The organism is Nitrososphaera sp. (assembly GCF_037447015.1).
Taxonomy (GTDB): Archaea; Thermoproteota; Nitrososphaeria; order Nitrososphaerales; family Nitrososphaeraceae; genus Nitrososphaera.
This window is the reverse complement of the sequence record NZ_JBBIHK010000004.1, coordinates 56,336-109,307: the sequence shown is the minus strand read 5'-3', so window position 1 is coordinate 109,307 and position 52,972 is coordinate 56,336. Positions and strand designations below refer to the sequence as shown.

At 55.9% G+C, this 52,972-nt stretch carries 64 protein-coding genes and 2 tRNA genes; 37 read left to right on the top strand and 29 right to left on the bottom strand.

Annotation, left to right across the window (positions count from 1 at the left end; genetic code table 11):
- Positions 1-270: 270 nt before the first annotated feature.
- From WKI84_RS03040 to WKI84_RS03010, 7 genes are all read left to right on the top strand, one after another.
- On the top strand, positions 271-1,251 hold the full coding sequence (locus WKI84_RS03040) for a hypothetical protein (protein ID WP_337862047.1): 981 nt from the start codon (positions 271-273) through the stop codon (positions 1,249-1,251).
- A gap of 63 nt (positions 1,252-1,314) precedes the next feature.
- Positions 1,315-1,590, top strand: a complete 276-nt coding sequence (locus tag WKI84_RS03035) for a hypothetical protein (RefSeq protein WP_337862046.1) — start codon at positions 1,315-1,317, stop codon at positions 1,588-1,590.
- Positions 1,591-1,635: 45 nt separating this feature from the next.
- Positions 1,636-1,857, top strand: coding sequence for a hypothetical protein (locus tag WKI84_RS03030; protein WP_337862045.1), 222 nt, complete (start codon positions 1,636-1,638; stop codon positions 1,855-1,857).
- 95 nt (positions 1,858-1,952) lie between these two features.
- The gene (locus WKI84_RS03025; RefSeq protein WP_337862044.1) at positions 1,953-2,114 is read left to right on the top strand and encodes a hypothetical protein; all 162 of its coding nucleotides are present in this window, start codon (positions 1,953-1,955) and stop codon (positions 2,112-2,114) included.
- Positions 2,115-2,401: 287 nt separating this feature from the next.
- Positions 2,402-2,920, top strand: a complete 519-nt coding sequence (locus tag WKI84_RS03020) for a hypothetical protein (RefSeq protein WP_337862043.1) — start codon at positions 2,402-2,404, stop codon at positions 2,918-2,920.
- A gap of 117 nt (positions 2,921-3,037) precedes the next feature.
- Positions 3,038-4,198: a DUF1512 domain-containing protein gene (locus tag WKI84_RS03015; RefSeq protein WP_337862042.1), complete on the top strand. Its 1,161-nt coding sequence runs from the start codon at positions 3,038-3,040 to the stop codon at positions 4,196-4,198.
- A gap of 4 nt (positions 4,199-4,202) precedes the next feature.
- A complete protein-coding gene (locus tag WKI84_RS03010; RefSeq protein WP_337862041.1) occupies positions 4,203-4,424 on the top strand; it encodes a hypothetical protein in 222 nt (73 codons plus the stop codon).
- Here the strand turns inward: WKI84_RS03010 and map are convergent.
- From map to WKI84_RS02995, 3 genes are all read right to left on the bottom strand, one after another.
- On the bottom strand, positions 4,421-5,317 hold the full coding sequence (gene map / locus WKI84_RS03005) for a type II methionyl aminopeptidase (RefSeq protein ID WP_337862040.1): 897 nt from the start codon (positions 5,315-5,317) through the stop codon (positions 4,421-4,423). The two genes, WKI84_RS03010 and map, sit on opposite strands and share 4 nt — an antisense overlap.
- Positions 5,318-5,352: 35 nt before the next feature.
- Positions 5,353-6,021, bottom strand: coding sequence for a matrixin family metalloprotease (locus WKI84_RS03000; RefSeq protein WP_337862039.1), 669 nt, complete (start codon positions 6,019-6,021; stop codon positions 5,353-5,355).
- Between the two features lie 121 nt (positions 6,022-6,142).
- The gene (locus WKI84_RS02995) at positions 6,143-6,484 is read right to left on the bottom strand and encodes a P-II family nitrogen regulator (protein WP_337862038.1); all 342 of its coding nucleotides are present in this window, start codon (positions 6,482-6,484) and stop codon (positions 6,143-6,145) included.
- A gap of 120 nt (positions 6,485-6,604) precedes the next feature.
- On the opposite strand from WKI84_RS02995, the gene WKI84_RS02990 reads away from it, so the two are divergent.
- Positions 6,605-8,440 (top strand): PINc/VapC family ATPase, encoded by a 1,836-nt coding sequence (locus WKI84_RS02990; protein WP_337862037.1) that lies wholly within the window; start codon positions 6,605-6,607, stop codon positions 8,438-8,440.
- On the opposite strand, the gene mntR is transcribed toward WKI84_RS02990, so the two are convergent.
- Positions 8,437-8,961: a transcriptional regulator MntR gene (gene mntR / locus WKI84_RS02985; protein ID WP_337862036.1), complete on the bottom strand. Its 525-nt coding sequence runs from the start codon at positions 8,959-8,961 to the stop codon at positions 8,437-8,439. The two genes, WKI84_RS02990 and mntR, sit on opposite strands and share 4 nt — an antisense overlap.
- On the opposite strand from mntR, the gene WKI84_RS02980 reads away from it, so the two are divergent.
- Together WKI84_RS02980 and WKI84_RS02975 are read left to right on the top strand one after the other, a co-directional pair.
- Positions 8,962-9,114, top strand: coding sequence for a hypothetical protein (locus tag WKI84_RS02980; RefSeq protein ID WP_337862035.1), 153 nt, complete (start codon positions 8,962-8,964; stop codon positions 9,112-9,114). It begins immediately after the preceding gene.
- The gene (locus tag WKI84_RS02975; RefSeq protein WP_337862034.1) at positions 9,059-9,916 is read left to right on the top strand and encodes a sulfurtransferase; all 858 of its coding nucleotides are present in this window, start codon (positions 9,059-9,061) and stop codon (positions 9,914-9,916) included. Before WKI84_RS02980 ends, WKI84_RS02975 begins: the two co-directional genes overlap by 56 nt.
- Here WKI84_RS02975 and WKI84_RS02970 read toward each other — a convergent pair.
- The 4 genes from WKI84_RS02970 to WKI84_RS02955 all read right to left on the bottom strand — a co-directional run bounded on the left by WKI84_RS02970 (position 9,910) and on the right by WKI84_RS02955 (position 12,780).
- Positions 9,910-10,842, bottom strand: a complete 933-nt coding sequence (locus tag WKI84_RS02970; RefSeq protein WP_337862033.1) for an SIS domain-containing protein — start codon at positions 10,840-10,842, stop codon at positions 9,910-9,912. The genes WKI84_RS02975 and WKI84_RS02970 overlap by 7 nt on opposite strands.
- A gap of 70 nt (positions 10,843-10,912) precedes the next feature.
- Positions 10,913-11,164 carry an Lrp/AsnC ligand binding domain-containing protein gene (locus tag WKI84_RS02965; RefSeq protein WP_337862032.1) on the bottom strand — a complete coding sequence of 84 codons (252 nt, stop codon included), beginning with the start codon at positions 11,162-11,164 and terminating at the stop codon, positions 10,913-10,915.
- Positions 11,165-11,266: 102 nt separating this feature from the next.
- On the bottom strand, positions 11,267-12,238 hold the full coding sequence (locus WKI84_RS02960; protein ID WP_337862031.1) for a class I SAM-dependent methyltransferase: 972 nt from the start codon (positions 12,236-12,238) through the stop codon (positions 11,267-11,269).
- Between the two features lie 53 nt (positions 12,239-12,291).
- Positions 12,292-12,780 (bottom strand): hypothetical protein, encoded by a 489-nt coding sequence (locus WKI84_RS02955; protein ID WP_337862030.1) that lies wholly within the window; start codon positions 12,778-12,780, stop codon positions 12,292-12,294.
- Positions 12,781-12,878: 98 nt separating this feature from the next.
- On the opposite strand from WKI84_RS02955, the gene WKI84_RS02950 reads away from it, so the two are divergent.
- The 6 genes from WKI84_RS02950 (at position 12,879) to WKI84_RS02925 (ending at position 16,833) form a co-directional block, all read left to right on the top strand.
- A complete protein-coding gene (locus WKI84_RS02950; protein WP_337862029.1) occupies positions 12,879-13,196 on the top strand; it encodes a DNA-binding protein in 318 nt (105 codons plus the stop codon).
- Positions 13,197-13,284: 88 nt separating this feature from the next.
- A complete protein-coding gene (locus WKI84_RS02945) occupies positions 13,285-13,965 on the top strand; it encodes a hypothetical protein (RefSeq protein WP_337862028.1) in 681 nt (226 codons plus the stop codon).
- Positions 13,966-14,002: 37 nt separating this feature from the next.
- Positions 14,003-14,950, top strand: coding sequence for a branched-chain amino acid transaminase (locus tag WKI84_RS02940; protein ID WP_337862027.1), 948 nt, complete (start codon positions 14,003-14,005; stop codon positions 14,948-14,950).
- Positions 14,944-15,954: a Gfo/Idh/MocA family oxidoreductase gene (locus tag WKI84_RS02935; protein ID WP_337862026.1), complete on the top strand. Its 1,011-nt coding sequence runs from the start codon at positions 14,944-14,946 to the stop codon at positions 15,952-15,954. Before WKI84_RS02940 ends, WKI84_RS02935 begins: the two co-directional genes overlap by 7 nt.
- Before the next feature lie 55 nt (positions 15,955-16,009).
- Positions 16,010-16,282 carry a Trm112 family protein gene (locus WKI84_RS02930; RefSeq protein WP_337862025.1) on the top strand — a complete coding sequence of 91 codons (273 nt, stop codon included), beginning with the start codon at positions 16,010-16,012 and terminating at the stop codon, positions 16,280-16,282.
- Positions 16,270-16,833 (top strand): acyltransferase, encoded by a 564-nt coding sequence (locus WKI84_RS02925; RefSeq protein WP_337862024.1) that lies wholly within the window; start codon positions 16,270-16,272, stop codon positions 16,831-16,833. The genes WKI84_RS02930 and WKI84_RS02925 overlap by 13 nt, the downstream gene beginning before the upstream one ends.
- Here WKI84_RS02925 and WKI84_RS02920 read toward each other — a convergent pair.
- A complete protein-coding gene (locus tag WKI84_RS02920; RefSeq protein WP_337862023.1) occupies positions 16,811-17,842 on the bottom strand; it encodes a D-glycerate dehydrogenase in 1,032 nt (343 codons plus the stop codon). The genes WKI84_RS02925 and WKI84_RS02920 overlap by 23 nt on opposite strands.
- Before the next feature lie 373 nt (positions 17,843-18,215).
- Between WKI84_RS02920 and WKI84_RS02915 the strand changes: the two genes are divergently transcribed.
- The 4 genes from WKI84_RS02915 (at position 18,216) to WKI84_RS02900 (ending at position 20,893) form a co-directional block, all read left to right on the top strand.
- Complete coding sequence (locus tag WKI84_RS02915) at positions 18,216-18,482, top strand: winged helix-turn-helix domain-containing protein (protein WP_337862022.1); 267 nt, start codon at positions 18,216-18,218, stop codon at positions 18,480-18,482.
- Positions 18,483-18,557: 75 nt separating this feature from the next.
- Positions 18,558-19,187 carry a hypothetical protein gene (locus WKI84_RS02910; protein WP_337862021.1) on the top strand — a complete coding sequence of 210 codons (630 nt, stop codon included), beginning with the start codon at positions 18,558-18,560 and terminating at the stop codon, positions 19,185-19,187.
- A gap of 2 nt (positions 19,188-19,189) precedes the next feature.
- Positions 19,190-20,410, top strand: a complete 1,221-nt coding sequence (locus WKI84_RS02905; protein ID WP_337862020.1) for a matrixin family metalloprotease — start codon at positions 19,190-19,192, stop codon at positions 20,408-20,410.
- A 111-nt stretch (positions 20,411-20,521) separates the two neighbouring features.
- The gene (locus WKI84_RS02900; RefSeq protein WP_337862019.1) at positions 20,522-20,893 is read left to right on the top strand and encodes a hypothetical protein; all 372 of its coding nucleotides are present in this window, start codon (positions 20,522-20,524) and stop codon (positions 20,891-20,893) included.
- Positions 20,894-21,728: 835 nt separating this feature from the next.
- Here WKI84_RS02900 and WKI84_RS02895 read toward each other — a convergent pair.
- Together WKI84_RS02895 and WKI84_RS02890 are read right to left on the bottom strand one after the other, a co-directional pair.
- Positions 21,729-21,858, bottom strand: a tRNA-Gln gene (locus WKI84_RS02895).
- A gap of 68 nt (positions 21,859-21,926) precedes the next feature.
- Complete coding sequence (locus WKI84_RS02890; RefSeq protein ID WP_337862018.1) at positions 21,927-23,018, bottom strand: DUF354 domain-containing protein; 1,092 nt, start codon at positions 23,016-23,018, stop codon at positions 21,927-21,929.
- A 96-nt stretch (positions 23,019-23,114) separates the two neighbouring features.
- Between WKI84_RS02890 and WKI84_RS02885 the strand changes: the two genes are divergently transcribed.
- Complete coding sequence (locus WKI84_RS02885) at positions 23,115-24,344, top strand: hypothetical protein (RefSeq protein ID WP_337862017.1); 1,230 nt, start codon at positions 23,115-23,117, stop codon at positions 24,342-24,344.
- A gap of 35 nt (positions 24,345-24,379) precedes the next feature.
- Positions 24,380-24,736 (top strand): divalent-cation tolerance protein CutA, encoded by a 357-nt coding sequence (cutA, locus tag WKI84_RS02880; RefSeq protein ID WP_337862016.1) that lies wholly within the window; start codon positions 24,380-24,382, stop codon positions 24,734-24,736.
- Here cutA and WKI84_RS02875 read toward each other — a convergent pair.
- The 4 genes from WKI84_RS02875 to WKI84_RS02860 form a co-directional block, all read right to left on the bottom strand.
- Entirely contained in the window at positions 24,689-25,756 is a 1,068-nt protein-coding gene (locus WKI84_RS02875; protein WP_337862015.1) for an mRNA surveillance protein pelota, read from the bottom strand. The genes cutA and WKI84_RS02875 overlap by 48 nt on opposite strands.
- On the bottom strand, positions 25,753-26,211 hold the full coding sequence (locus WKI84_RS02870) for a hypothetical protein (protein ID WP_337862014.1): 459 nt from the start codon (positions 26,209-26,211) through the stop codon (positions 25,753-25,755). The genes WKI84_RS02875 and WKI84_RS02870 overlap by 4 nt, the downstream gene beginning before the upstream one ends.
- Positions 26,212-26,404: 193 nt before the next feature.
- A complete protein-coding gene (locus WKI84_RS02865) occupies positions 26,405-26,872 on the bottom strand; it encodes a metal-dependent transcriptional regulator (RefSeq protein ID WP_337862013.1) in 468 nt (155 codons plus the stop codon).
- A 28-nt stretch (positions 26,873-26,900) separates the two neighbouring features.
- Complete coding sequence (locus WKI84_RS02860; RefSeq protein ID WP_337862012.1) at positions 26,901-27,686, bottom strand: TrmB family transcriptional regulator; 786 nt, start codon at positions 27,684-27,686, stop codon at positions 26,901-26,903.
- A gap of 69 nt (positions 27,687-27,755) precedes the next feature.
- Between WKI84_RS02860 and WKI84_RS02855 the strand changes: the two genes are divergently transcribed.
- Both WKI84_RS02855 and tes read left to right on the top strand, forming a co-directional pair.
- Positions 27,756-28,025 (top strand): hypothetical protein, encoded by a 270-nt coding sequence (locus WKI84_RS02855; protein WP_337862011.1) that lies wholly within the window; start codon positions 27,756-27,758, stop codon positions 28,023-28,025.
- 116 nt (positions 28,026-28,141) lie between these two features.
- A complete protein-coding gene (tes, locus tag WKI84_RS02850) occupies positions 28,142-29,845 on the top strand; it encodes a tetraether lipid synthase Tes (protein WP_337862010.1) in 1,704 nt (567 codons plus the stop codon).
- A gap of 50 nt (positions 29,846-29,895) precedes the next feature.
- Here tes and WKI84_RS02845 read toward each other — a convergent pair whose 3' ends face one another.
- Positions 29,896-30,876 carry a winged helix-turn-helix domain-containing protein gene (locus tag WKI84_RS02845; RefSeq protein WP_337862009.1) on the bottom strand — a complete coding sequence of 327 codons (981 nt, stop codon included), beginning with the start codon at positions 30,874-30,876 and terminating at the stop codon, positions 29,896-29,898.
- A 97-nt stretch (positions 30,877-30,973) separates the two neighbouring features.
- Between WKI84_RS02845 and WKI84_RS02840 the strand changes: the two genes are divergently transcribed.
- Both WKI84_RS02840 and WKI84_RS02835 read left to right on the top strand, forming a co-directional pair.
- Positions 30,974-32,458, top strand: a complete 1,485-nt coding sequence (locus tag WKI84_RS02840) for a hypothetical protein (RefSeq protein ID WP_337862008.1) — start codon at positions 30,974-30,976, stop codon at positions 32,456-32,458.
- An 87-nt stretch (positions 32,459-32,545) separates the two neighbouring features.
- Positions 32,546-33,205 carry a hypothetical protein gene (locus WKI84_RS02835; protein ID WP_337862007.1) on the top strand — a complete coding sequence of 220 codons (660 nt, stop codon included), beginning with the start codon at positions 32,546-32,548 and terminating at the stop codon, positions 33,203-33,205.
- A 168-nt stretch (positions 33,206-33,373) separates the two neighbouring features.
- On the opposite strand, the gene psmB is transcribed toward WKI84_RS02835, so the two are convergent.
- The gene (gene psmB / locus WKI84_RS02830; RefSeq protein WP_337862006.1) at positions 33,374-34,033 is read right to left on the bottom strand and encodes an archaeal proteasome endopeptidase complex subunit beta; all 660 of its coding nucleotides are present in this window, start codon (positions 34,031-34,033) and stop codon (positions 33,374-33,376) included.
- A gap of 81 nt (positions 34,034-34,114) precedes the next feature.
- On the opposite strand from psmB, the gene leuC reads away from it, so the two are divergent.
- From leuC to WKI84_RS02810, 4 genes are read left to right on the top strand one after another with little or no spacing between them, the layout of a single operon-like run.
- Positions 34,115-35,563: a 3-isopropylmalate dehydratase large subunit gene (gene leuC, locus WKI84_RS02825; RefSeq protein WP_337862005.1), complete on the top strand. Its 1,449-nt coding sequence runs from the start codon at positions 34,115-34,117 to the stop codon at positions 35,561-35,563.
- A gap of 5 nt (positions 35,564-35,568) precedes the next feature.
- Entirely contained in the window at positions 35,569-36,183 is a 615-nt protein-coding gene (gene leuD / locus WKI84_RS02820; protein ID WP_337862004.1) for a 3-isopropylmalate dehydratase small subunit, read from the top strand.
- 48 nt (positions 36,184-36,231) lie between these two features.
- A complete protein-coding gene (locus WKI84_RS02815; protein ID WP_337862003.1) occupies positions 36,232-37,683 on the top strand; it encodes a hypothetical protein in 1,452 nt (483 codons plus the stop codon).
- Positions 37,667-37,993 carry a hypothetical protein gene (locus WKI84_RS02810; RefSeq protein WP_337862002.1) on the top strand — a complete coding sequence of 109 codons (327 nt, stop codon included), beginning with the start codon at positions 37,667-37,669 and terminating at the stop codon, positions 37,991-37,993. The genes WKI84_RS02815 and WKI84_RS02810 overlap by 17 nt, the downstream gene beginning before the upstream one ends.
- On the opposite strand, the gene WKI84_RS02805 is transcribed toward WKI84_RS02810, so the two are convergent.
- Positions 37,982-38,542 carry a hypothetical protein gene (locus tag WKI84_RS02805; RefSeq protein WP_337862001.1) on the bottom strand — a complete coding sequence of 187 codons (561 nt, stop codon included), beginning with the start codon at positions 38,540-38,542 and terminating at the stop codon, positions 37,982-37,984. The two genes, WKI84_RS02810 and WKI84_RS02805, sit on opposite strands and share 12 nt — an antisense overlap.
- Before the next feature lie 159 nt (positions 38,543-38,701).
- On the opposite strand from WKI84_RS02805, the gene WKI84_RS02800 reads away from it, so the two are divergent.
- From WKI84_RS02800 to WKI84_RS02790, 3 genes are all read left to right on the top strand, one after another.
- A complete protein-coding gene (locus WKI84_RS02800; protein WP_337862000.1) occupies positions 38,702-39,004 on the top strand; it encodes a hypothetical protein in 303 nt (100 codons plus the stop codon).
- A gap of 9 nt (positions 39,005-39,013) precedes the next feature.
- Positions 39,014-39,874, top strand: coding sequence for a hypothetical protein (locus tag WKI84_RS02795; protein WP_337861999.1), 861 nt, complete (start codon positions 39,014-39,016; stop codon positions 39,872-39,874).
- 156 nt (positions 39,875-40,030) lie between these two features.
- Complete coding sequence (locus tag WKI84_RS02790) at positions 40,031-40,963, top strand: magnesium transporter CorA family protein (RefSeq protein ID WP_337861998.1); 933 nt, start codon at positions 40,031-40,033, stop codon at positions 40,961-40,963.
- 72 nt (positions 40,964-41,035) lie between these two features.
- Here the strand turns inward: WKI84_RS02790 and WKI84_RS02785 are convergent, their stop codons facing one another.
- Complete coding sequence (locus WKI84_RS02785) at positions 41,036-41,392, bottom strand: hypothetical protein (RefSeq protein WP_337861997.1); 357 nt, start codon at positions 41,390-41,392, stop codon at positions 41,036-41,038.
- A gap of 346 nt (positions 41,393-41,738) precedes the next feature.
- On the opposite strand from WKI84_RS02785, the gene WKI84_RS02780 reads away from it, so the two are divergent.
- A complete protein-coding gene (locus tag WKI84_RS02780; protein ID WP_337861996.1) occupies positions 41,739-42,422 on the top strand; it encodes a hypothetical protein in 684 nt (227 codons plus the stop codon).
- A 13-nt stretch (positions 42,423-42,435) separates the two neighbouring features.
- Here WKI84_RS02780 and WKI84_RS02775 read toward each other — a convergent pair whose 3' ends face one another.
- The 5 genes from WKI84_RS02775 to WKI84_RS02755 all read right to left on the bottom strand — a co-directional run bounded on the left by WKI84_RS02775 (position 42,436) and on the right by WKI84_RS02755 (position 45,876).
- Positions 42,436-42,732, bottom strand: coding sequence for a hypothetical protein (locus WKI84_RS02775; protein WP_337861995.1), 297 nt, complete (start codon positions 42,730-42,732; stop codon positions 42,436-42,438).
- A 672-nt stretch (positions 42,733-43,404) separates the two neighbouring features.
- The gene (locus WKI84_RS02770) at positions 43,405-43,560 is read right to left on the bottom strand and encodes a hypothetical protein (RefSeq protein WP_337861994.1); all 156 of its coding nucleotides are present in this window, start codon (positions 43,558-43,560) and stop codon (positions 43,405-43,407) included.
- 552 nt (positions 43,561-44,112) lie between these two features.
- A tRNA-Pro gene (locus WKI84_RS02765) sits at positions 44,113-44,189 on the bottom strand.
- Positions 44,190-44,240: 51 nt separating this feature from the next.
- Complete coding sequence (locus WKI84_RS02760; protein ID WP_337861993.1) at positions 44,241-44,456, bottom strand: hypothetical protein; 216 nt, start codon at positions 44,454-44,456, stop codon at positions 44,241-44,243.
- A gap of 178 nt (positions 44,457-44,634) precedes the next feature.
- The gene (locus tag WKI84_RS02755; protein ID WP_337861992.1) at positions 44,635-45,876 is read right to left on the bottom strand and encodes a hypothetical protein; all 1,242 of its coding nucleotides are present in this window, start codon (positions 45,874-45,876) and stop codon (positions 44,635-44,637) included.
- A gap of 556 nt (positions 45,877-46,432) precedes the next feature.
- Between WKI84_RS02755 and WKI84_RS02750 the strand changes: the two genes are divergently transcribed.
- Positions 46,433-46,735 (top strand): hypothetical protein, encoded by a 303-nt coding sequence (locus WKI84_RS02750; protein ID WP_337861991.1) that lies wholly within the window; start codon positions 46,433-46,435, stop codon positions 46,733-46,735.
- Between the two features lie 15 nt (positions 46,736-46,750).
- On the opposite strand, the gene WKI84_RS02745 is transcribed toward WKI84_RS02750, so the two are convergent.
- Together WKI84_RS02745 and WKI84_RS02740 are read right to left on the bottom strand one after the other, a co-directional pair.
- A complete protein-coding gene (locus WKI84_RS02745; protein ID WP_337861990.1) occupies positions 46,751-47,314 on the bottom strand; it encodes a hypothetical protein in 564 nt (187 codons plus the stop codon).
- Between the two features lie 53 nt (positions 47,315-47,367).
- Positions 47,368-47,580, bottom strand: a complete 213-nt coding sequence (locus WKI84_RS02740; RefSeq protein WP_337861989.1) for a hypothetical protein — start codon at positions 47,578-47,580, stop codon at positions 47,368-47,370.
- Positions 47,581-47,713: 133 nt separating this feature from the next.
- Between WKI84_RS02740 and WKI84_RS02735 the strand changes: the two genes are divergently transcribed.
- A complete protein-coding gene (locus WKI84_RS02735) occupies positions 47,714-50,164 on the top strand; it encodes a hypothetical protein (protein ID WP_337861988.1) in 2,451 nt (816 codons plus the stop codon).
- Positions 50,165-50,227: 63 nt separating this feature from the next.
- On the opposite strand, the gene WKI84_RS02730 is transcribed toward WKI84_RS02735, so the two are convergent.
- On the bottom strand, positions 50,228-51,883 hold the full coding sequence (locus WKI84_RS02730) for a hypothetical protein (RefSeq protein WP_337861987.1): 1,656 nt from the start codon (positions 51,881-51,883) through the stop codon (positions 50,228-50,230).
- 104 nt (positions 51,884-51,987) lie between these two features.
- The gene (locus tag WKI84_RS02725; RefSeq protein ID WP_337861986.1) at positions 51,988-52,281 is read right to left on the bottom strand and encodes a hypothetical protein; all 294 of its coding nucleotides are present in this window, start codon (positions 52,279-52,281) and stop codon (positions 51,988-51,990) included.
- Between the two features lie 35 nt (positions 52,282-52,316).
- Between WKI84_RS02725 and WKI84_RS02720 the strand changes: the two genes are divergently transcribed.
- A complete protein-coding gene (locus WKI84_RS02720) occupies positions 52,317-52,454 on the top strand; it encodes a hypothetical protein (RefSeq protein ID WP_337861985.1) in 138 nt (45 codons plus the stop codon).
- A 74-nt stretch (positions 52,455-52,528) separates the two neighbouring features.
- Here the strand turns inward: WKI84_RS02720 and WKI84_RS02715 are convergent, their stop codons facing one another.
- Positions 52,529-52,876, bottom strand: coding sequence for a hypothetical protein (locus tag WKI84_RS02715; protein ID WP_337861984.1), 348 nt, complete (start codon positions 52,874-52,876; stop codon positions 52,529-52,531).
- Positions 52,877-52,972: the final 96 nt, after the last annotated feature.

Below are 52,972 nucleotides of genomic sequence, written 5' to 3'. Positions count from 1 at the left end.
CGACCTTCATCTGCTCCCTGATGTACTCGTGCTTGGGGCAGGGGCAGTCCTTGCCGCCCGGGTGCTTGTACGCCGGCGTGTTCTTCCAGTCAAAGTCGGGATAGTCGCGCTCAAAATCGTCCATCGCTACTGCAAGATACCTCCCACGCAATACAATATAAAGATGTAGGGGCCTCCCATTGACGTGCAGGAAAATAACAAAAAATATATTTTTGGGCTGTTAAAGACCAGCAAGTGTTCACCCAATAATGGTGACGGTGTAATCTCTCATTGAGCACAACAGCAACGGCAAACAACAACAGCAACAGTAGCAGCGACATATCAGTCGCACCAAATCCGGACTCTGATCCGAACCTGAAGACGCTCCTTGAATTCAAAAAGAGCGTGCAGGAAGAGCAAAAGGCCGCTGACAAAAAGATAGAGGAAATAAACAGCAGGCTAGAGGCCGTCAAGAAGCAGATAGACGAGGAAAGGATGCAGCTTGACGAGCTGCGCGCCAAGCTCAAGGGGGTGAACGAGGAAAAAGATACTGATTATCCCAAGTTTGTAGAGCTCCGCAACTCGCTCATCGACGCCAAGAACCAGATGAAGTCGCTCGACGACAAGGTCGGGCAGGCCAAGTCGAGGAAGGACAGGAGCGAGATATCCGGCCTCACAAAGGCGCTTGAGCAGATAGAGCGCGACATACAGACCAAGAAACTGTCCAAGGACGAGGAGCGCAAGCTGGTCGCTCGCTCTAAAGAAATAGCGACCAAGCTGCATACGCTCAAGCTGGTCCACAAAAAGGAGGGCCAGTACCGCGAGATGTCGTCCCAGTACGACGAGCTGAAAGCAAGGATAAACAGGATATTCCGCCAGAAGGAGGAGTTTGGCAACAAGATAGGCAAGCTCAAGGAGAGCATCGAGGGCCTGGTAAACACGCGCGAAAGCCTCTACGAGGAGCGCAGGCAGGCCATCCACACGGTCAGAGAGGCCGCGGCCAAGCTCGAGATGATAGAGACGCAGCTGAACGCGATTGCATTCAAGAAGAACCGCATGGCCCAGGCGGAGACGCGCCACAAGAAGCAAAAGGAGATGGAGGAGCGCAGGGTCGAGAGGCACCAGGCTATGCAGGAGCGGGTCAGGCGCGACAAGGAGTACCAGGACAGGTGGAACACGCTAAAGGAAGCCGCCATGAAAAAGATGTCCTCCGGCGAGAAGCTGACCTTTGACGAAATGAAGCTCATATTTGGCGACTCGGGCCAAGAATAACGACGACGACGCCTCTGCCAGACATTTTTATTCCACCTAGTACGACAGTGAGGGTGTTATCTGATGGCCGAAGGAGAAGGGGGGGAAAAACTCGAATACAGCGGCAAGGTCTACCTCTACAGCAGCGGCATGCCTGACGACCTTGTCGAGCTGTCAAAGGAAAAGCTGGCCGAGCGCGGAGTAAAGCTGGAAGACATTGTGCTGCTGCTCGATCCTGTCGGCGCGCCGGAGGGGAGCATCATGGCCACAATCTGGCCGCACTACCTGTCTGTCGCAAGGGTCAAGCGCGTCAGGGAAGGCTCTATCTATGCGCCGCAGCTGTTCAACATCCAGTTCTAGGCGGGGCGCAAGCATTAAATCGACAGGGCGAGCTCTGACATCTGGATGCTGACCTTTTTCTGCAAGCGTGAAAGGCACGGCGACTGCCCCGGCGAGTGGCCGGTAGGGGCCGCCTGCGGGCCGGACCACGACTGCTCGTTTGACATGAAGATGGTCAAGTGCGCCTGCGGGTGCCACGCCGCAGGCAGCAACAAAAAGAAAGAGAAAAGGGAAGAAAAAGCTGCTGCGCGCGCAGTCCCTGCCAGAAAAGCTCACGCGCGCACCTGAGACCTAAGCAGCGCACATGCTGTTTCAGGAGCTGCTCTGAACTGTCGCACAGGCGTTTTAGGCGCCTTAATCAGCTGCGCCGACATTGTATTTCTGTGAACGCACTAGAAGCAGTCGCATACGTGGCGCTCGGCTTTGCGCCAATGTTCGCCTTCATGGAACTGTCGTGGCGGATGGGCCAGTCGATCCGGAAGAGAAATGCAAGAGCGGGAATGGTGAGCGCAAAGGGCCCGCAATATGGCCACCGCCGCGCCTAGTGGTGGTGATGGCAGCAGCTGTTTCTGCAGCCGCTGCGCACCGCCAGCCGCGTCTGGACAGCAGCAGAGCATCTGCCCGAACAAACGCTGACGGCGCATCGCGGTTCCTGCTTTTGCGTGGCAACCCCTCCCCCAAAACCAGAATAGAAGATTTTTCTACCACGAAAAACGCTGTGGCTGACCGGAGAGTTACTGAATTTTCTTATAGAATTGAAATTCGTTTCCGGAAAATGGCTCTGCAACTGCCAAGCTGGTGATATACTGCGTCCTTGCCGGATGACTTGCTTATGACGATGATGACAAGCAACAGCAGCAACAACAAGAATAAGAAGATGCTTTATGCAGGCATCCCGATCGCCGCCGTCGCAATAGCAGGGCTGTTCATGCTTCCGCTGACATCTGCCCTGGCCACATGGGAAGGCGTCGAAGGGTGCACGCCCGGCTACTGGAAGAACCACGCCGACACGAACAGGCGCGTGGCTCAGCTGTACGGCATCAACCTCAACGCAGCAGTCCTGGACATCACCGGCCTGAATCTGGGCGCACCGGCCAGCCTGACCATCGACAAGGCTGTCTCGACGGGTGGCGGGGGGACGACTGCGTTCTACAGGCACCTTGCGGCAGGCGTGTTCAACTATTACTATGCCGACCCGACCGCAGGCAACAACATCAACTACATCGACCCTGCGACTTTCAAGGCCGCAGTCCAGATGGCACTTGGCGGCAACGTCTCCGGCGCCACGCGGATGCTGGACGCTGCAAACAACCTCGGCTGCCCGATAGACAGTTTTGGGAACTGGAAGTAAAAGAGGAGAAGAAAAAAGCAGAGAAACCCCTCCGGGGGCTTTTCTTTTCGCCCCTGCCGCCTTTCCTTTTACCTTTGGTAACCTTTAATTTATCATTGCGGGCAGTCTAGCACGCCTTTGCCAGACCTTTTCACGCTCATTTCCCAGCTAGGCGGTGGCCTGGGCGGGTCAGGGGGCGGCAGCAACGAGTTTGACCCTGCAAACCCGATGATGTACGTATACATCATTTCGCTTGCCACCATCCCGTTCTTCATGCTGTACGGCCAGCGCATGCAGGGCAAGGTCATCCTGGGCGAGATATCAAAGTCGCTTGTCAAGCTAAAGTCTATGAGGGACGACGCCCGGCTTGCGGCAATAGACCACATCCGCTCTGCAGTTCCGCATTCAGAGCCGGCGGCAAGGGTGGACAAGTTCATGGAGTATTTTGCGATAATGCCTGTCGACATCGATCCAAACGGCCTCGTGCGCAAGGTGGAGCACGTCCTGCGGGTCAAGGACGAGCGCATGCGCGCCGAGGTGCGCAAGATCTGCCCCGGCCTTGACGATTACGAGCTCTCCAAGATAGAGAACATGCTGGAAGCCGCGACTGCGCTCAACATGATCTACAAGGTCGTCAGGCACTTTTACCTGATGGGCAAGCGCACGACCAGCGTGTTCGTGCTCGTGCAATTGCAGATGGTCATGCCCCTCCTGCTTGAAGAGGCGGAGGCGCTCAAAAAGGCGACGGGCGCGTTCAGGCAAGGCCAGCCGATAGGCGACAGCATAGGGCCTATGGTGGTGGGCAAGATGATGCTTGGCAAGGCCAAGATGCGCGCGGCCAAAGAGACCGTGTACGCAGAAGACGAGTACAGGGGCAGAAAGCTCTACCTCCTCAAGGCGCAGGGGCCGGCAGGCACGGTCGGCAGGCCCGGCGAGGCCATACAGCGCCTTGCAGGCGACCTCGGCATAAAGATCGACGCAATAATCATGATAGACGCCGCGCTGAAGCTTGAAGGGGAGCGCACCGGTGACGTGGCCGAGGGCGTGGGCGCGGCGATAGGCGGCATAGGGGTGGAAAAGTACCAGATAGAGGAGGTGGCCACCAACTTTGGCATACCTGTTTACGCCGTCATTGTCAAGCAGTCGGTGACAGACGCCATCACCGTGATGCGAAAGGAGATAGCCGACTCGTTTGGCAAGGTGCTCGAGACGGTGTATGCAGTCATCGAGGACAAGACGGCGGAAGGGCAGTCAGTTATGGTGGTGGGCGTGGGCAACACGATGGGGGTGGCGCAGTAAAAAATTGATTTCGCTGTTTGGGAAAAAGCCCGAGCCCGCGCCGACCGTATACACGGAGCAGACCTGCTCCTCGTGCGGGGCTGTAGAGCGCCGGCCGTTTGAGCAGGGCGACCACGTCTACAAGGAACAAGGAGTGCGCTGCGGCAAGTGCGGCTCAAACGCCACCATCGTGACTGCCATCTATGGCGAGTACCCGCCTGAAAGCGACAGCAAAAAGAAAAGCTAGAGGGTTATGACGTTGGCGCCAGACTCGGTGGGTATGAGCGTGTGCTCTGCCTGCACCACCGTCTTGCCCTTTGCCTCGACAAGTATCGGGTAGGCATGGATGTTTTTCTTTTTGATCAATACGTCTGCGAGCCTGCGCAGCCTGCCCTCGTCGTAGGCGTCAGTCAGCCAGCGGAGCGCAAAGGGGAGCGTGCGGTACCTCTCCCATATCGTCGCCAGGAGCTCGTCTGCCTCCTTCTCCTTGCTTGGCTTTCTCGACGTGATGCCAAAGATGTTCCTCACTTTTCCTTCGTGCACCACGCCCATCCCGTCCTTGGTGGTGGCAAACGGCTCGATGGCGTACGCCTCGTTTGGCTGGAGAGCAAAAGACGACCCTATCGTCCAGATGTTTGGTATCGACTTGCCTGCGTGTATGACGTACTGCTGGAGCGAGTGGCCGCTGAGGTTCTGTATGGGGCGAAAGCCCATCCTGCCTATGACAGTCTCGATCACCCTTCCGATGTCGCTTGCCTTGGTGTTGGCCCTTGCCATGCGCACGGCCTCTGCAAGCGCGGTCTCGGCAGACCTGGCCAGCGCGTCGTATTTGGGGTCGTAGCATACCGTGACTGCCGTGTCTGCGATATAACCCTCTACATGGACACCGATGTCTATCTTTAGCACGTCGCCCTCCTTCACGACAGTCTGGTCCCCCGGCTCTGCCGTATAGTGGGCCGCTATCTCGTTGAGGCTGGCGTTTACCGGGAACGCCGGCTGCGCGCCCATGCTCCTTATCTGGGCCTCGACTGTCTCGCAGATCTCTAGCAGGGTCGACCCGACGTGGTACTTTTTGCGGGCGTCCTCCCTGACCTGAGACGCTATTTTGCCGGCGCGCTGGTAGCAGTCAAGGAGGCTCATGTGTTCCTGAATTTTTGCCAAGTTCCTATATATTACTACTGCGGGGCAGAAAAGCCGCCGCTTCCATAGACCTCTGCAAGCGCAGACAGCTCTAACGTGGTTATCGGCAGCTGGTCTTTCTGCTCCCAAAAGTCAAAGAGGGGCGACATCAGGTAGCCTTTTTCGGCGTTCATGTGCCCAAGCCCGAGCACGTGGCCTGCCTCGTGGACGGCGGAGCTCCGGAAAGCATAGCCGGGCAGGTCTATCTCGCTCTTGCCGTCGCCGTGCAGCACCCTGGGCGACAGGTACACGGTCGCGCCCATGGCCACGCCGCCGGTGTATTTCACCGCGGTGTAGGCGCCCGTCTGCTCGGGGTAGCCGGGAAAGTCCTTGTACGTGTCATAGATGTAGACCCTGACATCGCAGCCCGCATCACCAGCCATCCCGCTCTTTTGCGGGGCGTAGCGCACGCTCATGTCCCACCCGCCCTCAGAACCGGTGTATTCTTCAAGCGCCCTGCGCCAGTCCTGGACTGCCATCTTTGTCCATACGTAATACTTGTTTGCGACGCCCTTTTCTTTCCAGACGCACCACTGCAGGGGATCACCGTCATTGTTCTTGTCCCACCTGTAGCTCGCCTTTGGGACGGACGACTCGGAAAAATCCTGCTGCTGTTCATAGTACCTGGCGCCGGCCGCCGGCTGAACCCAAAATGAAAACAGCAAAAGGAGCGCCGCTGTCCCTAACCAAACAGCAGCTGCAAGCAAGGTCAGTGGATGCTCCTGCCGCTGCTGCTGCCGCATATGCGCTAGGTTATCTGCAGCCTTCTCTTTTATGCCTTGTCGGTCAGGAGAAGCTCTTTTCGCCCTTGTCAAGCGTGGCGATGTTGACTGCCTGCTCGATTGTGGACACGAATATGAGGCCGTCGCCGTGCTCGCCGGTCCTCGACGCCTCCACTATCCCCTGCACCACCTGGTCTATCTGGTTGTCCTGCACCAGTATCTCGAATTTTATCTTGGGCAGCAGGTCGTAGGCAACCGGCTGTCCTCTCCACTGCAGGTGGAGCTCACGCTGCTTGCTCCATCCTGAGACGTTGTAGATGGTCATGCCGCCTATTCCAAGCTGCCTGAGCTTTTCCTTCACCACTGGCATCTTTTCCGAGCGTATGATTGCCTCGAGCTTTTTCATTCGCAAGCCCTAAGCCGTGCCATTCTTAAATTCTTTGTTATTATCCCTGCATGTAATTTTTATGATACGCATCGAATGCTGGCGGTCTTTTTATAAAGCCTCGAGTGGTGAGTCTGGTCGTTGACAAAAAAATTCGTGCTTGATACCAGCATAATAATCGACGGCGAGGTAACGCGCATGCTCGAAGCCGGCCAAGTGATAGAGGAAAATAATAGCGAGATAATAATCCCGCTGGCGGTGCTTGACGAGCTCCAGTCACAGGCTTCGACCAACAAGGAGCACGGCTTTGTGGGGCTTGGGGAGATAAAGAAGATGCGTGAGCTGTGCGCCCGCAAAAACATCGGGCTCAGGTTCGTCGGCCAGAGGCCGGACCTCGACGACATCAGACTGGCAAAACACGGCAGGATAGACGCCATCATAAAGGACGTGGCAATGAGCGAGGGGGCGACGCTTTTGACTGCCGACTATGTGCAGGCGCTGGTGGCAGAGGCGCAGGGGATCAAGTCGCAGCACATACGCGCCCCGACCAAGACGACGGACCTAGAGTTTGAAAAGTTCTTTGACGACGAGACGATGAGCGTCCACCTGAAGGAAGGCGTGGTGCCCACAGCCAAGCGCGGCCGGCCTGGAGCCTTCAAGCTCGTCCAGGTGGGCCAGGATGGCAAGAGCACGTACGCCCAGCTGACAAAAATAATCAAGGAGGTGTCGGAGGCAAGCCGGGTGAGCGGCACCGGCACGGTCGAGATAAGCCGGAGCGGCGCTACTGTCATCCAGTTTGGCCGCTACAGGATAGCGATAACCCGCCCGCCCTTTTCAGACGGGCTTGAGATAACCATCGTCAGGCCCACCGTCAGGCTTGCACTTGCAGACTATCACGCAAGCGACAAGCTGATGGAGCGCCTGTCGGGCAAGGCAGAGGGCATCATCATAGCCGGCCCGCCCGGCTCCGGCAAGAGCACGCTTGCAAGCAGCCTGGCCGAGTTTTACGTCGATAAGGGCAAGATAGTCAAGACGTTTGAATCTCCACGGGACTTGCAGGTGCCGGAAGCCGTGACGCAGTACGCGCCGCTAGAGGGAAGTTTTGAAAAAGCTGTGGACATACTGCTTCTGGTGCGCCCCGACTATACTATATACGACGAGGTGAGGCGCGCCCAGGACTTTGCCGTCTTTGCCGACATGCGGCTTGCAGGCGTGGGGATGGTGGGCGTCGTCCATGCGTCAAGCCCGCTTGACGCCGTGCAGCGTTTCATGGGCAAGGTGGAGCTGGGCATGATACCGCACATACTTGACACCATCATCTTTGTCAGGGACGGCGCCATCGACAAGGTCTATGAGCTGACGCTGACAGTCAAGGTGCCGACCGGCATGACCGAGGCCGACCTGGCAAGGCCGCTTGTCGAAGTCAAGGATTTCGAGTCGGGCAAAGTGGAGTATGAGATATACACGTACGGCGAGGAGAACGTGGTCGTACCTGTGTCAAAGGTCAAGGCCGGCGGTGGCGACGAGAGTGGCATCAAAAAGCTGGCCCAGTCAAAGATAATGGACGCAGTAAGGAGGTTTGACCCGCGCGCCGAAGTGAACATACTGTCTGAAAACCGCGTGCAGGTGAAGGTGAGCAAGGAGGCCGCGCCCAAGATAATAGGCAGGGGCGGCTCGACCATCAACGAGCTGGAAGAAGAGCTTGGCGTCAAGATAGACGTCGAGACCAAGATCCCGACTTTTGGCAAGGAGGTGGAATTTGAGGTGAGCGAGGCCGGCTCTGCCGTCTCGCTTCTGGTGGACGACGAGATAATCGGCAAGACCGTTGACCTTTACATCGAAGACGAGTTCGTCCTCTCAAGCCAGGTGGGCAAAAAGGCTCGTATAAAGGTGGACAAGAGGTCGGAGGCGGGCAAGAAAATAGTCAACGCGATAATAGCCGAGCAGGAGATGCACCTGTTTCTGAGCCGGCGCTAGGGGGATTCTTTGTTCTTGTTCTTCTCCCTTGCAAGCCGGACAAACTCTTCCAGCTTTTTCAGGGTCTCGGGGTGGAGGTGGTGCTCGATGCCTTCTGCGTCGCGGTTTGCAATGTCTTTGTCGACCCCTATCATCATCAGAAACTCGGCAAGCACGCCGTGCCTGTCGTGCATGCTCTTTGCTATTGCGACCCCGCTGTCTGTGAGCGCTATGCCCCTGTATTTCTCATAGTTGACGTGGCCGCTCTCGTTCAGCCGCTGCAGCATCTTGGTAACGCTTGGCGAGCTGACGTTCAAATAGTCGGAAATGTCGACCGTGGTCGCGTAGCCCTTGTGCTGTATCAGCTCGTAAATGACTTCCAGATAGTCTTCCATGCGGGTCGTGCGCGATGCCTTTTCGACGTTGTGCGCGTCGCGGATCGAGTCCAGCCTGCCGCTTGCGCTTGGCTTGCCGCTACTCTTGCCGCTCTTTCTAGGCGCCGTCGCTGCTACCCCTCCGCATGGCCGTTGCTGTGGTGGCATATGTCTGGCAATGATAAAAAATCTATCGGATTCGTATCCGCAGAAATAGATATTAGGATTGCAAAAAACAACACACACAAGGGCACAGGCCTTGACATTGAAAAAGAATCTTCTGGTGGTGTCGCCGGAGGAGCTGCACCGGATGATCAGTAGCAGAGACAAAGACGTGCTGGTTGTGGACGCAAGGCCGTTTTCCGACTATGCCCGGGGTCACATACCGGGCGCAGTCAACGTCGACCTGATGCAGTTCCACTGGATAGACACGTCAAGGGAGGGCATTGCCCAGTTCAACCGGCAGTCTAGGATCCTGCTTTCAAACATCGGCGTCTCGAAAGAAAAGTTTGTGGTGTTTTACGACGATGTCTCTGGGCCTTCAGCGGCGCGGGGCGTGTGGCTTTTGATGTATTTTTCCCACGACAAGGTGGCGATGCTCGACGGCGGGCTTGAAGGGTGGAAGACCCGTGGCTACAGCACAGAGACCAAGACGAACCCGTTTGTGCACTCTGACTTTCGGGGCAGGCCAGACCCAAAAATCCTCGCCGGCTATCTGGAGGTCAAGTCGGCTGCTGCTGACGCAATAGCAGCAAAGAAAGACAGGAAAAAGGCGACGACGGCGGCGGCTGCGGCGGTGGTAGTTGTGCTCGATGCCCGCTCCAAAGAAGAATATGGTGGGACCGCGGTGCGGGCGGCAAGGGCCGGCCACGTACCCGGCGCAGTCAACATTGACTGGAGCGACAACCTGAGCGGCCCGTCGTTCAAGGACCTCGAGGCGCTTGAAAAAATGTACGCAGGGGTGCCCAAAGACGCTAAAGTGATAACCTACTGCCAGGGCGGCTACCGCGCGGCAAACAGTTTCGTGGTGCTCAAGATGCTTGGCTACAAGAACGTGAAAATGTACCTCGGCTCGTGGGGCGAGTGGGGGAACAGGCCCGACCTTCCAGTCAGCAGTCAGTAGATAAAGTCCGAGCTGAGCCGCAGCAGCTTTTTGTCAGAGACGAAACGGCAGTCCGTCAGCCCTCGCCTTTCTGCAAGGCCGAGCACAAGGTGTTGCAGGAAAAACACTGCATAGAGGAGCGATTCTAGCGCGGTCTTGCCCGGGCATGCGATGCTTTGCGCGCCAAGCCCTGCGCCTTTGAGCTTTTTGGCCGCCTGCGAGTTTCCAAGCACCAGTATCCTGTCGCTGCCTTTCACGCCAAAGAGCGGCGCATGGAAAAACTCTTCAAGCGGGTAGGCTACAGCCCTGGCGCCAAGCACCTCGTTGAGCTTTAGGGCCCCATAGATGGCCGCAGGATACAGATGCGCGTCGCCCAGTATGATTGCAGGGGCGGCGCCTGGCTTGCCGGCGGCCGCCTTTGCAGCAGCGTCGTCGTATATCCTGCCGATCTCTGCCGCGCTGGACAGGCCGGGCCTGCCTCCAGTTGCAAGCCATGCGCAGGCAACAAGGCTGGCGGTAAAGCTGACCGTCCCGGAGGTCCTGGTTCCTGAAGCAGGATAGTCGAGCCTGATGATGCGGCTGCACCTGCGCGCAAGCGGGCTGGATTCGTCGGCTGTCACGGCCACAGTCTGCATGCCTGCCGTCTGCGCGGCTTTTGCGGCAAGCGCGTTTGCCTTTGTCCTGCCCGAGATCGAAACGATGTAGAGCACACGGCCGCCTGCCAGCAAGGGGCCTGCGTCGATGATGTCTGCCGGGCGGTGGCACGTCGCCCTGCCTGACGAAAGGTAGTGCGCCGCAAGGGCCGCCGCGTACGAGTCGCCCGAGCCGGCAAATGCCATTCTGCTGCCCAAAGGTTCTGATTGCGACGGTTCAGGCAGCGACAGCGGCGGCAGCTTCAGGCCCCGCTGGCATTCCATGTCTGCGGCCATCGCCTGTATCGAGTTCACGCTGATTGATGCAATGAATCAAAAGACGATGTAATAAATTTGAAGAAAGGTGTTGTTTGGGCGCTGGTGATTACTTTTTCTTCTCGCCCTGCCCCTCTATCACTATCATGGTAAGGGTGGAGCGCACCTTGTCTATCTTTCTCACGTGCCAGGTGATGGTCTCCCTGAGCCTGTCCATCGTATCGGACCGTATCTTGGCGACGATGTCATAGACGCCGTACACGCCGCTTACCTCGACCGTCTCGGGCAGCTTTTTCAGCTCGCTGATGATGCTCTCCTCCGAGCCCAGGTCGCAGTTTATGAGTACGTATGCTGTAGGCATATGTGGCTCTTTTCAGGGGATGCGTTATTAAACTAATCGCAGCTGCGTTCTAGGCCCGGATCTCTTGCGCAAGGAAGCAGGGTAAGGGGGATGGATGCCGGGCTAGAACTTTTCCTTTGACACTTTCTGGGCCTTCAAATAGTCTACAAAATAAAAGAGGTAGGCGCGCTCGTTCACTTTCAGCACCCACGGTATGAACGACTCGTTCTTGCTGCTCTTTTCAAATATGGTAAAGCCGTGGTCCTCCACAAAGTTGCGGAACGACCTGCCGTCAAACGACTTTTTGGGCGCCGGCTCCCTGCCCGTGTAGTCGTACGGGTCGGTGATTATCACCGCGGCGTGCGGCTTGAGCATCCTGTGGATGGAGGCAAGCAGCTTTTCCGGCTCGACCAGCTCCAGCAGGTTGAGCGCAAGGACCATGTCGAACTTGGCCGGCTTGAAAGGCGGGTTGAGCGAGTCTGCCACGCAGAACTCCAGGTTGCCGTGCCTGGAAGCGTACATGCGCTTGCGCGCCTCTCTGATGAACGAAAACGACAGGTCTATGCCTATCGCAAACGCAAACTTTTGAGCAAGGAGCATCGTGCTGTAGCCCATCGAGCAGGCCATGTCGAGCACGACGCCGTCCATGTCAGGGTTTATGCCGTGGACGACGCGGTTGTACACTTCGTTGGGCCGCAGGTGCCACCTGAGCGACATCAGCAGCCTGTCTTCCTCGGTGTGCTCGTACTGCGCCCACCTGTAGGGCAGGAACCAGCTTCCGCCCTCCTCGTAGCGGTCGTTTGCCGTGTCTTTCAGCTGCGAGCCCTTTTCTTTCAGGAAGTCCTTCATCTCCTTGGTGGTGCTCTCCAGGAGCCAGCGGCCGTACGTCTGCGACCTGCCTGCCGCATAGGCGGCAAAATCCTTGACCACGATTGCCACGCCCTGTATTACGGGGTATAGGGCGCCACACTCGGGGCATTTGAGGAACCCCTCTGCGCACTCGTTTCCCTCGACTGCGAGGGGTACGAGCTCTAGCCGGATCTGCCTCTCGGGGTGGTGCAGGCAGACGAGGTGGTTGGCAAACTGGATCTTCATGCTGTGCTCTATACTACTCTCTGCACCGGATTGGTGGCAGGTCCCAATATAAGCTAGAGCAGGCCGTCTGCGTGGAGCTGGTCCAGCAGGGGCGTCAGCGCCTCCTTGACCTCTTTTTCGCCCAGCGTGAAATCGCGGGAAATGCCTAGCGCAATCGACAACATGTTCCTGTCTTCCCGGGCCGTATAGACGGTCGAGCCGAATATCGAGAACTGCCTTGCGTTCTCCTTAAGCCACCCGTCCCAGAACTTCGTCCTTGCCAGGTTTGCCTCAAGCGACGCTATAGCCGAGCCCAGGTCCAGCCCGTCTTCGCGGTCCAAAAGGTCGAGTTTGGCCATTGGCACCAGGAGCGTGCCTTCCGGGACGGTGTCGTGGGCCTTGTTCATCTTTCCTATTACTTCGTCTTCTTTTTCTTCAGGCACTATCTGGCCATAGTGGGGGAAAAAGTAGCCTGCAAGGTGCCCCTTGCCGTCGTAGACCTTGTAATAGGTATAGTCGTACTCTATCTTCCACTTGACCCTGTCGCCGGCTGCCAACTGCACCTGTGCCTTGGCTTGCCGCGCTATTTGTTTGTGTATGTGTGTATGTATGTGCATGTATGTATGTAGGCTTAAATTAGAGCCGAGCGTTTCATCTCGCCATGTCAGAAGCTCAACCAAGCGCACCACAGGGGTCCGAGCGCAAGGAAGGACCACACGACACAATCTACATTGGCAAGAAACCCCTCATGGCATACGTCACATCCACCCTCATACAGCTGGCAAACCAGCCCAAGGTCACCATCAAGGCAAGGGGGCTGAGCATCGGCAGGGCGGTAGACGTCTCGCAGATCACGATCAAGCGCATGGAGAGCGCCGGCTACAAGATAGGCGACGTCCGGATCGGCTCGGAGACTGTCAAGTCCGAGGACGGCAGGACCCGCAACGTCTCGACCATCGAGATCGAGATAACGAAGTAAGTAGAGAGAGACAGAAAGAAAAACCTGCCAGAGAGATACCTTTTCACTCCTCTTTCCTCTTTTACAGTTTATTATTATACGGGGCCTATTGCTAATAGCGCAGGGAGTGACTATTACTACCACTAATAGTAATGACAGGGCTTCCGCCCCAGCTGCGGCCACGGCGGCGCTGTACCTTGCCCACCTGAACCCGCTCACAAAGGCGCACGAGCAGATAATATCGACGCTTGCCCGCGGCTATGCAGTCTATGTTTTTCCGGTGCGCTTTTTGTTAAAGGACGGCAGGGAGGTGAACACAAAGAGCTTTCCCTTCTCGTTTGAGCAGCGCAGGGAGATGGTCGAGGCCGTGTTCGGCAGCTCCGTCAAAGTGCTTCCTGACTATGCGTTCCACGCTCCCTATTCAAAGTACATGCCTCCGCTGCTTTCGGGCAAGTCGTGGGAGCTTCGCAACCAAATAGTCTCCCACGTCAAGGAGCAAAGGTTCGTGTCGTACACGGGCGACAAGGCCGAGCGCCTGATGCTAAAGATGTACAGGCTCAACCCGCTCAAGGCCGACCGGCTAGAGATATCTGCCTCGTCTGTGAAGGAGATGATGTACAGGGAGGCCACAGAAGGTGCCGCCGGCGGGAAAGACTGGCGCGACATGGTTCCAGCCCCTGTGGTCAGGATCATAGAGAAAAACTGGGATGTCGTCAAGGGGTTTGCCGCCGCCGAGGACGCCACGATGCGCGTGATGGGGATGAAGTTTCCAAAAGAAGGATACAAGTGACAGTTTTTAAAGCGGAGAGCGACTTTGCCTATCTGCAATGAAGGAAAAAGGCGGCGAGTTTGTATGGTTCGACAACAAGTTTGTCAAGTGGGAAGACGCCAAGGTCCCTGTATACACGCATGCTATGCACTATGGCACCGCCGTCTTTGAGGGAATCCGGGGCTATGCTTCCTCTTCTTCAAATGCTGCTGCTAAAAGCGGCAAAAACAACGTCTACATTTTCAGGCTGAAGGAGCACATGGAGAGGCTCCACCGCTCGGCCAAGGTCTACTCTTTTTCGCTGCCATATTCGGCAGATGAGCTGTACGACGCGACGGTGGAGCTCTTGAGAAAGAACAGGATGAAAGAGTCGGTCTACATACGCCCTCTCGCCTTTGTGGGCATGCATGGCATCGACCTGAACGTGACTGCCAGCTCGCCGACCCAGACCGTGATCATTGCGTTCCCGTTTGCCAAGTATTTCAAGGGCGAAGGCATCAGGGCGTGCGTCTCGTCGTGGAGGCGCATAAACGACGCGACCACCCCTCCGCTGTCAAAGGCCGCCGGCAACTACCTCAACTCTATACTTGCGACGCAGGAGAGCAGGCGAAACGGCTACGACGAGTCCATACTGCTCGACCTGGCCGGGAACGTGAGCGAGGCATCAGGCGAGAACATATTCCTGGTGCGCAACAAGAAAATCTATACCCCCTACTTTGCCGATTCCGCCCTTGAGGGCATCACGCGCGACTCGGCGATGACGATAGCAAGGGAGCTTGGCTACGAGGTCACAGAAAGGCCGATACCCCGGGCAGAGCTGTACATGGCAGACGAGATATTCCTCACCGGGACCGCCGCAGAAATCGTGCCTGTGACAAGCGTCGACGGCAAGCCGGTCGGAGACGGGAAGGAGGGCCCTGTGTCCCGGAGCGTCCGGGAGACGTATGCTAATATAGTAACGGGCGGGTCAAAGGATCACATGGACTGGCTGACGCCTGTATGGTGACTGCAACAACGACAACGACGACGACAGCAGCAACAACAAAAGAAGCATCATCGCCGGCAGTGGCGGGCACAAAGATAGGCATAGTGGGCGTCGGCGGGTGGGGCAAGAACCACGCCCGCGTCCTTGCCGAGCTCGGCTACCTCGCAGCAGTGTGCGACTCTGACTCTGCCCGGGCGTCGGAGGTCGCTTCTCGCCACGGCGCAAAACCCTACACGTCGCTTGACGCCATGCTTGCCGCCGAGCGCCTTGACGGCTGCCTCGTCTGCACGCCGACCAAGACCCATGCAGCTGTGGCAAAAAAGGTGATGGAAAGGGGCGTCCACACGTTTGTAGAAAAGCCACTTGCCTTTTCGTCGCAGGAATGCGAGGAGATGATGCAGGCTGCAAAAAAGAGCAGGGTCATCCTGACTGCCGGCTATATCGAGCGGTTCAACCCTGCTGTAAGCGAGACCAAGAGGCTGATCGCCGAGAAAAAGTACGGCGACCTCATCATGATCGAGTTCCACCGCGAAAACCGCATGCCGCTCAACATCAAAGACGTGGGGATAATATTTGACACCTCGGTGCACGACATCGACACGGCCATGTTCCTCTTTGACGCAAGGCCAAACGTGGTCTTTGCCCGGGCCGGCAAGCGCGTGCACGAGCACGAGGACTTTGCCACCCTGATGCTCGGGTTCCCTGACCAGAAGGTGGCGATAATCGCGTCAAACTGGCTTACACCCAAAAAGGTGCGCACGTTCTCCGCCGTCTGCACAGACGGCATCGTGTCCGGCAACTTTTTGACGCAGGAGTTAAAGATCGACCAGGCAGGCGAGAGCATAACGCCAAGAAGAGATTTCCAGGAGCCGCTTACGCTTGAGCTAAAGAACTTTGTCCAGTCGGTGCAGGGCAAGGCAAGCCCGGTCGTGAGCGCTGCGGACGCTACAAACGTGACCCGGGTGGCAGAGGCAGCGCTTTTATCGAGCAACACCGGCTCTCCGATATACCTGGACCTGAAGTGATAATGATGATGATAATGATGATGATAATGATGATGGTAATGGTAATGGTGACAGCATGAAGCGCCAGATGAACGACATACTTGCCTGCCCGATGGACAAGCACTACCCTCTGGAGCTTTTGGAAATCGAGGTAGGCGGCGACGGCGAAATATCTGCCGGCGTCCTCTATTGCGAGATGTGCGGCCGCTACTACCCGATAATCGACGGCATCCCTGTCATGCTGCCTGACGAGCTTCGGGACAAAAAGAGGGACACCGGCTTTCTGGAGCGGTGGAGCGAGAAGCTGCCTAGCAAGATTTTAAGACAGGGCAAACCGTGGCATATCTGATGGCCCCGCGCTCTTCCAAGTCATCTTCCTCTTCCTACAAAAAGATACCCGGCGTCAAGAATTACGTCGACAAAAAAGCCAGGATCGGCAAGAACGTCCGGATATGGCACTTTGCCTACGTCGGCCCCAATACCGTCATCGGCGACAACGTCAAGATAGGCTCGCTTGCGCACGTCGACTATAACGTCAGGATAGGCGACGGCACCAAGATAGAAGGCTCTGCCTACATACCTCCGCTCACCGTGATAGGCAAGGGCGTCTTCATCGGGCCGTGCGCCACGTTCACAAACGACCCCTACCCGATGTGCGACAGGATGGTCGGGACGGTGGTCGAAGACGGCGCGGTGGTAGGAGCCAGGGCGGTGATAAAGCCGGGCATCACCATCGGAAAGGACAGCGTGGTGGCGATGGGCTCTGTTGTCACGCACGACGTGCCCGCCGGCAAGGTCGTCATGGGCGCCCCTGCCAGGGTCGTCTACAGCAGGGCAGAGTACGACCGGAAAAAGGCCGAGTGGCTCAGCGGCGGCGCTACCGGCGGCGGATCTGGTTGACGCAAAAGGCCGGCTCTGGCTCCCCTCTCCCGCCGCCGACGACAAGCACGTCCAGTATGCTCTTTACCGCGGCCTGGGCCATCTTTTCCCTTGTCTGGCGCGACGCACTGCCGATGTGGGGCAGGAGCACGACGTTTTTCTCCATCCTGACAAGCGGGCTTGCCTTTGGGAGGGGCTCTTTCTCAAACACGTCCAAGCCCGCGCCGGCTATCCATCCCTCCTCTAGCGCAAGTGCCAGGTCGCGCTCGTCGACTATGGCGCCCCTTGCCGTGTTTATCAGGTAAGCCGTTTTCTTCATCTTGCGCAGGCTGGACCTGTTTATCATATGGCGGCTTGCGTCGTTCATGCTCGTGTGTATGGACACAAAGTCGCTTTGCGCCAGCAGGCCGTCAAGGTCTGAATACGTGGCGCCTGTCTCTGCCTCCGCCTTTTCGTTCCTGTTCCTGCTGTAATACAGGATCCGCATTCCAAAGCCCCCTGCGCGCCGGGCCACCGCCGTCCCTATCCTGCCAAGGCCGATTATGCCTATCGTAGAGCCGTGCACCTGCTGGCCAAGCAGCAGGTCAGGCGTCCAGCCGACCTTCCACCTGCCTTCCCTTACCATCCTGTCGCCCTGCACCACGTTCCTTGCGCAGGCAAGCAGGAGCGCAAAAGTCAGGTCGGCAGTAGCCTCTGCTAGGATGTCTGACGTGTACGTGACGTATATGCCCCGCCGGGTCGCCTCGGCGACATCGATGTGCTCAAAGCCCGTGCTGTACGAGCTGATTATCTTCAAGCTGGGTCCTGCCGCGTCCATGACTTGTGCATCTATCCTGTCTGACAGCATGCAGAGTATGGCGTCCTTCCCTCTCACGTTCTTTAGCAGCTCCTTTCTAGTCGGCGGTTCGGGCCTGCTGTTGAGCGTGACTTGGCAGCTCTTGGCAAGCGTCTGCAGCGCGTCGCCCGGCAGCTTTCTTGTGACGTACACTCTGGGCGGCTGTTGCTGGTGTTGATGACGGCGAGGAGGCATGGCAGGAATAATATTCCTCATGGAGACTGCGTTATGAATTTTCTTTCTTGCTCTTTTTCTTCTCTCTCACCTTTTCTAAAAAGGAAAAAGTAGCCCGCTATAGCTTGACACTGAAGTTCACACTATGCTAACAGAAATTTGCTTATAAACTTGGAGTCAGAGGGGTTTGTAGGCAGAGGGTCCGGAAATGCAGTAAGCTACTTGGGGCGGCTGCAAAGCCCCTACATTCTTTTTCCATTTTTTTGGTAAAATTATCCAAAGCAGTTATTAGGCCTCAACGTTGCTTGTCCGCACACCCACTTTTGAGATCTGTCTCCTTTTTATAAAAACCTGCTTTCCTAGAACAGGTAAATAATGGTTCCAGTATTATATTATGGTGAAACATTACAGAAGAGAGTTCGAGCCAAGCTTCAGGGTGATCTGCCGCATATTGAAGATACTGCTTGAAAGGGGTGCCGTTTCCAAGACTGTACTGTCACAGGCGGCAGGAATAAACTACAGCAGGCTCTTGAGACATCTGGATTGGTTAGATCATAGGCAGATTATAGAATTGATGGTCGAGAGACACAAGGTTTTAGTCAGGTTAACTAGGAGAGGCAAAGAATTTGCACTGATACTTTCCGGCAATAATAGACATTAGTGTCGGTTTTGTTTACAAAAATGTAAGGAAAACCTACAGAAATGTCAGCAATTCTTATTAGTTAACATCACCCACATGGGGGAAGGTGAGAGAAATATCACCATAAACCGAATGACCAGACAAAAAATAGCTGGCTTAGGGCTGGCGGTAGGTATCTTGGCGGCGTTTGGCGTAATTTATTCTATGAATGCCAAAACCACTTCAGGTAGCTTACAACAGAATCAACCTACTATGGAAATGCTGTGGCAGTCGTACCCCGACCTTAAATCGCTGACAAAACAGGCTAACTACGTCATACTGGGAAAACTGGAGAACATGACAGGGACAAGGGGCCATCCTAATGCTCAGGGTACACCAATCACGGATTTCGATGTAACAGTCGAAAGGAGCATGAAAGGCAAACTGAACGTGGGAGATACCATAAGAGTATCCCAATTCGGTGGTCCATCTCCGTACGCAGTTTCAGAGGGCGATCCAATAATGAAGGCGGGCGAAGAGTACGTAATGTTCCTCGTATACGACCCAACATTGGAAGCTTACGGATATCTAGGCGGCCCACAGGGTAAATTCCTTGTAAAAGAATCAAAAGTGTATTCGATGGATAACGTGGATCCCGGAGCCGACTTCGTACAAATAAAGGTCAAAGACAAACCGATCGAGGACTTCAGCGCGGACATTTCCCAAGCTGACGGAGGTGCGCAATAGGCATGAGAGGAGCCATATTCGTCGGCACGTTGTTGTCCGCGTTGCTGGTGCTTGCCAACATTGGACCACTAACGCAAATGAATCCCATCCAAACCGCAGAAGCGTATGCCCTGTACGGATGCAGACATCCAAGTTCCACCATCAATTACAGGACAGATTCTGGGATGAGCTCTGGCTATCTGACGCCTATTCGCTATGCGGTGGTGACTTTCAATGACGTGCCTGCAAACTTCTTCCTCGATGCGGTCACATCAGGAGAGCGCATTTTCATCAACACTGCAGATCTAGGATTATTCGGTCCTCTCGGTCAAACAGCCTTTGCGAACGGCCAAATCTGCGATCCCGGTACCGGAAACCTGAACACCTCTACGATTACTCTGAACACAGCCCTTCTAAACGGAGAAGGTATGGAGAAGAGACAGGCCGTTGCAGCACATGAACTGGGGCATGCCGTAGGACTCGCCCATACATCAAATTCAAGGACTTTGATGTATTCTACTATCGCATTCTTCGACACATACAGCATATTCGTGCCCACACTGGACGAGATCCGAGGTCTACAGAGCATCAGCTTGTACGGTGGAGGGATAGCGTATACGCCGACATGTACACCCTTCAATAGTAGTGGAGGTTCTATAACCTGGAGTGGAACTTGCAGTAGTAGCAATGCAGCTCTGCCAATGACCGAGAGAATCACGGTGGCGGGCACCCATCGGGCATTTGCAAGTCAGTTTGCGACCGGCCAAAGTATGCCTTCCGTCGGTTCGGTTCTGATGATGGCAAAAGTCACGCCGACAACTAACTACCGATTCTCTCTCGGAATACACTCTGGCAGTAATGTTGCAGATCCTACAAATAGGATGGTGACAATCGAGCTAGACAATGACGGAATAAAAGCATCCTACGTCAACACGGGTGGCGGAGTGACGACAACCACGATATGGAGCGGGACACCGTCCACCACGACCAGGTATTTCCTCGAAGTCGTCGCTGAACAGTCTACCACAGGGCTCACGACAGCCGCAGTATACGCATACCAAGACGACGGCGGAGGGAGCACGCCACCAACCTATCTGGGATCTGCCAGGTTCACTTCTGGAATAAACTGGAACACCTACAACACGATGTATTTCGGGACAGGCGTATGGACTGACAACTCTTCCAACCCTCTTTCGAACTACAGCGTAAGCGAGTACTACGACAGGATGCGGTCATACACCTAAAGGGAGGATTCATCCTCCACTATCTTTTTTTTATTAAGAATGCGGAATATCTATATGCTCGTAACACGTCGCTCCACGGCAATAATAGCTGCATCGACAGCGGTCGGAATAATGCTGCTGATGATTTTCTTGCCGGTCTTCAGTTTTGTCAACATAGATATCAAAGGTCTCAAAGACAGTTATCGCACTAACGAAGAAATAACATTTTCAGCAACGATCAGCGGGTTTGCCAGGCAGTGCGCTGATACTCAAGTATCCGTCGTTGGCGTTAGCAGACCTGACTTTAAACATGAAGTTTATTATGAGACTCCGGTATGCGGGGCGGACATTCGTATGTTCTTTATGTACGACATTCCCCGTGACGAAAGACAGTTTAGCCTCAGCTTAGATCAAACTGGCACATACAAGGTAATGATTACACATAAAGGATTGATCGACGGTGTCACCTCGTCAAGTGAAAAAGAATTTACCGTAATAGAATGATTATTTGTAGCTGCAATCATCCTCTTCCTCTTTAAGAGGATACTGAACAAGAATGGTTACTAATGCTTTAAGCAACCAAATTGAAAAGCGATACCCGGTCAAGCCGGGGCTCGAACCCTAAGTAGGAGCGGGCCCAGAGGGACTACATCTTTGAGCTTCTGTTACCGGAGCTCGAGATTGAAAGTATTCGGCAAGTATGCTCCGCAGAAATGCCGTACGTAATAACAGCGTCTGCAGATTTGCCAAGTTCTCATATCTCGGTAGAATAGAACGCCCTGCCTGAGTTCTCTTTGAGGAAGTTCAAAATCAGCCGTGCCTTGCTCTTCTCCCCCTTGCTGCCCCTCTTGTCTGAATACTCGGTGCTGAATCTCACAAACCTGTGACCATTAATGCAGCAATCTTGCTGCCCAGCACTGTCTCCATTCAATACGTACAGATGATACAGCCTAGTGTTACTTGTTGCACCGCGCCTGCCTCTGAACCTTTTGCAATTTTCTGATATTGGTTTGTCCGTACGCATAACAACACCCGCCCTCCACAGTTTAGATAGTGCGGTCCATACCTTGCTTCTTTCAAGGCTGGTAGCATTGACGATATCCTGGGCTGACTTAAGCTTGCCTCAGCCAGTGCCGATATTATCAGCCTTGCATAGTCTCTGTTACCCAACATAACATACCAGCTCCAGAGGATAAAAGGCGGAAAAACCGCAACGACGGGATGAGAGGCAGTTCGAACCGGAACTGTGATTTCCTGCGCCCGCAAAAATGCAACAAGGTTTATTCCTGCTTGTTTGCTCAAAAGGAGCAAGAATATTGCTTCTTTTCATGTAAGGAAATGGTAGCCCGGCCCAGATTCGAACTGGGGTCAAGGGCTCCAAAGGCCCCTATGCTTGGCCACTACATTCGGCGGAATAATATACTCGTGTGCATATATACACACGCACAGATTTATTCCTCCACCGGGCTTCCGGGCGTAACTCCACTCTCTTTTCGGTCTTTATAATCTTATTAATCGCAGCAGCCGGGGCGCGACACTACCGCGCCGTTTTTGACGGTGCTGACGATGTTGCCGCAGAGATGATGCTGTCAGTCGGATCGTCCATCCGCGCCAGGACCCTGGCCGCCTTTTTGCGTATCTTTGACCTGTGCGCCTCGTCTGTGAGCATCTTTCTGGCAAGCCGTACGAGCGCGCCGGGGTTGCGCGTCTTTGCGACGAGCCCCGCCCTTGCAAGGTATTCCTCGACGTAATACCCGACAGGGGCTATGGAGATGGTGGGGACGCCAAGCAGGGCTGACTCGGCGCTCATCGTGCCTCCTGCCCCTATGAACAGGTCTGCCGACTGGATGAGCGGCACGCCGTCAAACACCTCCTCTGCGACTTCTGCCAGCTCGCCGTAGCGCTCCTTTGCATAGTCTATCTGGTCGCCGTACCTGCACAGCAGCAGTATGTCTACTGCGTCGCCGGCAAGCTCTTTGACTGCCGCGTCCACAAGCGCCGTGCTTGTGGCCTTTTTGTCGGCGATGTAGGACGCCTTGCTCTCTTCGAGCCTTATGAGCACCTTTTTCTTTTTTGGCGTCTGCCTGCCAAGGTTGGCTGCAGCAGGCTGTTGTTGTATTATTTTTTGCCTCTCGTGCTTGAGCCAGGCGGCGGGGTCGAGCGCCCTGTACCTGGAAATGTTGCTCTTTGAAATGCCATAGCGCGTCCATGCGTGGTAGGGTATCACCCAGGGGCACAGCAGCCTGCTCATCAGGGGCACAGTCAGCCTTGCCACCGCCTCTGCGTGGGGCGAGTCGTTAAAGCCGACGTGCCTGATTCCGAGCCCAAACGCCACCCTTGCGCCTTCCGGCGACGAGAAGGTGACTGCCACGTCTGGGGAAAACCTGTGCACGACGTCTGCAAGCTCGGCTATGCGCTGCGCGCCTGCGACCAGCTTGCCGTACCTGTCCGCGCCGCCGTGCCTGCCGACTATGGTCAGCGGCACCCTCTTTATCCTTGCCAGCTCGACTGCCTCCCTGTACTGGCGGGAAGTGGACAGGACCTCGTGGCCGGATTCCCTCAAGAGCTCCTGCGCCCTGCGGAAGAACATGACCTGCTTTGGGGTCAGGACGTCAAACCATATCCTCAAGCGCCGGTTGTTGTCTCTCTGCCAGTGGTAAAACCTTTTCTTTAAGCACCGGCAACGAGTATATAGCGGGTAGAGCGGGGGAGCATAGTCTATACTTTGAGTGGGGGAGGAGCATCGTCATCATCATCGGCGTCGTCGTCATCGCCGGTGGCCATATCGGCCGCGGTGTACGGTCTTTCAACCGAAGGTTATCGTGTCGCCTCGTCCATGGCAGTCAAGGGGGCCAGGGTCTCGCTCATAGACGAATCCCTCAGAAACGCCATATCGCTCAAGCCCGACATTGCAAGGACCTATCCGGACGTAAGCTCGCTTGTGGAAGACGAGCCCCTGCTCGGCCTGGAGCCCATGGACGTTGCGGTAGGGAGCTCGCAATACCTGTTTTTTGCGCCACGCATACGCAAGGTCGGGCCGGACGTCAAGGCCGACGTGGCGACCAAGTTCCGCGACGCGGTAAAGGCGCTCAAAAAAGGCTCCTCGATAATTTACATGCTGCCCACCGGCGTGGGGGGCAACAGCGAGAACGTTGCCCTTGTCGAGCACGTGACCGGCATGTCAGTCGAGTCAGACTTCAAGTACTATTACATGCCTTCAAGCCTGGTGGCGACGGGGACCGAGACCGTGGTGGGCGCCGCCCGGCCGCGGCAGCAGCAACAGGTCGACAACAACCTTGCCAGGATGCTGCAGCAGCAGGACGACGGCAGCGGCCGGCGCAGGGTGACCTTTGTGGACGTGAACTCGGCCGAGCTGGGCCACGTCATACGCACGCTCTCCCACTACTCTGGCATGGCAAGCATACTCGAGGTGTGCAAGAGGGCGGCAGACAGCCAGGTGCCGGCAGGCGAGCTCATGCATGGCACGTTTTCCGACCTTTACATAGACGACGTGACGTCCGGGCTCTATGACTTGCGCATGATAGGCGCGTCGCTTGACGGCGCCGGCCCCCTGATGTACCTGGTGAACGGGAGCGTGCGGGGCATCGAGGGTTATGTCAAGCATCTTATCGACCAGGTGCGCGCCACGCTGAAAAAGCGCGACCTGAAGGCCAGCCGGACCAAGGTGGCCATAGCCTGGACGCTCGACCCGCACGAGATGCGGGGCGACAAGCTCGACCTCCTCTCGGCCCTGGAGACAAAGGTGCGCGACTACATCGGCGACGTGGAGCGCCACCAGGGGCCCACGTTCGACCTGTACCACACGGACAAGACCACCGTGGTGATAGCCTGCTCCAAGGCCGACTTTGAAAAAGTGGCGTCCAAGAACTCTAAAAGCGACGACCTCATCCTGATAAAGGCAAACCCGCTCTGCGAGACGCTGGTGCAAGATTAAATACTTCGCCCTTGCGTGATAAATACAACAAACAAATGGGCAAGGCCAAGGCAGTCATCGTCATCTCTACCTTCTCAGGCGAGGCGCCTGCGTCTGACATCGGGAGGCGGATGGTGGAAAAGGGGCTGTGCGCCTGCGTCAACCTTGCCCCTGTGCGGTCGATCTATGCGTGGAAGGGCAGGGTGGAAGACCAGGAGGAGTACATTGCGTTTTTCAAAACCACCAAAGAGTCGGCCGCCGAGCTCAAAAAAGAGCTTGCCCGGGCCCACCCTTACGAGGTGCCAGAAATCGTAGAGATAAAGATGAGCGACGTGTCCCGGCCGTACCTGTCGTGGCTTGCAAGCTCAGCGCAGCGCGTAGCGAAGAAGCGCAACCATGCCGCCAAGCGATGAGACCCGCAGCCCAATGTCTGTCGACGAGTCGACTGCATACGTCCTGGCGCCCTGCGCCTCGACCGCGTTGAGAAGCTTGACCACCTCGGCCTCGTCTGCCGACCTGAAGACCGAATCAGAAAAGACCACCGACTCGACGGCCTTGGCGCTGGCTGCTGCCGAGATGTCTTTGAGGCCCATGGCAAACCTGTTCTCGCCCTTTCTCACCATATGCATCACCTGGTCGAGGAGCGACGACACCGTCGCAAGCTTGCTCTCGCCCATCGCCTCTTTCGCCTGCGCCGAGCGCAAAAACACAAACACGCCGTCCTCGCCTGCCACGTCGACGCCGTCGACGACCCTTGCACGCTCTTTTGGCACGCCGTTCTTTTCAAGCGCGTTGTAAAAGCGCCTGCGCGTCTCGCCTGGCCCGAATATTATTATCCTGTCGTTTTCCCCGAGCACCGAAGCCACGGTCTTGGCAGTGTCTGAAAAGAACGTGTCGAGGTTCTGGCCCTTGGCAGAAGTGGCGTACCGCTTGCCGCTCTGGCCCGAATAGATGTTGGGTATCACCTTGACGTGGGTGCCTGTAACCCTTGCCACGGCTGCCTCCTGGGTGTCTATTGCGACCAGCACAAACGGGGTCGAGCCGTCCCCTGACTTTCTCAAAAGCTTTAGCTCGACTTCCTGCCATTTCCTGTCTTTGTCTATGGTTATCATGTCGCCGGCCTGCACCGTGAGGGCGTGGTGCGTGCCCCTCGAGACCAGCTCGTTGTCCGTGTTGGTGATGTTGCCTGCTATCCTGAGCCTGTCGACCGTCGAATCCAGCTCTATCCTGTCCACCTTTATGGACAGCCGTACCTTGACCCGCTCGCCCCTGTCTGGCCTGCCATACTCTTTCTCCTGCTTGACCGCCCTGGTGGTGTCTGCAATCACATAGTCGCCCGGCTCTATCACCCTGCGCAGCGTGAAAAGGTCGTCCGAGTCTTCGGGGATGACAAAATACGCGTTGTTTGACACCGTGCTCTGCTTTACTATCATGCTGGCGGGGCGGCGTTTTCCTTGCCTTCCTCAGCTGCTGCTGCCGCATGCCCTTCCTGCGGAGCGGCAGCTGCGGTCGACTGGATGTACTTGTCCACCCACTCTTGCGTAAGGACGCCCGACTCTACCAGGTTGACAAGCGCGTTTGCCGACGCCGTGCCCTGCACCTTGCCCGTGCGCCTGCGGTTCTGCCTCCATTTCAGCTGGGTGTTGCCCGACTTGGACGAATATATGATGCCGAGAATCTCTTTGGCGTTGACAAAGGTCATCTCGCGTATCTTTTTCAGCGTGACCTTGTCGGCCGCCTCGATATAGATTGCGCCCGGCCCTTCCTCTCGCTCAGGGAACACCTCGTAATCGCGCAAATAGCTCTCGGGTATAAACGAGCGGCACGTGCTTATGATGATGAATTGCCTGAAACTCTCTAGAGAACAAGTAGTTTCTATCTGAACCACGCCAATTATCAAAGACATCTAGTCATTTATCAAGCTTGTGAGAATATTTTTGCGCCATTGCCGTGTCAATGCGGTAAAAAGGCGGACGGGCAAACTCCAAACTCAAGATCCTCCTCACCGAGTCAGTAGGGCTAGTCACGTCATCGGCTGCCCGTCCGCGCCCTTGTGCTTGTCGCCTGCGGTAAAAAAACCTCTAGGTGTTGCTGCAACATCTGCCGCGGGGTATGTCGTGGCCGTGCGGGCACTGGCGCGGGTGCTTTAACAACGTGCAGAGCGCGTCCGTAAAGATGTTCTTCATGTGGTGCTCTATGCCGCAGACCATCTCCTCGTCTATCTCTATCTTCAAGGCGTCCTTCATCAGCACTTCGAGGAGTCTGGTATTCCTTATCATCTGCTTGCCTATCCTGTCACCCTCGTCGGTGAGGGCAACCGATCCCTTGCCATAGTTGACCAGCTTGCTTGCGTCGAGCTTGCGCAGCATCTGGACAACGGACGGCTGCGTGACGTTCAGGAGCTTGGCGATGGAGCTGACCTTGACCTCCTCGCCCTTCTCGCGTATGTACCATATGGCCTTGAGGTACATCTCGACGTGCTCCGACTCGGCCGTACCGATGAAAAGCTCCTCGTCGTCGCTCTTTCTCCTGCTGATCGCGGACTCCAAAGGCGCAGCTAGTTAGGCTGAAATGTTATTAACCTTTGTCTTTTTTGTTGCGGACCTTGGCGTCTGCCCAGAGGTACTGGAAATAGTCCTTGGCAAAGCCGGCAAGAGCCGCGTGGTCCGCCCATATCGCAATAGGCTCGACCATGCCGTTTTCGCCCATGCTCTCGCCAAGCAGTATCAGGACGTGCTTGCCGTCTGCGATTACGCCACCTCCGAACATGCTGTTTTTCAGCCTTACGTCTGCCACCCTTGAAAGCGCCCTGACCGTCTCGGCGCCAGTCTCTTCAGACGTGAGCACGATTATCTTTACCCCTCTCTCGTGGACGGTGCGCAGTATGGGCTGCATCGGCTTGGCTATCTGCTCTGCCACGCTTGGCAGCGCGACAAGCAACTCGTGCTGGCAGTTTTGCACTATCTCGTTGACCTTGGCAGCGATGTTATAGATGCCCCTGACAACCCATATCTCTGGCTTTTCTTTAATGCCGCTCTTCGTGTACATGGGCATCAGCTCGCTCACAATGGCAGCCTGGCTCTCTCTAAAGTTGTTCTCGCTCCTCATCCTCATGGCCTCAAGCGCAGTCGAAGGCGACCTAGGAAAGAACTGCTGCGGGCGTGAGCTGTCCGACTCGAGCCAGCCCTTGTCTTCGAGGCTGTTGAGGACTTCATAGATCTTGGAATAAGGCACGCCGGACTTTTTGCTAATGTCTGCAGCAGTCATGGCGCCAGACTCTAAAAGAGAGGTGTAGACGCGTATCTCGTAGCCTGTCAGGCCAAGGTCTTCCATGGCCTTCCTCGACCTGTCGCTGATGCTCAATACGGGTCTTTTATTACGCCGTTATATATGTACCCTTAGTCTTTTTGATTATCTTTTCATAGAATAACCATGTGGCAGCGGCGCTATTACGTTGCGTTTGCAGTTGCCGCGATCTCTGACCTGCTGGACTATACGCCGCTTGGGGCACTGCCGATAATAGGCGACGCCATAGACGCGGCCACACTGCCGATTCTGTATAGGCTGATAGGCAGGTTCTCTGTCGCCGGCCTGCTCGAGTTCATCCCGCTCGTGGACCTGCTGCCTACCTATACGATAGCAGTCGCAGTCGCCTATTTCAGGGCAAGGAAAAAGCAGAGCCGCCGGCCTGCTATCAGGTGACTTTTGCCCCTTGAAATGAGAGCAATTGCCTTATAGTGGCTCTACACTAATCACCGTAGTAATCGGTACGTTATCTTTATATATAAAAAATGGAACGCTTCAACTAAGAAACTAGTATGGAGCTAATCCAGATCTCCAACGTAAGTAGCAAGAATGTTGCGGCGAGGAAAACAATCAGGTTCACGCAGAGCATCTGCCCCGACTGCAACATGATACTTGACGCCGAGGTATTTGAAAGAGACGGCAAGGTGTTTATGAGCAAGACCTGCCCGACCCACGGCGAGACGGAAGAGCTCTATTTCGGCTCTTATGAAATGTACAAAAAGTTCAGCACGTACTGGATGGATGGCAAGGGCGCCCAAGCTCCAAACGTGATGATAGACAAGTGCGCCTGCCCAAACAACTGCGGCCTGTGCACCAACCACCTTTCGCACTCTGGCCTCTCCAACATGATAATCACCAACAGGTGCGACCTGACGTGCTGGTACTGCTTCTTTTACGTCAAGAAGGGACTGGAGGGCGCTTACCTCTACGAGCCAAACCACGAGCAGGTAAGGGCCATGATGAAGACGCTCAAGGCGGAAAAGCCGATAGCCGGCAACTCTATCCAGATCACAGGCGGCGAGCCGATGCTCCGCGACGACATCACAGAGCTGATAAAAATAATGAAGGAGGAGGGCGTCGACCACGTCCAGCTCAACACCAACGGAATAAAGCTGGCCATGTCGCCAGAGACCATGAGGCAGGTCCGCAACAGCGGCGTCAACAACCTCTATCTCTCTTTTGACGGCGTCACGCCCCGGACGAACCCCAAGAACCACTGGGAGATCCCATACACGCTGGAATCTGCACGCAAGTGCGGCATGACAGTCGTGTTCGTCCCGACCGTGATAAAGTCGATAAACGATCACGAGCTGGGCGGCATCATACGCTTTGCGCAAAAGAACATGGACGTGGTGCACGCAGTCAACTTCCAGCCGGTGTCGCTGACTGGCAGGATGGGCAAGAAAGAGCGCGAGAAATACCGCATCACCATCCCTGACTGCATCGAGCGCATCGAGGAGCAGACGAACGGCGAGATAAGCAGGGACGCCTGGTTCCCGGTGCCCTCGTGCATGCCCATGACCAGCATCATCGAGGCGTTCAGCAAAAAGCCCAAGTACGAGCTGTCGATACACTTTGCATGCGGCGCAGGCACCTACGTCTTTGAGGACGTGCAGACAAGGAAGCTGACTCCGCTCACCTCGTTTGTGGACATCAAGGGCGTGCTGGAATACTTTGAAGAAAAGGCTGACGAGATCAAGTCCGGCGCCAACAGGTACTGGACCATGCTTGAAGTCGTCCGCAAACTAAAGACCTTTGTGGACAAGGACAAGCAGCCGCACGGCCTCGACCTTGCCAAGATGTTCTCGAGCATACTGCTCAAGCGCAACTTTGACTCGGTCGGCAACTGGCACGTGAGGTCGCTCTTCCTTGGCATGATGCATTTCCAGGACAAGTACAACGAGGACCTGGAGCGCCTCCAGAGGTGCGACATCCACTACCTGACGCCAGACCTGAGGATCATACCCTTCTGCGCCTTCAACGTCATCCCGGAGTGGTACAGGGACAGGATACAAAAGAAGTATTCCATCCCTGTCGAAGAGTGGGAGAAGGCCCACGGCCAGACGCTTGAAGCGGGCCTCTACAGGGGCCTGATGAGGCGCGGCAAGCCAGAGGCACAGATGGGCTGCGCCCTGTCAGAGATGCACAGGGAGGCCGCGATGGCAAACGACGACCACCGCGGAGTGGAACTGCGCAACGGCATGGCCGGTGCGTAAAAGCACTTCTCTATCTCTCTCTTTTTCGCTTTTATTTTACAATCTCTGTCTTAGCAGGTGGCGTTGCTACTGATGCTTTCAGAGCCCTTTATTATCGCCAGGGCCCGCCTTCCCTTTTCGGTTATCGAGTAGACTGTGCACGTGCCTGCAACCGCGCAAACCTGCACCAGGCAGCACCGCGTCAGCATGTCCACATGCCTGTCGACTGCCTTCCAGTCCATCCCGACCTCTTTTGCCAGCTGCAGCTTGTTCCGTGGTTCTTTTGCCAGCAGCTCTAAAAGCCTGGCCCTTGTGGGCCCGCCGCGCATCCTGACTAGGAGCTCAAAGGCGCTGCATTCAAGGCCGCTTTCGGTCCACTTTTGGCGCACCACGCCCCGCCAGCAGTCTCTGCCGAGCATTATCGTTGTTGTTGCCGTCGTCTCTATGCCGAACTTGCGCGCCTGCAGATACTGCATCTGCCCGATCTGCTTCACTTCGGCCCTTTCAGAAGCAGAGCGGTAGTCTACAAAAGCTGCGTGGGTGAGGGTGAGGGCAGTGAAAACCGCAACGACGATGCTCATCGTCTTTGCTACGCTCAAGCTGGTCATCCGAGCCTGTCTTGTATATGGTATGCTTAGAATAAAAGGATTGATCCTACCGTTTGGACAAAACGTTAAATACTCTGGTCTCCAAGCACCCGCCTTACCATGGCTCTGCTGTCTGTGCTTTGTCCTCACCTGCACAATCACCCTTTTGTATGCAATGTTGTCAAGCTCTAGCGTCACGCACTTGTCGCGGTTTGAAAGCGCGTAAAATATCCTGCCCCTGTCCTCCTCTGTAAAATCGTAAAAGTGGCCGGCGTAGTAGCGCGGTGGAAGCGAGGTCCCTCCTATCCTTGTGCCCTTTATTTTCTCGACCCTTGCCGTGCTGACGCTCTTTATCGACGCAAGGGGGACCTCCATCCTTCTCCTTAGCGAGGCAAATTTGGCGACCTTGCCGCCAGGCTCTATTATCAGGCTCTTGCCCTCTATCTTGGCGGTAACTGAAACCACGTGTGCTTTCTAGCCCCGTGCATGCAGCCGTGCACACAAGACGCGATTATAACATTTTTAACATCTGGCGCTGCAAGCCTCTTGCAAGAAAGACAACATGAACCTCCAGCAATGGTGCCAGCTTGACGAGCGGATCTATGTCGCCGAATCGGACGAGCGCTTCAAGCAGTACGCCGGCCTTGCGTACAGCGAGCAGGTGATAAAGAGGCTGGCCGAGCTAAAGAGCGCCAGCGCGCAGCTGTTTCTTGAGAATTTCAAAGAGCCCCGCGAGCTGTACCTGTCTTCTATAGAGGCCATAGCCGACTCGTCGACAAAGGCGCTTGAGCTGAAACTTTACAGCCTGCGCAACAAAAAGGTGGTCTCTTCAAAAGCAAAGTTTGCCGGCTCGCCTGTCAACTGGAGCTCGTGGCGCCAGTTCAACAGCGCAGAAAAGGACGAAAGAAAGCGCAAACAAGTATACGACGAGTTTGTTCGCAAGACCAGCTACCTGTCGCCCGTGATAGAGGCGCGCTTTGACGCCATCGCAAAGGCGTATTCCGAGCACTCTGGTGGCAGCGGCGGCAAAAAGAGGCTTGGCCCCCTTGACGGCTATCTGGAGAACGAAGGGCTGTCGTACTCGCAATTGATGGATTTTGTAAAGGGGATGGGCGGCCAGGCGAAAAAGCCTTTCCAGAGGGCGCTTGCAGAGATGTCTGGCAAAGTCCTGGGCCGGCCTGCCGAGTACTATGACGACTTTTATTTTTTCAGAAACCGCGTGTATTCGGACCTTGAAAAGCACTTTGCGCACATTGACCCGCCGGCGCAGGTAAAAAGGACGCTTGCGGCCATGGGCTTTGACCTTTCCCGGATCCACTTTGACACAAAAGACAGGAAGGACAAGTACCCCTCGCCGATCTGCTTTTTCGTCCATGTGCCAAACGACGTGCGCGTCCTGTACAAGAGCGAGAGCCCGTACTTTGACCTGCAGGGCTGCTACCACGAGATGGGCCACGCCACCCACGCCACGTCGATAGACCCTGCGGCAGAGTACTGGGACAGGTACGGTTTCCCGATGGGGGTCGCCGAGATCTTTTCCATCTTTTTAGAGCGCCTCACCAAGAACCGGCGCTATTTGAAAAAGTCGCTTGGCGTGACCGCCGCCGATGATGATGATGACAAGGTGCTCGACGAGTTGCAGGCGAGGAACAATTTCATGGAGCTGTACTTTGTCACGTTTTACACTGCAAACTCGCTGATGAAGGCCGAGTTCTGGCGTCGGCGCCTTTCAATGGACGGGGCAAGCAAGCTGTACGCCCGGCTTGCCCGGCAGTACACAGGGCTTGACATCCCCGGCGAATACTGGATGCTCCACCACATCCTGCCTGACGCCATAATGTACGTGCCGTCGTACCTGCTTGCCGCAGTGAGGGCGGCAGAGCTTGAACGGCACCTGCAGGACACGTTTGGCGAGGACTGGTGGGAGGAAGAAGGGGCCGGCAGGCGCATAAGGGAAATAATGCGGCCCGGGGCCAAGATAGACCTGTCTGCCTTTTCCAAGATGGATTCAAGCCTGTTCATGAAAGAGATAACATCTGCAGGTTAAGTGGGAAAGAGAAAAAGAAAGTAAGACACCTGTTTACGCGGTAGAGAAGTCTTATATAGAAATATCCTCTACCCGGACGCTGCTTAAATGACACTGGCAGAAACCATTGAAAAAATAAAGGACGAGCTGAACAACCTTCAGGACCGGACAGGGGTTCCGGTCAAGGTGATTCTGGATCTGGTCGCCTTCCTGCTCCTCCCCGGCAAGGCGACTGCGACAAAGCTGGGCAAACTCGGGCTCTTGATCAAGGCAATCGCCGACTCTGTGGAGGCAGTCGTCAAGAAGGGAAGCAGCAGGTTCACTCCTGCACAGTCGACTCTGGATCTGTTCAATGAATTCATCGCAAGCCACCCGAACTTTCCCTACAGCAAAAAGTACAGCACAGTGACCTGGTACTACAATGCCAACATGCCCCGGATCGGGGGGACGTCGAACCAGAATGCCGGCGCCATAACTTTTGAAGATCGCATATATTTCGGCAGCAGGCCCAAGCGCACCGTGAGCGACATCTCTGCAATGTTCCACGAGTTTGTGCATACTATGCAGTACCGCAAGCACGGCCAGGTGGTCTTTGCTGCGGTGTACGTCGGCAACTACCTTTGGAACCTCATAAAGGAGCAGTTTGATTCGGTGGCCGCGTACGGCGACATCAAGTTTGAAAAGCAGGCGTACGACTGGGACAGGCGCTTTGCAGACTGGCTCAACAGCAGGAGCAGCTTTGCGCCTGACGAGAATAGGAACGCCTGAAAGAAAGAGGAGAAATCCTCTTTTTTATCTGGCTAGCGTCCGGCGCGGCGGCACCGCCTGTACTTGACGCTCGTTAAATTTTAAAGAAAGGCGCCTGGCCGCTACCGCGATCAGGCGCAGGCTAGGCGGCAGGCACATGCGTACGGGGAAGGCGGCCGCGCCTGTTCTCTAAAAGACGACACCCACAGCCGCTTTCTGCTCTTTTGGCAGCTCGCGGTACCCGTCCTTGTCTATGATGACTACGTTGATGTTGTCGCCTGTTCCTGCGTTCCTGCGTATTGCGGCGGCGATGGCGTGCATTGCGACTTTGTACGCCTCGTTGACGCTCAGGCCCTCGCGGTATTCTGATTCCAAGTAGCCGTATGCCACCGGCGAGCCGGAGCCTGTCGAGATGAACTTTTCAGTCGACATCGAGCCAAAGAGGTCCAGGTTGTAGATCTGGGCGCCCTCCTTCCGGGTGAACCCTGCCATTATCAACTGCACGTAATACGGAAAGTAGCGGTTGTTGAACAGAATGTTGGAGCAGAGCCTGGCAGCAGACTTGACCGGTATCGGCTCCTTGTTCTGCAGCCTGTAAATGTTGGCGTTGTAGCGCATCGTGTCCACAAGGTTCTGTGCGTCTGCGACACCGCCTGCGATGGTGAGGCCGAGGTGGTTGTCTATCCTCTGGATCTTCATCACGTGCCTGTCTGCGATGAACAGGCCGGCGCTCGCTCTGGTGTCTGCCGCAAGCACCACCCCGTCCTTGCAGGTGAGGGCGCAGGTAGTGGTTCCCTTCTTTATCTGTTCAGCGATATATTCCGGGTAACGGTTATCATGAGGATGCATCTCTGACGGAGAAAAGCGCCCCGACCTGACTTAAACCTATCTGCTCGTTTTATATTGTCCTCCGTGCAATTTCTGCACGGATTGGCCGATAACGACAGCAGTAGCGGCAGCCAGCCGAGGACCGTGTTTGAAAAGATATGGGACAGCCACGTAGTAGTCCCGCCAAGGGAAGAAAACGGGCCGTCTCTTTTGTATGTTGACCGCCACCTGGTGCACGAAGTCACGTCGCCCCAGGCGTTTGACGGGCTGCGCATCAACAAGCGCCGCGTGCGCCGGCCGGATCTCACTTTTGCTACAATGGATCACAACGTGCCCACAAGCGACCGCTCGCTCCCCATCGTGGACAACATCTCTGAAACCCAGATACGCGTCCTTGCAGAGAACTGCAAAGAGTTTGGCATTACGCTCTACGATATGCACAGCCCCGACCAGGGCATCGTGCACGTGATAGGGCCGGAGCTTGGCCTCACGCTCCCGGGCACCACCATAGTCTGCGGCGACAGCCACACCTCCACGCACGGGGCGTTCGGCGCGTTTGCTCTGGGCATTGGTACAAGCGAAGTCGAGCACGTGCTTGCCACGCAGACCCTGTGGCTTGACAAGCCCAAGACGTACGCCGTGAACTTTGAAGGCAGGCGGAGGAACCCCCACGCAGTCACGGCAAAGGACATGGTGCTCTACCTGATACGCACGATAGGGACGGCAGGCGGCACCGGCTCTGTGTTTGAATACCGCGGGCAGGCCATTTCAGAGCTTTCGATGGAAAACCGCATGACGATCTGCAACATGTCCATCGAAGGAGGCGCAAGGGCCGGCCTTGTCGCCCCGGACGAAAAGACGTTTGACTATGTGCGGGGCAGGCGGTTTGCCCCCAAGGGGGAAGAGTTTGAAAGGGCGGTTGCGCGCTGGAAAGAGCTTGCGACGGACGCAAACGCCAGATTCGACAAATCGATAACGTTTGACGTGGGCTCGCTGGCCCCGCAGGTCAGCTGGGGCACAAACCCCGGGATGGTCGCAGGGGTGGACGAGGCAGTGCCGCACCCTGACGAGTTTGCCGGGGGTAACGAGAACGAGCGCAAGGCGGCAGTGCGCGCGCTAGAATACATGGCGCTTGAACCCGGCACGCACATGACAGACATCAAACTAGACCGCGTCTTTATAGGCTCGTGCACCAACTCCCGCCTTGAAGACCTGGTGGAGGCGGCCCTTGTGGTCAAGGGCCGCAAGGTGTCGCCGGAAGTGCGGGCGATGGTGGTGCCAGGCTCACAGCAGGTCAAGGCCGCGGCCGAGCGGATGGGGCTTGACCGCGTGTTTCGGGAAGCCGGCTTTGAGTGGCGCGAATCAGGCTGCAGCATGTGCCTTGGCATGAACCCTGACATCCTGGCGCCGGGCGAGCGCTGCGCAAGCACCTCAAACCGCAACTTTGAGGGCCGCCAGGGGTCTGGGGGCAGGACGCACCTTGTCAGCCCCGTGATGGCGGCAGCCGCGGCGATAAAGGGCCGTTTCGTCGACGTAAGGGAGTGGCTCTAGAGAGGATGGAGCCCTTTACCGTGCTAAAGAGCAGGGTGGTGCCCCTTGACAGGGTGAACGTCGACACCGACCAGATAGTGCCCAAGCAGTTTTTAAAGCTGGTCAGCAGGGTGGGCTTTGGCCAGTACCTGTTCTACGACTGGCGCTTTGATTCCAGCGGAAAACCGAGGCCAGATTTCGTGCTCAACGACCCCAAATATGCTGGAAGAAAGATACTGCTTGCCCGGGACAACTTTGGCTCCGGCAGTTCAAGGGAGCACGCCGCGTGGGCGCTGCTTGACTTTGGCTTTAGGGCAGTCATTGCGCCTTCCTTTGCAGACATATTCTACAGCAACTGCTTCAAGAACGGCATCCTCCCGGTCAGGCTGGCGCCGCAGGAGGTCGACTATTTGTTTGAAAACAGCGACCAGCTAGAGATCGAGATCGACCTTGCCAGGCAGACCGTGAGCGCCGGAGGCAAGACCATGCATTTTGAGGTAGACCCTTTCCGGAAAAAATTGCTGCTTGAAGGGCTGGACAGCATCGGCCTGACGCTCCAGTACGGGGGCGAAATATCGAGGTACGAGCAGGAGCGGCAGGTGTCCCCGCCGCCGGACGCCTCTGTTAAAAATAACAGCTGACAAGATTTTTATCTAAACGCCGCGCCAGCTCTATTGCTATCATATCCTATGGCAGGCATTGTGGCCATCTACAACCACGGGCACGAGTCCAACAAGGCGGTGATCTATTATCTTGCCCACGCCATGCGGATGCTCCAGCACCGCGGCAAGGCGTACTGGAAGATGATGGTCGGCCCCAAGTCGATAGGCGCCGAAGGTTCGCTGCCCTCAGACGAGGTGATACTGAAGATGGCCAGCAGGGAAAAGCTGGCCGGCGCCTCCGGCATCGGCCACCTGCTAAAGAGGTCGCCGCCATTCCCGAGCATGAACAGCATGCAGGCCGCCTTTGACGGCTTTTTCGTCGACACGGAGAAGCTGCATCTGCACCCGTTTGTAGGCCCGGCGCGCGACTCGGACTCGCTCTTTAAAATCTATTACATCTTTACGTCACTTCTCTCAAAAAACCCTGAGAGGGCAGTCGAGTTCCTCGACAGGCATTTGCGCGGCAATCTGGTGGTCAGGCTGCCAGACAACGACAACAACGGTGGTGGCGGTGGCGACATCTTTGCCTACCGGGACAGCACCGGCTTCAAGCCGCTTGTCGCCGCATCACGCAAAGACGGGGCGATAAGCATCATTGCCTCTGAAAACTCGCTTAGGACCTCTCTGCCTGACATGGAGTTTTCAGAAGTAAGGCCGGGCCAGCTACTACGCATGAGCGGTGGCGGCAGCGGCAACAACAAAAAAAACAACGGCAACAACAACAGTGGCGATGGCATACAGGTCGCCGCAACGAGCCACGACTCCAAGCTGATGATGGACCCGTTCGAGTTCATCAGAGAGTCAAACGTCGTCGCCACACTGGGCGGCAAGAGCATCTACTCCATCCGCAAGGGGATAGGGCGAGAGCAGGCCAACTTTCTCTCTGTCGACCTGGGCGTGCGCGACCTGGACTCGGCGTATGCAGAGCCGGACTATACCCGCCCCATGGCGCTCGGCTTTGGGCTGGAGTACCGCCGGCACTCGGCCAAGTTTGATTTTGCAGAGGGCGTCATCAAGGACAGGTACGACGACTCGGACAACATGATAGACTTTTCAGAGCAGGACAGCAAGAACAAGCTGCTCACGACGGGCCGCTCGCTCAAGTTCGTCATGCAACCCCTGGTGCAGGGAAGGAACATCGCCACGGTGCAGGGCACCATTCAGACGAGCGCCACTGCCAGAGAGACGATATACTATCTGCGCAACGCAGGCGCCCGGCGCATCGACGTTGTGGTAAGCTATGTTCCCACAGTTGACGGGCGCCAGGTGGGCCTGTACACGCACAACCGCGAGCTTGTTGCCAACAAGTACGTGGGCGAAGTCTCGTCCATAGACGCCCTGAACGGCCTGATTGCAAAGGAGCTTGGCGCAGACGCGGTCTATTACAACTCGCCTGCCGTCCTTGCAAGGGGGATCGGGATGCCGGAGCACAGCCTGTGGTTCCCCGAATGGGTAAGGTTCCTTGATTACAAAAAGTGACATCGAGCCGGGGAGGATAAAGGGGCCTCCTGTCCGCTCGCAGGTGCTTCTTTCAGGGATGCAGAACGTCGGGGGCTTTATAGTAAAAAGAGTGGAGATGCGGCAGTACGTGGAGCGCCAAGACGACAGGCTGGGCGACTATTCCCTCCTGACCGTTGTGGTGGAGACGGACAGGGGCTCGGTTGAGATGAAATACGACGAGGGGTTCAGGGGGCCGGACGCGCTCGAGTCGGCCGCGTCGCTCCTTGCAAAGTATGTGGGGCTGTCTGCGCTGATAAACAGGGCGCTTATAGAGCTGCTACAGCAGTAGCTTCTCGGCCTCTGACAGGCGGGAGACGCGCACCGGCCAGTCAAAGTCGCGGTTCCACGGCTGGTCAAAGAGTATCGCGCTCTTGGGGGCCGTGATGTCGACCAGGTTCTTGGGGGCGTCGTCTATCAGGATGTCAAAAGGGTAGCTGGCCTTTGGCACCGCGTCGTAGATAAAGAGGAGGTCGTCTGCATAGACGCCGTTTGCGTCCAGCCACTTGGCAACGTACGCGGCGGTCGGCCTCTCCCGCTTTGTGATGATGGATATGCGGTAGCCCTTTTTGTGCAGCCTCTTTGTGACTGCGCCGATGCCCGGCTCGGTGGGCGGTATCTCCTGCCACCTTTTCTTCCAGACGTGCGTGAAATACCTGTAGACCTCGTCGGGCGTTATCGGGAGCACGGTGGGTATGTCCCACCTGGTGATGTCCTGCTTGGTTATCGAAGCGTTCCTGCGCCGGTTGTACTCGTCTGCCCAGACCAGCATCACGTCTGCAAGGACCGAATCGACGTCTATTGCAACTGTCTTGACTGCTGGCGAGACTCCTGATGACAAAGCAGGTGAGAGAGATTTCCATTTTGCTTTATTTATACGGTCGCAGCCAGCTGCCGCCGCGTCTGCCTCGCCCCCCGACCAGCTGGCCGGCCGGCGGGCAAGTAAGTGAGAGGCATATGGTGCAGGACTGCTTTTATAGCGCCTGTAAGAATGTTATATGTGAATCCACAGGCGGCCGCATACTGGTGCTCTCACGAGGTTCTTGCGGGCCTTGGCGAGCCTACCATGCAGTCGCTCGTCTGGCACATGGCCAAGGCCGGCGTGCACATGGCGCCTGAAAACTTTGACATGCGGGCGTTTGCAGCGGCACTCCACGACCTTCTTGGCGGCGGCGCCGACGTGATACTTGACCAGGTGGCCAAAAGCATGGCCCGCAGGCTGCAGGTGCAGGTGGCCGAGCCGGGCCTGCCTGCGCTTGAAAGGATAACAAGGATCATGGAGGTCGCCCAGAAAGCGCAATGAGTGAGCCCGATGATGATCGACGCGTCCGACACTGAAACGGTGCGCAAGAGGCTGTATGCCACGATTCTGGTCGCGGCGGCCGGCATGGGCCTTCTGATGCTCTTTGCAGGTGAGGTGGGGCAGGAGAGGCCGTTTGTCACCAACTGGACGATAAACGTCACAGCCTCGGCCGCAGCCGCGCTTGCCGTGCTGGTGTCTGTGCGCCAGGGAACCCGGGGCCTTTACGGGAGCGCGCACGCGGCGCTTGCCGCCGGCCTAGTTCTCTGGCTTACCGCCGAGCTCCTCTGGACCCACTATGAGCTGGGCCTTGGCATCTCTACCCCGTTCCCATCGGCAGCAGACGCTCTCTGGCTTGCCGGCTACCCGCTGATAGCCTACCACCTTGTCAGAGTTTACCGCTTTTTTGGCCGGGGCAGGCCCGCGCTTGCCGCCGGGCTGGCTATTGCATACTCGGCCTTTGTGGCGTACCTCTCGCTTGCTGTCGCGACGACGACTGCGGCCACTGTTTCTGCGGAAGATGTGCAGGGAGGCGGCGCCGGCGATGTCATGCGGCTTGCAGTCTCTGTAGCCTACCCTGTGCTTGACGGGGTGCTGGCCGTGCCTGCCATACTGGTGCTTGCGAACCTGAAGGGGGGCAGGTTCACGTCGACGCCCTGGGCCCTGCTCTCGTCTGCCCTGCTGCTCGTCGCGCTTGCAGACAGCGGCTTTGCCTACCATGCCGCCGCCGGCCTGGAGGGCCAGATATGGGTGTGGGACATTTTCTTTAACGCCAGCTATGTGGCAATAGCGGCGACGCTGTTCTGGCACCACCGCTTCTTTATCTTTGACAAGAACAAGCTGAAAAAGATGTGGCAGTGGGAGAACCGCTAGGGGTCTGCGTGTCCGGCGACGACGTGCCAAAAGCCGGTTCCGCTTGCCACACGCCGGCCTGCGTCTGCCTTCCCGGCCCCACTCCGTCACCCCCCAACCGCCAAACAGCAGGCTGCATTTTTTACGCCATTTGGACATAAGGAGTAATTGATCTCTATGGGGGAGCAGCATCAGATGGTGGTCAGAAACGACGGGTTTGTGTGGGTAGAGATTCCGCACCCCTCGCGTGACACGATGGCAGAGCTTGGGCGCAGCTTTCCCTTCCACGAGCTGAACCTGGACGACTGCCTGTCCAAGATCCAGATACCCAAGATAGACCGGTACCCAGACCACGTGTTCATAATCCTGCACTTTCCAGTCGTCGAACACGGGAGCGTGGTCAGGAGCGGCCAGCTTGCCGTCTTTATGGGCGCCGGCTACCTGGCCACGGTGCACCAGGACGAGCTCAAGCCAGTGTCTGACATATTCCCGGCGTGCGCCGCCGGCGACCCAAAGCAGAGGCAGGAGCTGATGGGCAGGCCGGCCGGCTACCTGTTCCACAGCCCCGTGGACGCGCTGGTGGACGACATGCTTGAGATGGTGAAAAAAGTCCGGGGCAACATCTCTGACATTGAAGAAACCGTGTTTGACGAGCGGCTGTCTGCAGCCAAGGAAGTGTCGTACCTGCGCCGGCAGACGATGGCGCTTCGGCGCATGGCAATCGACCTGAGTGCCACCCTGCAAGAATTTGGCACGCGCGACATCCAGAGGTTCTCCGGCGACGAGGACCTCGTGCCGTACTTTGACGATGTCAAGGACCACCTAGAAAGGGCCGTGCGGGCGCTGGAGGAGGCGAGGGAGACTGTCGAGATATTCAAGGACACCGACTTTATGCACGGGGTCGACAGGTCGAACAAGATCCTTGCGGTGCTGACGATAATATTCACGCTGTCGATGCCTGCCACGATACTGAGCTCATTCTACGGCATGAACACCGACCTGCCGTCTGTGCAGGGGATTCCATTTGGGACGCTTGCAGTCGTGGTCGCCGCGTCGCTTTCGGCGGCGGCCTGCATGTTCGGGTACTTTCGCAGGCTAAAGTGGATATGATCTTTTGCTTGCTTGGAATGAAAAAATAAGAAGAGGAGCCGTCCCCGCCAGCGCATCGTCGGCCTGTGCAGCTCAAAAGCTGGTAGAGCCGCCTGCGGCGTACGGGCTCCCATTAATTTCGAGAACCTCGTCAAAGTCGTTGATCGTCTTGAGCGTCTTTAGATCAAGCTTCTGGGTGACTACGATCTTGGTCCCGCCAAGGTAAAAGCCGGGTGCCATGCCTGTCTCGCGGACAATGTGGTCACGTATCTCTTCAAGGTTCTGCCCCTTCTTTATGATTATCTCAAGTGTGTATATGTTGTCCTTGCGGTTCTCTTTCTGGTCAAAGATAAGCCTGACTACTAGGAGAGGGTTCACCTTTGAAAAGACGGCCCTGATCGCATTGTCTGCCTCGGAAAATTCCTTTATGACATCCTCTACCGTGCTCATTTTGTGAAAGTGGCCTCTGAAATTTAAAACAGTTATTCTGCTGCAGATCTTTTTGTTTATTGGAAAGTATTCGTGGAAAAACCGTTTAAGCCATTTTATTTGCTTACTCTGGCAATGTACACTTGTTAACGGGGTCTGTAGCCAAGTACACGTATGAAGATGATGAATCCTTGTCTACGCAACAGGCGGTCGCAAGTTTTCGCATTCGACTCTGTTTTAAATAACCCCTCACCTGCAAAAAATCTGCGCCAGTTGGCCCGTGCTGGCGTTGAATTACATGGTTAAAATATGTCTGACTAGAAGCAAATACTAGAATTTTTTAACCCGCCCGACCGTGATGTTCTCAATGGCTAAAACCAGCCTCAAATCTCAAACGTTACCCCTGTTAGTAACTATCATTATTGCCGTCTCGGCAGGTGCGGGTGTAGGTACGTGGACTCTCGTTAGCGTGTCATGTATGATTATACGCCCCGCCGTTTGCGACATTACTAATTGGCAATCGCTTGTTCTTGAGGGCATGATGTTTGGCGGCGGCCTCGGTTCATTCTTTTACTTTCTTCAAAGAAAGAACAGTGAGCGAATTGAAAAAATAATTGAGAATATCGACGAGCGCGACACAGCAAGAAAGAAGTTTTGGCTCGGCAGGGCACATAGCCAAGTGAAATCAATTATTGACATGCATTACTTTGCGATCTCATGTTGCCAGAAAACCTTGAACGACGACGGCAACCAGTCTGTCATGAATGAAAAAGCTAATTTGAAAGCCCAATATGTGAACTTAGAATCGTGGTACATACCTCAGTTAGATCGAGCGATGACGCAAGTTGCTGTACTTGTAAACCCTGAATTTTACGATGATATTAGTCATAACAACTACGACCCCTTCAAATCTATGATCAGTAAAGCTCTCGATAATCTTGGTGATAAAGACAAAACGCAAGATACTATCAGGCTAATCGAAGAGCGTATTTCAGTTTTCAAATACTTCGTAGACCGAATAGAGAAAGAAATGCCGGCCAACAAGTTGTAGTTTTGCGTCCGCCTTAAGTAGCGTTTGATGACGCCACCTTTGATTGGTATTCAAAGGCGTTTTCAACTGCCTTAACTAGAGCTTGTTCGGATACGAAACCGTAACCGTAGTATTGATAATCTTTTGTGCACATAGCCAACTCTGCACGCCATACTCTTACCTCGTCGCCTCTTAGATCTAATGTCTGCCCGTGAATTGCAGCCTTGTGGCCGTTAATGTAGACAATTTTCGCATTATTATCGCTGACCCATTTTTCAAACCAGCTATCGCAATCAAAATTTTTCTCTGTAGATAATGGTACAGTTAGCAATTGGGCTGTTCTCGCATGCTTACGGCGTCAAATTCGCTTGTTTGAGCAAAGATTGAAAACGCCGCGATAAGAACAACGCCTGCGACCATGCCTGCGATAACTGGCAGGTAAATACTATTGTCAGTCAATGGCGTATTGTAATAGGCTGATAATTTTAGGCTTTAGTATCAGAAAACTACGCCGGCATCATTGCAGCTTTTCGCCCGCCGCTTCTAATTGAATTACTTCTTGTTACTCTATCGTATTTTGTGTTGTTCTATCGTATTGAATCACATAATTTGTTACCGTTCTAGCATGAATAGGTGCTAGCGGTAGCACACTGTCACGCGCAATCTTTAAAATGCAACCACGTCGCAAATATCAAAGGCAGGTGGGGGGCCAACTCGACCAAACCGCTGCATGGCGGCCATGCATCGAGAACCACCTGCCTTTTACGTCAAATTACCGTAACTTACAGCAAAGTGTGATAATACCTCATAATTAAGGTATACGGTAAGTATACGGTAGGTAAGCGTACCTATACCGAAGATATGCTACGATGCATACCCTCTAGGTAAGGTGCCCTAGCCGTTAAGAACCTCATTGCTGTTCGCTTTACCATGACTGACGTTGAACGACTAATTTGATTGAAAATTGAACGGTCGAGAGGTGACTAGCCCATTGTTCTAAAGATCAGATAAATGAATTGGCAACGACAAAAGAAGATATTCTTAGTTCTGTTATATTTTTTATTTTTAATAAGATATAGCTCGCCAGCTTTTCGATACCTGCCCCAATAAGCCTAGCCAGCAAGCTCGCCAACACGTTGAGCACAAAGTCGTCGCTCATTATAACATCTACGCGCAGCGACCCTTTAAATTTGACCCTGCAGCGTGCGTTAAATATGTGAATATACATGAATTATGCGCGAAACCGTAGAAGACCCGTTAGCAATAAGAATATTGTGAACCAAAAAGAAGATGCGGGGTCTTCTTACATCATTTTTGCTATAGCTCGGCAATGCCAATTGCCGAGTTATGCCAAAAAAGCTAAATAGATCGCATGCGTTTTGCTGTATGAATGTTTACTTGCCAAAAGTGCGGCCGAAAGATAAAGACTCTGTACGAAAGGGTCTTTGGCGAAAAGCCGCATTATGAACCAAGTGGCTACTACTGTGCAAAATGCCGAATTTTTTACGACGCCAAAACAAAGCAGGCATCGCAGGCTATCTACAGTGTAGCAGCAAATAGTGAAGACAAAACAAAATCAGCAAAAAACTCGTTCGGGGTCGTCGTACTAGCGCAAAATGAAGTAGCTGCCTTGCCTTTCAGCGTCGCTGACGCAGCGCATGCGGTCGCCGCACAAAATGCATGCGAAAGCGAGCAAGAACGCATACGAAGATGGTGGGGCCGGCCGGATTCGAACCAGCGACCTCCAGCGCCCGAGGCTGGCATCCTGCCAAGCTAGACAACGGCCCCTCCCGTCCGTCTTCTTCTGTCCCATTTGCTGGGCGACCGTATTATATTCTCTTAGTAGGCGTGGTTGTCGTTCTTGTGCACTTTGAGCTCCTTAAAGCTGGAAAACGCCCTGTTGCACTTGTCGCATTGCCACTGGTTCGCCTTGGCATCGCTGTAACTCCGGAATACCTTCCGCCCGACCTGGTACATCTTGGTCAGGTGGTCATACATTATCGGGTTGTGGTTGACCCTGTACTTTATGCTGCTCATAAAGCTGCCACGGTTCAATTTGTCTCATCGTTTAAAAAGACTGCGGTTATATTTTATAGAATTCTTCTCTGTACGCGAGCTTTTTTCCTTCACGCCGCAGCCATGTGCCAATGATTTTTTCTCTCTACTTGCCGCCCGCAGCAAAGTCCATGCCTCCTCCGCCGCCATGATGAGCAGACGACGGCTGTTGCTGTTGCTATTGCATCGACCTGTGGATCATTGCCACAAAGGCTGCGAGCGCGGCCACCACGAGCCAGCCGGAATACATGAACAGGTACGCTACAGGACCCTGGGCGGCGCCGGCAGCCATAGCCGCGTCGCCTGCAGCGCGCAGCGCAAGCGCGGCCACAACCATCAGCACGGGCGCGTGGCTGAACCTTTCAAACCTGACTGCCTTGCCTGTTATCGGCGGGAGCATCAGCGGCAGGTAGAGCGCGATGGTGATCCCGACAAACCCGACGGCTGTAAAGTGGATGGCAAGGTCGTAAAGGACAAAGGCCGGCTCTGCGCCTGCAAAATAGAGGACGCCCATCGCCGATCCTGCAAACAGGAACGCAAACGCAAGCCGCGCATAGTTTGTGGTGTATAGGTAGCGCGCCTTTTTCTCGCCAGAGATGAGCCTCATTATCTCGCTGTTGTCAAAGCCGCCAAACACATAGAGCGACGACGCAAGCGCGCCTGCGCAGGCAAGGAGTACGAGGCCCGACCCAACGGCAAGCTCGTGGCTGCTGCCGTCGCCGGTCATCGCAGCCAACGCGCCAAGGCCGGCCGCAGCGACTGCAAGCGCCGCAGAAGCAACGCCCGTCTTTTTCTTTGGCCTGATAAAACCGAGGAACGAAGGCATGGTCTTGTACTCGACGCCAAAGATCATGAGGATTGGAAAGAGCAGAGAATGGGGAAAAGACGACGGCGTCTGCCCCTCCCTGACAAGCTGGGTTACTGCAAGTACAAGCATGGCGCCTGCCGAAGCCGCTATGAACCAGTCTGCCATGCCGAGCAGCCTCGGCCTGACCCTCATCGACCAAAAGACGGCGCCTGCAAAAATCCCCACTCCTGCCACCTTTGAAGCAGACGCTGCCGTGTCGTATGTGCCTGCGCCGCCAGAGAGCGCCGATACGACCTGCAGCGCTATCGATGTCAGGACGAGTGCAAAAGACGCGTAGGCTATTTTTCTTGGCGACGGCAGGACTGCATTCCTAAAGCGCGGCACTATCATGTAGCCTATGCCCATGACAAGCAGCGTGAGGAACCCGTCCACCTGGAACGTCCTGTGGAGCGAAAAGGCGCGGGCGTCTACGAAGGGCAGGCCAGCGCCAAAGAGCAACATCATCCAGACTGCGCCTGTGGCAGTCCCTGCAAAGACCAGGACGACTGCGGCAACTACAAATGGCTTGCTTGCCGCGCTGTCTTTTGATGATGATGACGACGCCCCGATCATCGCTTTACATGCAATCTTCTCGGTGGCCTATTTGATGCTTACAAGTGGTGGCTGTTAACGGCAAGAACGATAGATTGTACCGTAATAGAAACTACTGACACCAGCTAGTGTCCATAACAAGAAACCTTTTATAGAGTGGACTCTAATAGCGGGATACAGCCAACCCCTAACGAATGTCACGTGCAGCCGGGCCCGAAAGTCTCTGGATGAGTATGGCCCGGCCTTCTCATAAATGCGGCTCTCTCTTGGGAATGCATGTTGAGCTAAAGTCTCTCGGCCGGAGCCTGCGCTCTGCTAATTGCGCTTTGCCGTTTTCTCTTGCCGCAGGAACATGACCTCGCAGTCGCCGGAGCAGAAATGGTGCACCCTGCCTTTCATCTGGACAGATATTGGCTCCTCGCAGGGCTGGCCGCAGGTATCGCAACGGCTGCCATTTGCCATATGACCCGGATATGGTGTGGCTGCTATTTCCCCTTTGCGCACTGCTCTCCTCCGGGGTAAAGATTTCTTGACATGCTCGACTAAAAGTGAAAGTTGCGCTTGCCTGCCATCATACATGACAGCGAGCCTAGAACAGGTAGAAAAGCACGTCGGCGTGGTGGCAGCGGCGCCAACAGCAACACCGACAGTGACGATGACGCCTGACGAGGCGGCGTTTTGCAGCCAGGTGAACGCCGATCTGCAAAGCAGGGGCCTGAACGCACACTTTAACTACATACGGCGCAAGAGCACGGGCGGATTCGAGTTTGACCTGGCAGAGAACGAGGACACCGAGAGGTGCCTGGACGTGTTTGACCGGGTGACTGCCACCGGCTGGCTCAGGTTCCTCAGTGAAAGGAACATCGCCTTTACCGAGTAATCCTGCGGCGGCTTTTTAGCCGTACATCGACCCTAGCGCCCTTTCTACCTCTTTTTCGTCCAGTCCAAAACGTATCTGGGCCGCTGCATTGCCCGCCTGCTTTGGGAGCAGTAACGGCGGTGGCGCCTTGCCCTGGGCGGCGGTGGTGGTAACGGCAACATACAGGTCCGACGCCTCGACAAGGACAGCCCTTGCACTGGCGTTCCACCCTGGCACCCTGCCATTATCCTGCCTTGCAAGCGACACCAGCTCGCCAAGGGCAGCAAGTGCCAGCACCCTGCACTTTTGCAGCCGCTGCTTTGCAGGATTCGAGTCTGCAAGCGACGGAACCAGTGAGCATATCTTGTACTGGTACTCGTCAAGGTTCTTGGCGATGCCAAACGCCTCGCCAAGCGCAGGCAGGTTTTTCCTGGCCGCCCTTGCGTCTATTGATATGCCCTCAAAGACACCGCGCAGCGGAAGCACGGTGAAATCTGGCGCAGACACGCCGTCGCCGGCCAGAAACCTCTTGCAGGGGTTCCCGAGGCTCCTCATTATTGCCGCAAGCAAAGACGATGATGATGATGGTGACGATGACATCCTCTGTCGACATCATGTATGAAATACGGCCAGGTACAAGTATGTTTGCAGGCTTAGCTGCTGTCTTCTGGCAGCGGCAGGCTGCCTGTCGCATTGCGGGTGGCGTTTGACACCACCTCTTTTGCCTCGTTGGTGGCATTTTGCACCAGCGGGTTGGAGCCTACGGTCTGGATGCCGGACCACACGCCAGAGACAAACGTGCCCAGCCCAAGACCTATCACGGCAAGAACTGTGGCTATCACTATGACCCATGTGATAAGCCCCATCGTTATCCATTCCCAGCGATCACTTTAAAGAATTTTGGAGGCAAAATCCAGTCCTGCCGTCTCTGGCAGAGTGGAACCTCCTATCCGCAGGTTCCCTTAACTCTGGACACGCCGTAAAATTTACGAACGTACAATGGATTCTACAAACGCAAAGTACCTAGTGCTTGCAACGCTAGTCGGTTTTGCCATTGTCAGCCTGGCAACGGCCCCGGTTATCGCTGCAGCACAGACAACATCCAACGACAACGGCAACGACAACGGCAACGGCAACAGCAACAGCAGCAACGACAATAACGGCAACAAAAACAAAACCTCTGGCCCTCTGGAACAGGCGGGCAGTGCGCTCCAAAACGCAAGCAAATCGATCACCAAGGGATTGCAGAATGCAGGGAACATAGTACAGGAAGGGATTTCAAACGTAACTTCCGGAGGCAATAACACTGGCAGCACAGACAACAACAATAACAATAACACTCAAAGACCTTCCACCACAGGCAGCAGCACAACAACCCGTTCCGGATCTGCAGGCACGACTGGAACCACAACAGGCTCACAAGGAACTACCGCAGCATCTTCGCAGAACAGGGCGCAGACAACAGCCGGCACCGCTAACGGCAGCGGCGACTTTGCCCTCAACCTTTCGCCAGCGCCGGGGGCCAACGCAACAGTCAGCATTGACTCAAACGGGCTGGTCCTCGACAACTTGAACGTCAAACAATCAATGTCAAACTCCAACACCGCCAAAGTCACCATTGACGCAGGATTTCTGGTGAACGGCACCACGTCGGGCAGTAGCAGCAGCTCCGGGACAACATCCGGTACAACCTCTGGCATGACTTCTTCTTCTAACAGGACAACAACCGGAACTACAGGCGGCGGCGACAATAACGAAGGCTCGTCTTCTGCAACAAGCGGCTCTAGGTCGGGCGGCAGTGCAGGAAGCACCAGCTCTTCAGGAAGCAATGTCACGCGTTCTGGCAACACAGGCACATCGTCAGGTACGACGACTTCCGGCGGCAGCAGCGGCTCGACTGGCAGCAGCGGAACCTCTACCCTGGGCCAAACCATAACCGGAAGCTCCGCCAGAAACGACACCTCGAGCAGCTCTGACGACAGATCCAGCTCCTCTGGTAACGGCACTGGCAGCAGCTCTTCTGCTTCTGGCAGTACCGGCAGCAGTGCGGGCAGCAACATGACAGGCTCTACAACCAGCAACAGGTCCTCAACGAACAACAACACTTTGAGCAGCTCTGGCACAGCATCCGGCAACACCCCGTCCTCCTCGTCATCTTCGTCAGGCATGACTTCAAGCTCTGGAAGCGAGAGGGCGACGACAACAACAGGAACCGGCTCTGCAAGGAGCGGCTCAACTGGCAGCGCAGCAACCGGCAGCAGCAGTGGAGCAGCGACAACGTCTCAGCGCCTCACACCGCAGGTATCTAACGGCGAGTTCTTTACCGTGGTGAACCTCCAAGCAGAGCGGGGTGCGACTGCGAAGGTGACCATACAGGGCTCGGGCATGACGGTGCAGGGCACGGTGGTTGACCACATGATGCAGGGCAACGACAGGTTCCACGTAACGATCGAAAGCACCTTCATAGTCACAGGCAGCCAGGTCAGCAGCGGGCCATCCACTACGGCATCAGGTGCCACTGCCGGAACGACGACCGGCGGCAGCAGCGGTGCAGTAGCCGGTGGCGGAGTGACTACTGGCACGCAGCAGGCAAGGCAGCAGGCAGAAGGCGCGCAGATCAGCGTGAACCCGACGTCCGGGCCGCCAGGGACTCAGGTGACCGTCGACGGCACAGGCTTTGCAGCAAGGGAGAAGGTGAGCGTCTACTTTGACGGCCTGCCTGCGACGACATCTCCTGAGCAAGTCGAGTCAGACCCGTCAGGCGGCTTTACGGCCACGATGAGCGTACCTTCGACCTCTACAGGGATGGTAGATGTGCTTGCCGCAGACATGTTTGGCAACGCCGCGATAACGAGCTTTAACGTGACAAGCTCGTCGTCTCGTGCCAACGCGACATCGACGATGTCGGGCGCTACAGCAGGAACGTCGACTGGTAGCAACGCCACAACAGCAGGGAACGCAACATCAACGGTGACAACAACCGGCAATGCCCAGATCATGGTCTCGCCTACCGGCGGGCTCTCTGGTGACATTACAACAGTAGTCGGCTCCGGGTTCCAGCCAAGCTCGCGCGTAAGCGTAGAGCTTGACGGCACTCAGCTGATAACTGCGACCACGGATGTCTCCGGCCAGTTCACCGCGCAGGTGACCATACCCACAAGTGCTCAGAACGGACAGCGGACGGTCAGCGCAACGGACTCGGCAGGCAACACTGCGTCGGCATTCTTTACCGTGAACCAGTCGCTGACAGAACTGATGAGCAACTCGACCAGCAGCAGCTCTACCGCCGGCACGGCCGGATCTGGGGCTGCCTCCGGTGGTATCAGCAGCAACAACGCCAACACAGCACCGGGCGGTCAAATAGTCGGCAGCACGAATAACAACAACAGCAGCAACTCGTCGTCGACGACAACAACGACGGGCAGCAACTCTACAAACTCTGGACGATAGGAAGAGAAATAGTGATGCCGGCTGAACAACCGGCAACCCCTCCTCTTTTTCTTTTTTCTTCTTCTACCTCTTGCATTTTACTAGGTTCTGGTTGCCAAACTTGATTATCTCGACGAGCTCCTCGCGCTCAAGCCTCTTGACCAGACGCCACGCCGTGCTCTTTGGCAGCGCAAACCTGTTCCTGATGTCTGCGAGCAGCACCTCCCCGCCCTTTTCCACGACATACCTTATCACCTGCCTGTCGTCGTCGCGGAGGTACGGCTTTTGCATAAATGCTCTTTCCAGGTCGAACAGTGGCTGCCGCTGCCGCAATGGTGGTGATGAAGCCGTTTCCTTTTCTCCTGTTGCGACATTGTTCTCTTCTTCTTGCCGTTGGCTCTGTATGGACTCTTTCTTCTTTTCCTCATCTTCTCTGGCGCTCTGAATGGCGGCCGCAGTAGTGGTCCTCCGGTACAGGTACATGCCTGCCGGCACGGCGCCGATTGCCACTGCAAGCACCATCAGGAGCGGGTCGGTCCTGCTGGCAGCCGCCACCTTTGCCTGCACCGCCATGTTGAGCGCCTCGTCGTACCCTCCATACGAGTACTTTTCTTGGGTGTGCCTCAGGATCTCCTCGACGTCTGACACGTCTATGCCAAGCGACTTGGTGGCCCTCACCGAGGCCGCAGCCTGGTCCATCGCCCTGCTTGCCGCAGAAGCGGTCCTCTGCGCGGCGTGCGCCACGCTCGTCGCCTCGTCTGCCAGCTCTTTTGCAAAGACGTACCTGCCGTCGTCGAACGCGCCCCTGGCCTGCCGCAGCAGGTCGTCAGCCTCGTTCACCACGATGCCCCTGCCCCGGTACTGGCTTACCGTCTTGCTTGCCTGCTCCAGCGCGCTGGCCGCGCTCTCGTAGCCTGTGACTGCCGCCGAGGAGTGGTTGCCGGTTATCCTGACAGAGCTGGTTCCTGACGGCACCTGTATCGCAAGCGCCCTCTCGCTGCTGGTTGCAGTCTCAGAGTAGGCGGCCTTGTATCCGTCAGCAGTCACCCTGAACGGGGCGTCTGTCCCGCTGCCGGATTTAGAGTCGATGAGCGCCCTGTCCAGCTTGATCCTCAGGGTATCGTCGGTTGGCGCCTGTATGCTGACTGTGAGGCTGTGCGAGCCGGGCAGGAGCTCTGCAGCCTCTACCCTGCCGCTGCTCAAAAACACGCTCTTTATGCCAGAGGCAGGGTCTGTAAAGTCGACCTTGATGCGCCTGGCTTCAGCTGCGGAGGCGAGCAGGATGTCTGGCTCGACACTTATCTGGCCTGCCATGCCTGCTGTGCCTTTGTCAAAATAGTCGTACCTGCCAGAAGTACTGCTGCCAGAGAAGGTGAACTGGAACATCTCCCCCGTCCTGAGCAGGGTCGAGTTGTAGAGCATGCTGCCGTCGCCTGCCGAGTAGATGCTCACGGCATGCACCCTGTCGTCGGCGTTCTTCCAGACGACGGTGGCCCCTGCGCCGACCCGCAGGTCTGCCGGCACAAAGCTGTCCCTCGTTATCTCTATGTAGCATACCTTTTCGTCGCAAACGGCCGGCTCGTCGGCCTGCGCCTGCGCAAAAGATGATGGGACAACAGGGCTGAAAGAAAACAACAGCAAAAGAAGAACGGCGATAATCATGGCGTTGACGAATGGCAGCGGCTGCAGCAACAGCCTGCCTGCGGACCTTGCCTGCATGTTTCCTAACATGTCGAACAAATATTTATCAGGTATGCAGACAGATCTTGCAAATATTCGACTCCTCTATAGGGTTCTTACAAAGGCAAAACTAGCTGTACTGTTATGCTGAAATCCATCAACTCTCAGGCGCCATTGGTATCATCGTCGCCGCCGCTTGTGTTCCTGGCCCTGCGCTCGTCGTGGTCGTCGTGCTCGTCTGTCTCTTTTGCAAGCGACCCCTTCCCCCCACCAAGGGCTATCTTGGTTGCCATGGTGGCAGCAAGCAGCCCGGGCTCCTGAAAGGACGGCACGATCATCGCCTTCAGTATGACGCTTCCAACCTGCAGGTCAGGCGCAAAGTGCATGCCCTGCGCAAGCCTGATCTTGGCGGATTCTTTTTCTATAGCCAGCTGCGCGTTGCTCCTGCGCCTGGACATGGCGACTATCTTTATTTAGGAACGCCACAAACGCAATGGCGGCAGACACTGCGATGACGACGCCTGTCGCCGTATCCGCCGAAGAAGACGATGTGCTGTACTGCGTGTACGGCCTGAGTACTTCTTCGATGTTCTTGCCAAGAATGGTGGCGGCTCCTCTGCGGCCTGCCTGAAAAGCGCGTTTGCCGCCGCAAAAAGAAAAGGGGTAGAGCAGGAGGGGGGAGGAGGGCGAAGATGATGAGGATAGTCAGTCGCTCCTGCTGCTAGTACTGCTGCCGCCTCTTTCTGCCGGTGATCCTTCTTGTGCGGCAACATCGCTGCTGCCCGCAGCAGGGGAGGGGGAGGCGCTGCTGCGGTAATCCTTGCTACTGCCGCCCCGGCTGCCTCTTCCTACGCCGTGCGACGACTCGCCCCCCTTTCTTCCAATCTCTGCCATGTGTTCTGGGCCGTACTTTTCAACGACTGCCTCGCCGCCCTTGCGGCCTGCCTCTGCCAGGCTCTGTGGGTTCCGGGCCCGGGCCTCGCCCCCCTTCCTTGCCACCCTTTCTCTGGTCTCGCGGTCTGCAGACGCCAGACCTCTGTTGTCATTGGCCATGGAGATATGGCGCATTTGGATTTTTAAAAAGGAACGACAGTCAGTTACTTAACTATGAGACATGGGCGTCTTACTGTCAAAAGGCACTCTAATTGC

Bases quoted from the DNA above. Each gene is read 5' to 3' on its own strand.
- WKI84_RS02715 (WP_337861984.1), bottom strand. From the start codon at position 52,876: ATGGCCAATGACAACAGAGGTCTGGCGTCTGCAGACCGCGAGACCAGA.
- WKI84_RS02785 (WP_337861997.1), bottom strand. From the start codon at position 41,392: ATGAGCACGGTAGAGGATGTCATAAAGGAATTTTCCGAGGCAGACAAT.
- WKI84_RS02750 (WP_337861991.1), top strand. From the start codon at position 46,433: ATGACAGCGAGCCTAGAACAGGTAGAAAAGCACGTCGGCGTGGTGGCA.
- WKI84_RS02745 (WP_337861990.1), bottom strand. From the start codon at position 47,314: ATGTCATCGTCACCATCATCATCATCGTCTTTGCTTGCGGCAATAATG.
- WKI84_RS03035 (WP_337862046.1), top strand. From the start codon at position 1,315: ATGGCCGAAGGAGAAGGGGGGGAAAAACTCGAATACAGCGGCAAGGTC.
- WKI84_RS02950 (WP_337862029.1), top strand. From the start codon at position 12,879: ATGTCAGAAGCTCAACCAAGCGCACCACAGGGGTCCGAGCGCAAGGAA.
- leuD (WP_337862004.1), top strand. From the start codon at position 35,569: ATGGAGCCCTTTACCGTGCTAAAGAGCAGGGTGGTGCCCCTTGACAGG.
- tes (WP_337862010.1), top strand. From the start codon at position 28,142: ATGGAGCTAATCCAGATCTCCAACGTAAGTAGCAAGAATGTTGCGGCG.
- WKI84_RS02915 (WP_337862022.1), top strand. From the start codon at position 18,216: ATGGTGAAACATTACAGAAGAGAGTTCGAGCCAAGCTTCAGGGTGATC.
- WKI84_RS03020 (WP_337862043.1), top strand. From the start codon at position 2,402: ATGACGATGATGACAAGCAACAGCAGCAACAACAAGAATAAGAAGATG.
- WKI84_RS02930 (WP_337862025.1), top strand. From the start codon at position 16,010: ATGAAGCGCCAGATGAACGACATACTTGCCTGCCCGATGGACAAGCAC.
- psmB (WP_337862006.1), bottom strand. From the start codon at position 34,033: ATGCATCCTCATGATAACCGTTACCCGGAATATATCGCTGAACAGATA.
- cutA (WP_337862016.1), top strand. From the start codon at position 24,380: ATGGGCAAGGCCAAGGCAGTCATCGTCATCTCTACCTTCTCAGGCGAG.
- WKI84_RS02920 (WP_337862023.1), bottom strand. From the start codon at position 17,842: ATGCCTCCTCGCCGTCATCAACACCAGCAACAGCCGCCCAGAGTGTAC.
- WKI84_RS02965 (WP_337862032.1), bottom strand. From the start codon at position 11,164: ATGCCTACAGCATACGTACTCATAAACTGCGACCTGGGCTCGGAGGAG.
- WKI84_RS02780 (WP_337861996.1), top strand. From the start codon at position 41,739: ATGGCTAAAACCAGCCTCAAATCTCAAACGTTACCCCTGTTAGTAACT.
- WKI84_RS02935 (WP_337862026.1), top strand. From the start codon at position 14,944: ATGGTGACTGCAACAACGACAACGACGACGACAGCAGCAACAACAAAA.
- WKI84_RS02875 (WP_337862015.1), bottom strand. From the start codon at position 25,756: ATGATAGTAAAGCAGAGCACGGTGTCAAACAACGCGTATTTTGTCATC.
- WKI84_RS02940 (WP_337862027.1), top strand. From the start codon at position 14,003: ATGAAGGAAAAAGGCGGCGAGTTTGTATGGTTCGACAACAAGTTTGTC.
- WKI84_RS02725 (WP_337861986.1), bottom strand. From the start codon at position 52,281: ATGTCCAGGCGCAGGAGCAACGCGCAGCTGGCTATAGAAAAAGAATCC.
- WKI84_RS03030 (WP_337862045.1), top strand. From the start codon at position 1,636: ATGCTGACCTTTTTCTGCAAGCGTGAAAGGCACGGCGACTGCCCCGGC.
- WKI84_RS02720 (WP_337861985.1), top strand. From the start codon at position 52,317: ATGGCGGCAGACACTGCGATGACGACGCCTGTCGCCGTATCCGCCGAA.
- WKI84_RS02815 (WP_337862003.1), top strand. From the start codon at position 36,232: ATGGCAGGCATTGTGGCCATCTACAACCACGGGCACGAGTCCAACAAG.
- WKI84_RS02900 (WP_337862019.1), top strand. From the start codon at position 20,522: ATGCTGCTGATGATTTTCTTGCCGGTCTTCAGTTTTGTCAACATAGAT.
- WKI84_RS02795 (WP_337861999.1), top strand. From the start codon at position 39,014: ATGATGATCGACGCGTCCGACACTGAAACGGTGCGCAAGAGGCTGTAT.
- WKI84_RS02995 (WP_337862038.1), bottom strand. From the start codon at position 6,484: ATGAAAAAGCTCGAGGCAATCATACGCTCGGAAAAGATGCCAGTGGTG.
- WKI84_RS02840 (WP_337862008.1), top strand. From the start codon at position 30,974: ATGAACCTCCAGCAATGGTGCCAGCTTGACGAGCGGATCTATGTCGCC.
- WKI84_RS02770 (WP_337861994.1), bottom strand. From the start codon at position 43,560: ATGAGCGACGACTTTGTGCTCAACGTGTTGGCGAGCTTGCTGGCTAGG.
- map (WP_337862040.1), bottom strand. From the start codon at position 5,317: ATGAGCCTCCTTGACTGCTACCAGCGCGCCGGCAAAATAGCGTCTCAG.
- WKI84_RS02835 (WP_337862007.1), top strand. From the start codon at position 32,546: ATGACACTGGCAGAAACCATTGAAAAAATAAAGGACGAGCTGAACAAC.
- WKI84_RS02980 (WP_337862035.1), top strand. From the start codon at position 8,962: ATGTCTGGCAATGATAAAAAATCTATCGGATTCGTATCCGCAGAAATA.
- mntR (WP_337862036.1), bottom strand. From the start codon at position 8,961: ATGCCACCACAGCAACGGCCATGCGGAGGGGTAGCAGCGACGGCGCCT.
- WKI84_RS02910 (WP_337862021.1), top strand. From the start codon at position 18,558: ATGGGGGAAGGTGAGAGAAATATCACCATAAACCGAATGACCAGACAA.
- WKI84_RS02735 (WP_337861988.1), top strand. From the start codon at position 47,714: ATGGATTCTACAAACGCAAAGTACCTAGTGCTTGCAACGCTAGTCGGT.
- WKI84_RS02905 (WP_337862020.1), top strand. From the start codon at position 19,190: ATGAGAGGAGCCATATTCGTCGGCACGTTGTTGTCCGCGTTGCTGGTG.
- WKI84_RS02855 (WP_337862011.1), top strand. From the start codon at position 27,756: ATGTGGCAGCGGCGCTATTACGTTGCGTTTGCAGTTGCCGCGATCTCT.
- WKI84_RS02790 (WP_337861998.1), top strand. From the start codon at position 40,031: ATGGGGGAGCAGCATCAGATGGTGGTCAGAAACGACGGGTTTGTGTGG.
- WKI84_RS02740 (WP_337861989.1), bottom strand. From the start codon at position 47,580: ATGGGGCTTATCACATGGGTCATAGTGATAGCCACAGTTCTTGCCGTG.
- WKI84_RS02755 (WP_337861992.1), bottom strand. From the start codon at position 45,876: ATGATCGGGGCGTCGTCATCATCATCAAAAGACAGCGCGGCAAGCAAG.
- WKI84_RS02960 (WP_337862031.1), bottom strand. From the start codon at position 12,238: ATGAAGATCCAGTTTGCCAACCACCTCGTCTGCCTGCACCACCCCGAG.